This is a genomic window from Streptomyces sp. NPDC029466, from assembly GCF_055574515.1.
Map to the genome: position 1 here is coordinate 80,590 of NZ_JBVHZH010000016.1, position 57,671 is coordinate 138,260.

Here is a 57,671-nt window from a genome sequence, read left to right on the forward strand (position 1 = left end):
CGCGTCGATGAACGCCTGCTGGATCGGGGAGAGTTCACCGCCCTCACCGGTCTGCGAGTCGCCCTTGGCCTGCCACCGCTGCGCGTCCTGCAGGGAGGTGCCACAGGCGCCGGAGGGACAGCCCGCGCCGGGGTGGGCGTCCTCACGGTGCTTGGCGTAATCGGCCAGCCCCTCGACCGTCACCACCTCGCGGCCCTCGACCTGGCCCGCGGCGACCAGACAGGAGCACACCGGCACACCGTCGAGACGGACCGTGCAGGAACCGCACTCGCCCTGCTCACAGGCGTTCTTGGAGCCCGGCAGACCCATCCGCTCCCGGAGGACGTACAGCAGGCTCTCGCCTTCCCAGACGTCGTCGGCCTCCTGGCGGCGGCCGTTGACGGTGAATGTCACGCGCACTGTGCGCTCCTCTCGTTGCCCCGGTAGGACTCCCAGGTCCAGCCGAGGGTGCGGCGCGCCATGATGCCGACCGCGTGCCGGCGGTAGGTGGCGCTGCCGCGCACATCGTCGATCGGGTTGCAGGCGCCGGCGGCGAGCTGCGCGAACTGTTTGGCGACGGACGGCGGAATGGGGTCGCCGGACTCCCAGAAGCCACCCTCGTCCAGCGCCGCGGTGAGGAACTCCTCGGCCTCGCGGGCCCGTACGGGGGTGGGCGCGGCGGAGCCGATGCCGGTGCGCACCGTACGGGTCTCCGGGTGCAGCGCGATACCGAAGGCGCAGACCGCGATCACCATGGCGTTGCGGGTGCCGACCTTGGAGAACTGCTGCGGTCCGTCGGCCTTCGGCAGATGCACCGACCGGATCAGCTCGTCGGGCTCCATGGCGTTGCGCTTGACGCCCACGTAGAAGTCGTCGACCGGGATCATCCGGCGGCCGCGTACGGACTCGACCTCGACCGCACCGCCCGAGGCGAGCAGCGCGGGGTGCGCGTCACCGGCCGGGGAGGCGGTGCCGAGGTTGCCGCCGACGCCGCCGCGGTTGCGGATCTGCGGGGAGGCGACGGTGTGCGAGGCCAGTGCCAGGCCGGGGAGTTCGGCCCGCAGGTTCTCCATGATCTGGGTGTAGGGAACGGAGGCGCCCAGGCGCACGGTCTTCTCGCCGACCTCCCACTCGCTCAGGTCACCGATGCGGTTCAGGTCGAGCAGGTACTCGGGGCGGCGATGGTCGAAGTTGATCTCGACCATCACGTCCGTGCCGCCCGCGATGGGCACAGCGGTAGGGTGCTCGGCCTTGGCGGCGAGCGCCTCCTCCCAGCTGGCGGGGCGAAGGAAGTCCATGGTTGGCCTCTTCTACGAAATCGGTCGTTCGTTACTCATGGTGAGGACGTTGCGCTCACATCGCCATGGAGCAGTTCATGTCTCGTTAACGGTTGAGGCTTAGTGAACGCGCCCCTGCCCCGCCGGGTGCAGTCACCGAAACCATGAAGCGGTTGGCTGGCCACGGCACATGTCTTGTAGATTCGAACGAAAGACGAGGATCTGAAACCTCGCGGCATTCCACCGGCAACACCAGACAGCAAAGAACGGCGGGCGAGGTCATGCGGCTCCGCGCACTCCTGGACACCCCCTCCCTGGGCCTGCGGCTGCTCGGGGGCGAGGACGAGCTGGACCGCACCGTACGCGGCGTGATGACCACCGACCTGCGCGACCCCAGCCGCTACCTCTCCGGCGGCGAACTGGTGCTGACCGGCCTGGCCTGGCGCCGCGCCCCCGAGGACTCCGAGCGGTTCGTCCGCATCCTGGCCGCCGCCGGGGTGGCCGGACTCGCGGCGGGCGAGGCGGAGCTGGGCTCGGTCCCGGACGACCTGGTGGCGGCCTGTGCCCGGCACCGGCTGCCGCTGTTCTCGGTCGTCGAGGACGTCTCGTTCGCCTCCATCACCGAACATGTGGTCCGCCAGGTCTCCAGCGAACGGGCCGGTGACCTCGCGGCCGTGGTGGACCGTCACCGGCGGCTGATGACCTCGGGCCCCACCGGCGGCGGTCCGGAGGTGGTCCTGGATCTGCTCGGCTCCGACCTGGATCTGCGGGCCTGGGTGCTCTCCCCCACCGGACGGCAGATCGCCGGTTCGACGCTGGCCGGCGCCGGGCCCGAGCTGTCCACCGAGCTGGCCGCCCGGCTCGCGGGTGAGCATCTGGCGGCCGCCCGCAGCGGCCGGCGCGGCCCGCACCGCGTCACCCTGGAGGGCGCGGGCGGCACGTTCTCGCTGTTCCCGATCCGCCACGACGGCCGTGACCTGCGCCAGACCCTGCTCAGCGACTGGCTGCTGGCCGTCGAGGCGGACGCCGGTGACTGGCCCGAGGAGCGCCTCGACCTGCTGCACGGCGTCACCCAGCTGATCGCCGTGGAGCGCGACCGGCGCGATGCGGCCCGTACGGTCCGCCGCCGGCTCGCCCAGGAAGTGCTGGAGCTCGTCCAGACCGGCGCACCGCCCGCCGAGATCGCGGCCCGGCTGCGGGTGGCGGCCCCGGTGCTGCTGCCCGGACTGGGCACCGCGCCGCACTGGCAGATCGTGGTGGCCAGGGTCGAGTGGGAGGACGGCGACGTCCCCGGCGGCCCGGTGGCCCAGAGCCTGCTGGAGGAGGTGCTGGTCGATCCGGGCACCTTCGGTCCGGAGCCCTCCGACCGGATCGCCGTGGCGCACACCGGCGACGAGGCGGTGGCGCTGGTGCCGCTGCCGGTCCCGGACGAGCCCGGGGACTCCTCGGCGGCCGGTCTGCACGCCGCGGAGCTGCTCTCCGTCGTCCAGGCGCCGCTGGGCCGCGGTCTGGCGGACGACGGGCGGCTGACGGTCGGCGTGAGCGCCTCGGTGCACTCGGCGGAGGGGCTGCGCGGCGCGCTGGAGGAGGCCCGGCACGCCCGCCGGGTCGCCGCCGCCCGTCCGGGCCGGGTCTGCGCCGCCGGGCACGAGGAGCTGGCCTCGCATGTGCTGCTGCTGCCGTTCGTACCGGACGACGTCCGCCGGGCGTTCACCGCCCGCCTCCTGGACCCGCTGCGCGACTACGACCGGCGGCACCGTGCCGAGCTGATCCCCACCCTGGAGGCGTTCCTGGACTGCGACGGCTCCTGGACCCGCTGTGCCGGCCGCCTCCACCTGCACGTCAACACGCTCCGCTACCGGGTGGGCCGGATCGAGCAGCTGACCGGCCGTGATCTGTCCCGCCTGGAGGACAAGCTCGACTTCTTCCTCGCACTGCGGATGAGCTGACGGCGGGACGGCGACGGGCCCCGGCCCCGCCGGCGCGGCCGGGCCGGGCCGCGGGCCCGGCCCCGTCGGCCCGGGCTGCGCCGTTCGGGGTCATCCGATCGGGCGGCATCCCGTGCACGACGGACGGGCACGAGCCGGCGCAGCGCCGCACGGCGCGCCGGATCAGCGCCGCGCCCCTTGCCGGAAGCGCGCACCAGGTGATTGTGAAAACATTCACTCGCCCCCTTGGCCCCACGACGGAATCCGTGCTGAGATTCGCCCACGGTCTTGCAACTTCCAGCTCAATGGCGCGCTAGGGGAGGGCAATGTGGCGGATACCGCCATGTCAGGATCCGCGGATCCCGTGGATCCGGTCAGTTCTGCGGAGCCGGTATCGCTCGGGGTACCAGGACCCGCATCCGCACCGGAGGAACCGGCACACGGCACGGTCGAGGGGGACAGTCCCCTCGACCGTGCCGTTTGGCGACTGCGCTCCCGCGGCTGCTGGGACGACGCGGCCGCACTGCTGGAACCGCATTCCGTCCATCACGCCCCGTCGGCGCTCCGTCGCGCCGCGCTCCTGGTGGAGCGCTGCATGTTCACGGCCACCGGCTGGGCCGCGGCGGAGGACGCGCTGCGCAGCGCCGAGGCGCTGGCGCATGACGACGACGAGCGGGGCGGCGCGGCCTGCGAGCGCGGCCATCTCGCCTACGCCGCCACGGTCCTGGGCGTCCGCGACCGGGCCGACGAGGCGCGTTCGGCGCTCGGCCGGGCCGCCGCGCTGCTGGCGCCCGCCGCGCCCGGCCGCCCGCTGCTGGACTTCCGCCGCGGGCTGATGGCCGAGCACGTCGCCGACAGCCCGGACGCGGCGCGGGCCGCCTACCGCCGCGCGCACGCCGGCGCCACCGCGCACGGCGACACCCTGCTGCTGTCCTTCACCTGGCGCCATCTGGCCGGGCTGGCGCTGCGCGACGGCGACGTGGCGGAGGCCCGGCACGGTTTCGCCGAGTCGCTGCGGATCCGCGAGGAGCTGGGTTTCCTCATCGGCACGGCACCGGCCCTGGCGGCGCTGGCCGACGCCGTCCCGGACACCGACGCGCCACGGCTGCGCGCCGAGGCCGCCCGGCTGTTCCGCCTCATGGGCGGCGTCCCCACCTGGCTCGCGGACCATCTGCCCACCGCCGCCGTCACGGCGACCTAGGGCGGTCACCGGGAAGCACGGACGACGGCCAACCACCCGCCCCCGGCGTGTGGTTGGCCGTCGTCCGTTCGTCACCGCCCTTGCCTCTTCGACGCCGCGCCGTCAACCCCCCGTCATCGGCCATGCGCCCTCGCGCCGCGAATGGCCGGATCTGAACGGTCCCCGCGGTGGATCGGCCGGGGCGCGATGGTTGCCGGGCGCCCCCGCGGTCGACGAGCCGGGGGAACCATGAGGTGGGACCATGGGCGGAAGCCGGGGGCCAGGGTGTTCCATCACGCCCCACAGGCCCCGAGAATGGCCGCAAGTCGCACTGTGAGGCGGCGGCAGGGACTTGGATGCTGGTCCGGGACCAGCTGAGTCCCCACCCACTGGCACAGCCTTGACAGGAGGCCATAGATGACAGCAGGAGTGACGAATACGACCGCTGGAACGGACTGGGGCAAGGCAGATTTCGAGGCGATTTACAACTGCCCGGATCCCCGTCGGTACTTCACCACACTGAACCCCCTGGACTACCAGATTCCGCACCACGGCCAAGCGGTCTTCCGCGCCGTGGCCGAGACCCTCCAGCGGCACCGGAGCGACCGCCCACCACTGAACGTCGTCGACCTCTGCTGCTCGTACGGGGTCAACGCGGCGCTGCTCAACCACCGACTGTCCCTCTCGGACCTCTACGACCACTACGCCGCGCCCGGCGCCGGCATGCCGACCACCCGCCAACTCCTCGAAGCGGACCGCACGTTCTTCGCCACCCGGCGGAACGCCGCGCCCTTCCGGATCACCGGCATCGACGCGGCCGACCGCGCGGTCGCCTATGCCCGGGCGGTCGGGCTGCTCGACCACGGATTCGCGGAGAACCTGGAGCTCGACGAGCCCAGCCCGGAGCTGCGGCGGGTCCTGGCCGGCACCGATCTGATCACCGTCACCGGTGGCGTCGGCTACATCACCGCGCGTACCTTCGGTCATCTCTTCGACCATGTCTCCGCACCGCCGTGGGTCGCCGCATTCGTCCTGCGCACGGTGTCCTACCAGCCCGTCTCCGCACTGCTGGCCCGGGCCGGCCTGGTGACGGAGAAGCTCACCACCCGTACCTTCCGGCAGCGCCGGTTCGCCGACGGCGGCGAGCGCAAGGCGACATTCGAGGCGCTGGCCGCCCGCGGCCTGTCCACCGCGGGCAAGGAAAGCGACGGCTTCTACCACGCCGAGCTCTATCTCTCCCGGCCCGCCGCCGATGTCGCGGCGCTGCCCCTGGAGGAGCTGCTTCCCGGCTGAGTCAGCGGACGGCACCCGCCGAGGCAGGACCTAGTGCGGGTGCCGGGCCACCGAGAGATGTTCGCGGGCGATCCGCTCGACGACCGCGTACTCCTGGGCCACCAGGGCGTCGAGCAGCGCCGTGTGCTCGGAGGCGTCGGCCAGCAGCTCGGCCGTACGCGGCCGGTGACCGCCGGCCGGCCACTGGGCGCGGCGCAGCAGATCGCCGGCGACCTCGGTGAGCCGGCGGTTGCCGGTGAGCGACATCAGGGCGACGTGGAAGGCGTGGTCGGCCTCGGCGTAGCCGGCCCGGTCCCCGCGGGCCGCGGCGGCCACGCCCGCCACGGCGAGCGGGCGCAGCTCCTCCCAGCGCTCCGGGGCCAGCGCCCGCGCCAGCCGGTTGATCGCGGGCACCTCCAGCATCCTGCGGACCTCGGCCAGCTCGGCGAGGTCGCGGGAGCTGCACTCGGCGACCCGGAAGCCGCGGTTGGGCACGACCTCGACGGCGCCTTCGGACGCGAGCTGCTGCATGGCCTCCCGGACCGGGGTCGCGGAGACGCCGTAGCGCTCGGCCAGCGCGGGGGCGGAGTAGACCTCGCCCGGGGTCAGCTCCCCACCGGCCAGCGCGTGGCGCAGCGCGGCCAGCACCTGACCGCGGACGGAGTGCCGCCGGGGCGCGGCGGGACCGGGCTGCGCGGGCACCCATGCCCGCGCGACCGGCTCCTGTTCCGCTGTGCCCTGTTCCATGACGGATCCTCCTGACGTATCCCAGCACCATAGGCGGCGCGGGCCACAGTACAAATCCGTGCGCCGGTCCCGGAACCTCACCTGACTGCCGGGACTGACGCCGATCGAGCGCGGGTAAGTTTCGGGTAAGGTAAGCCTTACCTGTCTAACCTTCGCGATTCGGTGGTCTCCCCCATGACTTCTGCTCTCGCCGCCCCGGCCGCGACCCACCCCGTCGCCGCGGCCTACGCCCGGCTCTCCGAGGCATTCCCCGGGCTGCGGGTGACCACCTGGCACACGGCGCCGCCCAGCGGCGACGGCTGGGTCTGCGCGGCCGGGCTGGCGGCCGGCGGGGAGACCCTCGATGCCTTTCTCGCCTGGGACGACGCACAGATCATCCGGGACCACGGCCGCCCGGCCCGGCCGGACGTGGTCGCGAGCTTCGCGCTGCACCGCTACGCCTGGCCGGCCTGCCTGCTGATCACCGTCCCCTGGTTCCTGCACCGCCGGGTCCCGCGGCTGCCCGTCCAGGACGTCTCGATGCAGCGCGAGTGGGGCCGGATGGCGGTGCGGATCAGCGCGTTCGCCTGCCTCCCGGACGATCCGGCGGCCGCGCTGCCCGGCGCCCGGGTGGTACCGGACGAGGAGGCGCTGGGCGCGGAGGTCCGGGCCGCGGTGGCCGGGCATCTCGGGCCCGTCCTGGAGGGTTTCCGCACCCGGATGCGGCGCGGGCCGCGGGCGCTGTGGGGGATGGCGTCCGACGAGATCGTCGAGGGCCTCTGGCATGTGGCACGGCTGCTGGGCGAGGAGCCGCGGGCGGTGGCCGCGCTGGAGCGGCTGCTGCCCGGCGCCACCGCCCCCTACGTGGGGAGCGCGGGCTTCCGTGCGCTGACCGGCCCCCGGGGCGAGACCCTGGCGACCCGGGACCGCGTCAGCTGCTGCATGTACTACACGCTGCGCCCCGACGACACCTGCCTCACCTGCCCGCGCACCCGCGACGAGGACCGCGTCCAGCGCCTCACGGCGACCACCTGACGCCGGCTCAGGGGCCCTCAGCGATTCCAGGACCGAGCGGCCGGTGTCAGGCGGTGCTGACCCAGCGCATCAGTCCGGCGCCGATCGACATCCCGCCGCCGAAGCTCCCCACCAGCACCAGGTCGCCGTCCTTGAGACAACCGGCCTTGTTGGCCTCGTCGAGGGTGAGCGCGGCGGAGGCACTGCCGACATTGCCGTACCGCTCAAGGGTCCGGTGCGTGAACGCGTGGGCCAGACCGGCGCGTTCGACCAGCTCGCTGAGCAACACGCCATTGGGCTGGTGCGGGACGAAGTGCTGGACGGCGTCCCGGCCGATGCCGGTCTTGGCGCAGAGCCGGTCCACGAAGGGCGGGAAGTTCTCCATGACGAAGTCCCGGACGCCCCTGCCTTCCATGCGGAAGTAATGACGCCCCTCCGCGAGGGTCTCGGGAGAGGTCGGCATACGGCTGCCGCCGCCCTCCACCCGGATCAGGTCATGGGCGTCGCCCCGGCTGCCCAGCTCGAAGTCCACGAAGCCGTATCCGTCCGGTACTTCGCCCACGACGGCCGCACCGGCACCGTCGCCGAGCAGCACGGCCGTGCGGCGGTCGGAGAAGTCCAGGATCCGGGAGTAGACATCGGCGGCGACCACCAGCGCGTGGCTGCCGGGGTGGGAGGCGATCAGACTGCGCGCCAGCTCCAGCCCGTAGACAAAGCCGCTGCACACCACATTGATGTCGAAACAGGCCGCGGCATCGGCACCCAGTCCCCGCTGCACGTGATAGGCGGTGGGCGGCTGCGGGGAGTCCGGGGTCGAGGTGGCGAGGATGAGGTAGTCGATCTGTCCGGCGGCAAGGCCGGACCGCTTGAGAGCGGCGGTGCCGGCCTGCAGACCGAGATCCGATGTCGCTTCGTCGGCGGCGGCGTAACGACGCCCGCCTATCTGTGTCTTGCGTGCGATCCATTCCTCGTCGACGCCGACGCGTGCGGCCACCTCGGCATTGCTGACCTGCCGCTCAGGTACGTACGACCCGGTTCCGAGGATTCCGATGGGCTGCTGGGACATTCCGCTTTCCTCTCGTCGGGCGTCCGTCATGCGTAGCTGTAGAAACCACGGCCGGTCTTCCTGCCGAGAAGCCCGGAGTCGACCATGCGGGAGAGCACCGGCGGCACCGCGTGGACCGGCTCCTTGAACTCCTCGTAGAGCGCCTGGCTGACGGCAGCGACGATGTCCAGCCCTATGAGGTCGGCCAACGCCAGTGGCCCCATCGGGTGGGAGCAGCCGAGCGTCATGCCCCGGTCGATGTCCTCGGCCGGGGCGAACCCGGACTCGAACATCCTGATGGCGGAGATGAGATAGGGAATCAGCAGGGCATTCACGACGAATCCGCTGCGGTCCCCGGCACGCACCACCTCTTTGCCCAGGACATCGGTGACGAATGCCTCCGTGACCGCACCGGTCCGCTCGTCGGTCAGCAGCGAACTGATCACCTCGACGAGCGGCAGCACCGAGACCGGGTTGAAGAAGTGCACGCCCACCACCCGGCCCGGCGCTTCGGTCGCCCGGCCCAGTTTGGCGATCGGAATGGACGAGGTGTTGGAGGCGAGAATGGCCTCCGGATCCTGCACCACCTGGTCCAGGGTCCGGAAGACCTCCAGCTTGGTGGCCTCGTCCTCGGGTGCGGCTTCCAGCACCAGCTGCCGGTCGGCGAGGGACCCGAGTTCGGTGCCGAAGGAAACCCTGTCCATGACGGCCGCACGGCCGCTGTCAGTGATCTTCCCCTTGCGTACGCCGTTCTCCAGCGACCGCTCCAGCCGTCGCCTGCCCCGTGCCATGCCCTGGTCCCCGGAGGCCACGATGCGCACCTCACGTCCGGCCCGGGCACAGGCTTCGGCCAGTCCGGCGCCCATGACACCGCAGCCGACCACCCCCACCCTCAGGATGCGCTGCGCGGCGACGGCAGCGGACTCGGCCGGCGCCACCGCCGGCACGTCCGCCACACTCATTGCGTCTATCACTTGCTGCGACATGGTGATTGCTTCCGTTCGATCAGAGGTCGCGCAGCGGGTTCAGCTGTGCGGCACCTATCCGTTCGCGCAGGCGCGGATCGGTCACCCCGAGTCCCTCTTCGGGAGCCAGGCAGAGCACTCCGACCTTCCCCGTGTGCCGGTTCTGCTGGACCAGACGCGCCGCCTCGCCCACCTCATCGAGCGGATAGAGCGTGGAAAGGACCGGGGCGAGCCGGCCCAGTTCGAAGAGGCGGCCGCATTCGGCCTGTTCGTGCAGATTCGCCGCGTGGCACCCGAGGATCCGCTTCGAGTTCATCCACAGGTACCGGTTGTCGTACTGGTGCTGGTATCCGGTGCTGGAGCCGCAGGTGACCACCGTCCCGCCGCGTCGCACCACGAAGACGGAGATCCCGAAGGTGGCCTGGCCGACATAGTCGAAGGCCACATGGGGGTCCTCGCCGGTCTCCCGGCGAATGATCTTCCCCAGCCGCTTCGCCCGCTCGATGGTCTCCTCCGGGGTCGCCGGACCGTCCAGACCGATCTCGGCGCGATTGATCACGACCTCGCAGCCAAGGGCCCGGGCAGCCTCCGCCTTGGCCTCGGAGCCGACCACACCGACGGGGATGCCGCCCGCGTTGCGCACCAGTTGTACGGCGAAGGCGCCAAGGCCACCGGTGGCACCCCAGACGAGCACGATGTCACCGAGTTTGATCCGGGCACCCTTGTCGCCGATCAGCATGCGGTAGGAGGTGGACGCGGTCAGCATGCTGCTGCCGGACTCTTCCCACGTGAGGTGCGCCGGCTTGCGGATGAGCTGACTGGCCTTGGCCACCGCATAGTGTGCCAGGCCGCCGAAGTTGGTCTCGTAGCCCCAGGCCCGCTGGCCCGCGCTGAGCATGCTGTCGGCGTGCGTGGCGGGTTCGTGGTCGTCGGTCTGGATACACGAGACGAGGACATGGTCGCCCGTCCGCCAGCGGTTGACGCCGGCACCGGTGCGGACCACGACCCCGGACGCGTCGGATCCGACGACCTGATACGGCCGGTCGTGGCGCGCGTGAAACCCGCCGAGCTTGCCGTAGCGCTTGAGGAACTGGAAGGTGGGGAGCGGCTCGAACGTCGCCGACCACACCGTGTTGTAGTTGATGGAGCTGGCCATCACCGCGATGAGGACCTCGTCCGGCGCCAGCTCGGGCATGGCCACCGGGCCGACCTGGAGGGACTTGCGTACGTCCTTGTCCTCCACTCCCTGGAACATGCTGGTGTCGGCCGCATTGAGGTGTGCGGCCACGTACGCGTCCGGCACGGGCTCGCGGGCGATTTCCTCCGCGGATGCACCGTTCAGTACGGCCTCGGCCAGAGAATCCATGGCAATCTCCTTCATTTTCGGCCGCTCGGGGAGCGGAAATCAGGTCCCCTCGACGCGGATGACGCTGGTGACACGACGGACGTGGTCCATGTTTCGAAGGGCGAGCACCGCAGCGGACAACGCGGCTTCCGTAGTGGGGTAGGTGGACATGGCCAGTGCGCAGCCGCCGTCCTGCTGCCGCTGGGAGAAGGTTTCTATGGACACGCCGTGCCGGCCGAAGACGGTGGCCACCTCGGCGAGGGCGCTGGGCCGGCCGGCCACCTCAAGGATGAGGTGGTGACGAGTGGTGACTTCCGCCATGGGAGACACGGTGAGTTGGTGGTACGCCGCGTCACCGGGACCTGTGATGCCGGCCAGCCTGTTGCGGCACACCGCGACCAGATCGCCCAATACGGCGCTGGCCGTGGGCGCGCCACCCGCGCCGGGGCCGTAGAACATCAGCTGCCCGGCCGCCTCGGCCTCCACGAAGACGGCGTTGAACGCACCGCGTACCGCTGCCAGCGGGTGGCTCAGGGGAACCATCGCCGGGTGGACGCGAGCGGTGACGGACGAGCCGTCGGCGCTGCGTTCGCACACGGCGAGGAGCTTGATCACGCAGCCCGCGGCCTTGGCGTTCTCGATGTCGGCCGCGGTGATGGCGGTGATGCCCTCCCGGTGCACCTCGTCGAGGCGTACCCGGGTGTGGAAGGCGATCCCGGCGAGGATGGCGGCCTTGGCGGCGGCGTCGTAGCCTTCGACGTCGGCGGTGGGGTCGGCCTCGGCGTAACCGAGGGTGGCCGCTTCCTTCAACGCCTGCGCGTAGTCGGCGCCGAGGGAGTCCATCCTGTCGAGGATGAAATTGGTGGTGCCGTTGACGATGCCGAGGACACGGGTGATCCGGTCTCCGGCCAGGGACTCGCGCAGCGGTCGCAGCAGCGGGATGGCGCCGGCGACGGCGGCCTCGTAGTACAGGTCCACTCCGTATGCCGCGGCGGTGGCGTGCAGCGCCGCTCCTTCCGCGGCGATCAGCGCTTTGTTGGCGCTGACCACGGAGGCACCGTGCTCGAATGCGGTCGTGATCAGGTCACGGGCGCGGTCGGTCCCGCCGATGGCCTCGATCACGACATCGACGTCGGCGCGCTTGACCAGCTCGTCCGCGTCGGTGGTGATGAGGTGTTCCGGCACACCGGGACGGGGCAGATCGGCCTGTCGGACGGCGATCCCGGCGAACTCCACCGGGGCACCGATGCGCGCGGTGAGGTCGGCCGCATGTCTCGCCATGTAGCGGGCGACATCGCTGCCGACGACCCCACAGCCCAGCAGCGCTACTTTCAGTGTGCGCATGTGCGACTACTCCGCTCCGAAGGCGTAAATGGACAGGGAGATGCGGCGGATGCCGGCCGGACACGGAAGGCTCGTGCCGGGCCGGCGGTCCGGAGAGGACTACGCCGTGATGAGTGCGGCGATCGCCTGCACGGACGGGTCCTGGAGGATCTTCCTGATGCGCAGCCGCACGCCGCTGCGCTGGTGGATCTCGTTGATGAGTCGGCTGATCAGCAGGGAGTTGCCGCCCAGCTCGACGAAGTCCTGCTCGGCGCCGACCGACGAGACCCCCAGAAGCTCGGCGAACAGCCCGGCCACGAGACGTTCCTCGGGCGTGGACGGCTCCCGGCCGGCCGGCGTCACCTGCGCTTCCGGCTTGGGCAGCGCCTTTCGGTCCAGTTTCTCGTTCGAGGTGAGCGGAAGCTCGTCCAGGACGACGAACGCGGTGGGCACCATGTAGTCGGGCAGCGCGGCCACCGCCTGCGCACGGAGTTTGTCGAGGTCCGGATCGGTGCCTGTCACCGGGACGAGGTACGCCACCAGTCGCTGGTCACCGGGCACGTCCTCGCGGACGAGGCAGACCGCCTGGCTGAGCTGCCCGTCCCGCAGCAGCACCGACTCGATCTCCTCCAACTCGACCCGGAAGCCACGGATCTTCACCTGGTGGTCGAGCCGGCCGAAGAACTCGATGACGCCGTCGGCACGCCAGCGGGCCGCGTCTCCCGAGCGGTACATGCGGGCACCGGGCTCCCCGAACGGATCGCTGAGGAAGCGCTCGGCGGTCAGTTCGGGCCGGCCCAGATATCCCTCGGCGAGCTGCACACCGGCGAGGTACAGCTCACCGGTCACCCCGGGGGGCAGCATCCGGCGCTGCTCGTCGAGGACGTACAGCCAGGTGTTCCAGACCGGACGTCCGATCAGCACCGGTCCCGGCTCGGGGTTCCTCGGGCACAGCATCGAGGTGACATCCACCGCGGCCTCGGTGGGGCCGTAGACGTTGAACAGGTCGGCCTCCAGCACGGAGGCGAACCACGCCTGCAGCTCGGCGGGCAGCGCCTCGCCACCGCACACGACACGGCGCAGGCTCACACACTTGGCCGCGTCGGGTTCCTGGAGGAACACCTTCAGTCCGGAGGGCACGAAGTGGGCGATGGTGATGTTCTCGGCCACGATGGTCTCGGCCAGGTAGGCCGGGTCGCGGTGCCCGTCGGGGTCGGCGACCACGATCGACGCCCCCGCCAGCAGCGGCCAGAAGACCTCACGCACCGTCACATCGAACCCGGCCGGGGTCTTCTGCAGCAGCCGGTCGTCGGGACCCAGCGGGATCTGGTGCTGCATGTGGTGCAGCCGGTTGGTGATCGCACGGTGGGCGACCACCACGCCTTTGGGACGCCCCGTGGAGCCCGAGGTGTAGAGCACATAGGCCGGAGCGTCGGGAGTGAGCGGGGCCCGCCGGTCGGCGTCGGCCGGCGCACTCGGGTCGGCCGCCGCCAGGCGGGTCCGGGTGGTCTCGTCGTCGAGCACCATCTGCTCGGCGGCCACCAGGACGGAGTCCGACAGCGCGGCAATGGTCACCACGTGCGAGACGCCTGCGTCGGAGAGCACCTGGTTGATGCGCTCCACCGGATAGCCGGTGTCCACGGGCAGGTAGGCAGCACCCGTCTTGACGATGGCCAGTGCCGTGACGACGTAGTCGATCGAGCGGGGCAGCACCATCGCCACGATGTCCCCGGCGCCCGCGCCACGGCCGATCAGCAGCCGGGCGATCCGGTTCGCCCGCGTGTCCAGCTCGGCATAGGTCAGCCGCTCGTCGTAGTGGGTGAGGGCGAGCCGGTCGGGGTGGGCGGCGACGTTGGCCTCCACCAGCTCCGGAAGCGTGAGCTGCGGAACCTCGTGCGCGGTGGCGTTCCACTCATGCATGATCCGGTGGTGTTCCGCCGGGGTGAGCAGGTCCACCTCGCCCACCCCGGCAGCCGGACCCGCCCCGGCCAGACGCTCGGCGAAGTGGCCGATACGACTGGTGTGTTCGGCCAGCTGCTGGTGCGTGAAGCGGTCGGGGTGGCCCTTGGCCTCGGCCCACAACACTCCCTCGCGGTGCGCGAAGTGGAAGGCCAGGCCCTCCACGGGCGCCGTGTCGTCCGCGAGGAAGACCTGGGCACTGACCGGTGGCGCGTCGTCCCCGGGCTGCGCGGACTCGCCCGCCCGGCCCCGGAGTTCCCGTACCCGGGCCACCAGGTCGGCGACGGTCGTCGTGGGTTCGACGGTCAGCCGCACCGCCCCGGAGTCCACAGCGAGCACCAGATCGCGGGCCGCCGTCATCCTGTGCTGATAGGCAGCGGTGACAGCGACCGCGAGATCGGTCCAGTCGGCCGTAACAGCCTCAAGGAGTGCGCTGATGGCGACCTCGCGCGGGGCGGAGGCGTCCTGTGGATCAGAGTCCGTGTATTCCACTCGAATCTCCGTTGCGGTCATGCTCCGCGCTCCTGGAGAAAGCGGTGCGTGGCCTCGGCCACGTCCGGGTTGCTCAGCATCTCCTCGGTGCCGACCGGGAAGCTCCGCTCCCAGAGGGCGTGCGGGGCGCCGGGGCTCGACTGCGCCGAGGTCAGCGCGCCGGCCGTGCCCCAGCTCTCCTCGGGGCTCAGCTGCCGGGCGGCGAACAGATAGGAGACATACGAGCGGAAGAGCCCCAGCAGGTCCTCACTCGTCTCCTCATCGAACTCCAGCCGCTCGAATGCGACACCCGCGGCGGTCTCGTACAGCTTGATCACCTGGCGGGCGAGGGAGTCGAAGCCCTCCCCTGCCGTCTCACACAGGGCCCGCGCCTCCGCGATGTAGCCCTCCCGCTCCTCCTCGGACAGGATCGACATCGTGTCGACCGTCTTCTTGAAGTCGCGGTACAGGGACATCTGGTCAACCGGTTCCGGATCGAACAGCAGAAGGGCCGGCCTGGTGCCCTGATCCTTGGCGATCTCGTCGGCCAGCGCCGCGGCGAACACGCCGCCCACGCAGTAGCCCATGACGGTGTCCACGTGGCCGCGCACACCCTCGGGCAGCTCCCGCCACCCCTGGAGGTAGCTCTCGGCGGACACCAACTCCTGGTCGGCGTAGTCCGGTTGGGTGGTCTGCCAGATTTCCCGGTCCGGCTTCAGCAGTGCCGCGAACTGGCGGAATCCCGCCTCCGGTCGCGCCGTCGAGTCGAAGTCGACCGCCAGGACGGCCTGCTGCGGATTGCCTTCACTGATGCGCCGCCAAGAACCCGCGTTCAAGACTCTCCCCCCTTCACCCGTTCCAGCAGCTCGGCCTCCTCGGCCGGAGTGAGCCCTGCCTTGCGCTCGCGGTCCAGGCCCAGTTCGCGCTCGTGCGCGAGGACCCCCGCGACGACCTCCGCGAACGGGCGATGCCGGAAGCCGGCCGCGGCCGACCGGGCGTGGTCGTGCGCCATGAATCCGTAGTCCACCGGTGGCACCCACAGCGGCAGCGACTTGTCACCGCGCCATACCTGCACCCCGGCCGACTCCAGCTGGTCCTCGGGCACCGGGACCAGCTCGGTGTCCGGCGGGCCCACCGCCGCGGCGATGTCGGCCAGGACCTGGCCCAACGGGCGGGTGGGGCCGACACCGTTGTAGGTGCCGCCGAGCCCGCGTTCGCCCGCGTCGACGATCCAGGCGGCCATGTCGCGTACGTCGACGTACTGCGTGGGCTGTCCGAGGCTGTCCGGTACGGCGACCCGGCCGCCCTTCGAGATCCTCGCGACCCAGTAGCCGAACCGGTCGGAGAGGTCCCCCGGGCCCACGATCAGCCCGGAGCGCACAATGAACGCACGGTCGCCCATCGCCTCGCGCACCGCGTTCTCGCTGGCCACCTTGATGGAGCCGTACAGATGGGGGTGCTCGATCCGCACCTCCTGGTCGGCGCCGCTCTCTACGGGCTCGTGCAGCGCCGCGTCCTCGTTCTGGCCGGTGGCCACCGCGTCGGCGTACACGTTGATCGATGAGATGAACGTCCAATGGCCGGCCTGCGAGCCGAGCGCGCTCAGCGCGTCACGCACCCACGGGTACGACATGGCGGCCACGTCCACGACGGCGTCGAACTTCTGCCCGGCCAACGGCTCCAGTCCGTCCGGCCGGTCACGGTCGATCTTGACGAGCGTGGCGCCTTCGGGGACCTCGCCCGACGTGCCGCGGGCCGCGCACACGACCTCGTGGCCGCGCCGCACGCCTTCCTCGGCGATGGCGCGCGACAGGAAGAGGGTCCCGCCCAGTACAAGCATCTTCATGGGTCACACGCTCCCGTGGGCTATCGGGCAGCCGGAGGCTGCGGCGTCACCGGCGTCCCTCGGCAGACGGCGGTCGTACTTCACGGGCAGCGAGGTGAGGCCCCGGCCGACCGAGTTGTCGGCCACCCACTGGGGCTCCTTCTCCGGGTCCAGGGTGAGGCCGGACAGCCGCCGCAGCAGGGTGGGAAAGACCAGGTGACCCTCCAGCCGGGAGAGCGGGGCCCCGGGACAGAAGTGCGGGCCGTGACCGAAGGCGAGGTGACGGTTCTCCTGACGGGTGATGTCCAACCGGTCGGGGTCCTCGAAGACCTTGGGATCACGATTGGCGGCGCCGATCATCAGGTGGACGAACGACTCCTTGCCGATCTCGACCCCGTTGATCTCCATGTCCTGGGCCGCGACGCGCAGGGTGCCGCGGTAGGCCGGCGACTCGTAGCGCAGGAATTCCTCGACGGCCGAGATCACCAGCTCCGGCTGGGCCTTCAGCAGCTCCAGCTGGTCGGGGTGGGTGAGCAGGGCGTGCGTGCCGTTGCAGATGAGGCTGGTGGTGGTGCGCTGCCCGGCGATGATCAGCAGCGACATCGTCGAGGCGACCTCTTCGATGGTGAACCGGCCCTCTTCCTCGGCCGCCCGCAGCAACTGGCTCACGAGGTCCTCGCCCATGTCGGAGCGGCGGGACTCCAGCAGGTCGAGGATGTACTGCTCGAACTGGGAACTGACCTCCTTCAGACGCCTGTTGCTCTCCTCGTCCGCGTAGGGGGCGCCGCCGAGGATGGACGACCAGCTGTAGAGCATCTCCCGGTCCTTGAGGTCCACCCGGAGGTACTCGAAGATCACCATGACCGGCAGGATCCGGGCGAACTCCACCAGGTCGAGCGTGCCCGACTCGGGGAAGTTGTCGATGAGGTCGTCCGCGATCTCCTGGATGCGCGGCCGGATCTTCTCCATGCGACGGGGCACGAAGGACTTGCTGACGAGCCTGCGCAGCCGCGCGTGCTCGGCGCCGTCCGCGATGAGCATGTTGCGGGACTGCACGGGGCTGTTGTCGTACAGCTGGTCGCGGAACCACTTCGGCGTGTTGTCGAGCGACTTCGAGATCCGGGGATCGCCGAACGCCTCAAGGGCCATGTGGTAGTCGGACACGATGTAGGCTTCGGCGCCCGGCGGGTGGTTGATGGCGCGGACCGGGCACTGCTCACGCAGCTCGGCGTACCGTCCGTAGCGGTCCTCAAGAGGCTCCGTGAAGAACTCCGGCGGGAGCGGCTCGTCGGCTGCGCCGCTCTCCGGCACCTCGGTGATGTCCTGTGTCATAACACGTCCTTTGCGGTCTGTCGTTGAGGAATTTCTTCGATCGAGGTCAGCGTCCGGATGCTCCGGCCCAGGGCCGGCAGCGATCCCACCGCGGCGATCGCGGCGATGGTGGCGAAAACCCAGACCGGGCCCCAGGCATCGAAGATCGATCCGATCGCGAGCACGCCGACCGGCGAGATGATCGTGGTGACGAAGAGCATCGCTCCGATGACGCGGCCCTGGAGTTCGTCCGGCACACAGTTGGCGATGTACGTCTGGTACGCCCCCTGGATGAGCGGGCCCCGGATGTACACACAGGCGACGAGCATGCCGAGCGGCAGGACCCCGGGGACCGTCATCAGCAACACGGCCATGACCGGGCCGATCCAGTAGCCGGCGATGAAGATCACCGAAGGGCGCGCGTACTTGATGACCGTCCCGGCCAGCAGGGCGCCGATGAGCGCCCCACTTCCGGCCACCGACATCGTCAGGCCGATGAACGACTCCGACGCTCCCCGGGCCTTGCCGGTGGCGGCGACGGCCAGTGAGATACCGGTGGGGTTGAAGGCCATGTTCGAGAAGGTCGTGGCGATCGTCACGGGGCGCAGCACGGGGTCCCGGATGAGGTACCGGAGCCCTCCGAGCAGCTCCTTCTTGTCCAGGGCGGCGGACGCCGTCCGCGGGGTTCTCCTGACGAACAGCATCAGGAAGGTGGAGGTCACGAAGGAGACGCACGCCCCGAGGAAGGGCAGGGCGCGGGCCGCACCGTACAGGGCGCCTCCGATGGACGGGCCGGCCATGATCGCGCCGTACAGCCTGATCTGGTTCTGCGCGGTGGCCTGGGTGACCTGGTCCGGCCGCACCAGCTGCTTGGCGATGGCCATGCCGGCAGGCATCGACAGGCCGAAGCAGGAGGCCGACACCATCGCGATGCCGAACGTGACGAAGACGTTGACCGGCCCCATGAAGAGCAGCACGGCGAACAGCCCGAGCAGCAGCGCCCGGACCACGTTGCAGCACAGGATCAGCCGCTTGCGGTCCACCCGGTCCGCGAGGATGCCGCCCCAGAACGACATCAGGCCGTTCGCCAGCAGCTGGGCGGAGCCGACGGCCCCGGCGAAGGCGGCCGAGCCCGAGCTGGCCAGGATCAGCAGCGGGTAGGCGATCGCTGCCGAGTGCTCACCGAGCCCGGCGAAGACCTCGCTGCTCCACAGGGCCTGGAAGGACCGGTTGCGCAGGAGCGAAGGCTTCGCCGAGGGCGCCGTTTCCGCTGCGAGCGTCTTGGCCCCGCCCTCGGTGTCATCGAGTGTCATGGGCTGTTCCTTCTTCCGAGGGCGCGTCCTGCCGGAGCGCTCCGAGCAGCGCCGCGGCGAGTTTTGGTACATGTGGCTTCCGGAGCATCGACCAGTGATCGCCACCCACCGGACGGACTGTCACCCCGCCTGCGTACAGGCCCCGGATGCTCCGGCGCAGCAGCTCCGCCTCCCGTGGGTCCACCTCGACCTTGAGCACCACCGCTGGGCAGGTGACCGGCTGTGGCCGGTAGCGGGAGAGCACCCGGAACTTGTCCAGCAGCAGCCCGCGCAGGGCGGGGTTGCGCCGGGCCTGAGCCCCGACCTGGCCCAGGCCGAGTGCGGCGCTCGCCATGAGGCGGAGATGCCCGAGGACGAACCCGGCGTCGGAACCGATGGGCCGGCCCGCCCGGCCCGGCACGTAGGCATCGAGGCAGACCAGCATGTCGACGTCCGCGCCCCGGGCAGTGAGTTGGCGCGCTATCTCGTGCGCCACCACAGCGCCGAAGGACCAGCCGCCGACGGTGTAGGGCCCGGAGGGCTGCGCCCGCAGCAGCGCCTCGACATGGTGGGCCGCGACGTTCTCGACGGACATCCGCGAGGCGTTCGCGCTCCGCGGTTCCAGCCCGAGCACCGGACGATCCGTGTCCAGATGCTCGGCGAGTTCGCGGTAACTGAGCGCGGATTCGGCGGCATCGGCCACCAGGAACAGGGGCCTGCCCGTGCCCTCCCGCAGTACGGCGACGCCCACCGGCGGCGCCGGAGTGCCGGCGTCCCACTGCTGCTCGACCAGTTCCAGCAGATGCCCGAACGTGGGGTTCCGCAGGTACTCGGCGGCCGAGATGACCACTCCGCCCTTGTCCCGGAGCTGGGACATCAGGTTCAGCACCATCAGCGATTCGCCGCCGAGGGCGAAGAAGTTGTCCGCCGCGGACGCCGAGGACACTCCGAGCGCCCTGCACCACAGCTTTTCCACCTGTGCGTGCATCGACAGCCCGCGGTCGGCGGCGGTTGTCCGGCGGTCGCTCCCGGACGCGGGGCGCGGCTGCTCGGTCCGCGGGTCCTGTGCGGCGAAGGGGTGCCCCGGCAGGGAGCAGCGCAGCGGGCGCTCTCCGCTGCCCGCGAGTGTCCCCTCCACGGCGTCGAGGTCGTGCTCCCACAGCGTGCCCAACGCCCGGAGCAGTCCGCTCTCGCCGTCCTCGGGCCGGCCGAGCATCGGCACGCCCGTGTGGCGGGACGGGTCCCACTCCTCGCGGAATCGCAGCGCGCCGAGCATCGTGCTGCCCGGTCCGAGCTCGATGAACGTGTCGCAGTCCGTCCCCAGCAGCGTCTGCATGGCACCGTCCAGCTGGACCGTCCGGCAGACCTGTTCCGCCCAGTATTCGGGACCGCACACGGCCTCCGGGTCGGCCCAGTCGCCGGTGAGGTCCGACACCAGCCGCAGGGTGGGCAGCTGCGTGTGGGTGGCCGTGATCAGCTCCGTCAGCCGGTCGGACACCGGTGCCAGGAGGGGGCCGTGGCCGGCTCGGTCGACGTTCAGCAAGCGCAGGTCCAGGCCCTTCAGGGCGTCGCCCTCCAGCAGCTCCGTGATCTCCGCCGCCGGTCCGGAGAGCACCACCCCGCCCCGGCTGATCATCGACACCGCCACCTGGCCGTCCAGGCGGACGCGGCGCGCCACCTCGTCCAGGGGCGCGTTGACGGCCACCATCCGGCCGGGCTCGGTGACGTGGATCGCCTGCGCCCGCTCGTAGACCAGGCCGGCCGCGTCCGTCGGCGACCAGACCCCGGCGAGGGCGGCGGCCGCATACTCACCGACGCTGTTGCCGAACAGGGCGGCGGGCTTGATCCCCCACTCACCCAGCTGCCGCCCCAGCGCGTAGCCGATCGCGAAAAGCCCCACCTGCTGATGCGCCAGGTCGTTGAACCACTCGGGCGGCACGTCGGTCTCGGTCACGATCGGCGAGAGGTCCAGCGCGTACGTGCTCCGCATGAACTCGCTGATCTCGTCGAACCGCGCGCGGAACTCCGGCAGCAGCCGATGGGCCGGCACGCCCGCCGCGTGTCGCAGCACTCCGTGGCCGGGGAAGAGGAACGCCACCTGCGAGAGGGACTTGGCCGTGGCGGGCTGCGACGCGTCACGCAGCAGCTCGGCCGCCTGGGCCCGGTCCTGCGCGACGACCGCCTGCCGGTGCGCGAAGCGCCGTCGGTCCGCCAGCGTGCGTGCGACCTCAGCCAGTTCGACGGTGCCTCCGGACTCCAGACGACCGGCCAGGTCCTGGCGCAGCCGGCCGAGCGCCTCGGGCGATGCCGCCGACAAGGTGAGGACGTGCGGTCCGGACGGGGTGGCCGGCCGCTCCCGCACGGGGGCCGCCTGGAGGATGACATGGGCGTTGGTACCGCCCACGCCGAAGGCGCTGACCGCCGCGGTGGGCGTCCCGCCCGCGGGCCACGGCCCGGTCTCGGTGCACACCCGGAACGGGGAGGAATCGAGGTCCAGCAGCGGGTTGGGCGCGGTGAAGTGGAGGGTCGGCACCAGCTCGCGGTGCTCGATCATCAGCACCGTCTTGATGAAGCCCGCGACTCCGGCGGCCGCGCTGGTGTGGCCGATGTTGCTCTTGACCGCGCCGAGCCACGTCGTGGTGTGGTCCTCGGGCAGCATGCCGAAGGCGTCGGTCAGCGCGGCCACCTCCACGGGGTCGCCCATCGGGGTGGCCGTGCCGTGGCACTCGACGTAGTCGATCTCCCAGGGGCTGACGCCGGAGACCTGGTGCGCGTGCCGGATCACTTCGCTCTGGCCGGGGATGGACGGCGCGGTGAAGCCGAGCTTGTCCGATCCGTCGTTGTTGAGTGCCGAACCCCGGATGACCGCCGCGATCCGGTCGCCGTCCCGCAGCGCGTCGGTCAGGCGCTTGAGGACGACGACCCCCACGCCCTCGCTGGGAATGGTCCCGGCCGCCTGCGCGTCGAACGGGCGGCAGTGGCCGTCGGGCGAGAGCACGCTGCCCTGCTCGTGGAGGTAGCCCCACTCCCCCAGGGGCGACACGGCGACACCTCCCGCGAGCGCCGCGTCGCATTCGCCGCCGAGCAGCGCCTGGGTCGCCATGTGGATGGCGGTGAGCGAGGTGGAACAGGCGGTCTGCACGGTGACCGCCGGTCCGCGGAGTCCCAGCTTGTACGCCACCCTGGTGGCCACGAAGTCCTTCTCGTGGCTGACGACACGGACCAGCGGGCTGATCCCGTCACCCGCGTCCAGCAGGGTGCGGTCGGATCCCGCGTACACACCGATCCGCCCGGAGAACCGGCCGGGATCGAGCCCCGCGTCGTCGATGGCGGTCGAGGCGCATTCGAGGAAGACCCGCTGCTGCGGATCGATGTTCGCGGCGTCCGCCCGGTTGTACCGGAAGAACGGCCAGTCGAAGTTCTGAGCACCCGCCAGGACCCCCTTGGCGGGTACGAACTCCGGACGCCGTACGAGGCCGGGGTCGGCGCCCTTCGCGACGAGGTCGTCGCTGTCGAAGCGGGTGATCCCCTCGACGCCGGCACGCAGCATGTCCCAGAACTCGCGTACGTCAGCCGCGCCGGGATACCGGCAGGCCATTCCCACGACAGCTATCGCGCGTTCCGCGGTCATGTCCGCGCTCCCCCTGTTCGTCACCGTGCCGCTCACTTGTTCCTTGCCTTCTCGACCAGCTGCAGTACGCCGGCCGGTGTCGGCGTCAGCAGGATGTCGCGCAGCTTCAGCGTCACGCCCAGCCGCTCCTTGACGAGCCGGATCAACTGCACGGCGCCGAGCGAGCTGCCGCCACTCGCGAAGAAGTCGGTGTCGTCACCGATCTCCTGGGGGACGTTGCCCGAGCGGCTGCCCGTGCGCTCGATGGCGTCGCTGAAGAGGGTGGAGATCTGCGCCAGGGCGTCGTCGGCCGCCGGATGCGCGGCCGCCGCGGCGGGGGCGGACTGCCCGGCGGGGACGGCCACTGCCACCAGGGCCTTCCGGTCGACCTTCCCGTTCGGGGTCACCGGGATGCTGTCCACGAGCGCCCAGAGCGTCGGCACCATGTACGCGGGCAGGGTGCCCGCGAGCAGGTCACGCAGCTCGCCGGTGCCGAGTTCGGCGTCCGGGGCCGGTACGACGGCTGCGACGAGCCGCTTCTCGGCGCTGTTGTCGCCGGTGACCACGACCACCGAGTCCTTGACCTTGGCATGGGACTTCAACGCGTCGCTGATCGCGCTGAGTTCGATGCGATAGCCGCGCAGCTTGACCTGGTCGTCGGAACGGCCGAGGTAGGCCAGCCGCCCCTGGGTGTCGAGCCGGACGACATCACCCGTGCGGTACAGCCGCTCCTGGACGTCGGGCGAGAAGTGCCCGAACCGCCGGGCGGTCTCCGCCTCGTCCCCCACGTATCCGTCGGCCAGTCCCGCACCGCCGGTGTAGAGCTCACCGACCGCGCCGGGCGGGACCAGCCGCCCGCGGCCGTCGAGTACGTAGACCCGCGTGCCCGGGGTGGGCGTGCCGATCGGCAGCGGCCCGGAGATGTCCTCGGGCCGGCGCACCGTGTGGGTGGTGGTGAACGTGGAGTTCTCGGTCGGTCCGTAGCCGTTGGTGATGACCAGTTCGGGGTGGCGCGCCAGGGCGCGGGCGGCGTGGTCGTGCGGTACGACGTCACCGCCGGTCAGCAGCTGTTTGAGGGAGCCGAGCGAGGCGGGGGCGAACTCCTCGACCAGGCGGAACAGGCCCGCGGTCAGCCAGGCGACGGTCACCTTGCGTGCCTGCAGGAAGGCGCCCAGCTCGGTCGGCGAGGGCAGCGCCTCGGCCGGGTAGATCTCCAGCGTGGCGCCGGTCAGCAGCGCGGCCCACAGTTCGAGGGTGGAGGCGTCGAAGGCCAGCGGCGACAGCCGGAGCATGGTCTCGCCGGGCCCGGTCCGTACGTAACCGGCCTCGTGGACCAGCCGGATGACGGCGCGGTGCGGAACGCTGACGCCCTTGGGCTCGCCGGTGGAGCCGGAAGTGAACGCGATGTACGCCTGTCGAGCCGGGTCGGCCTCGGGCAGCTCCGCCGGCTCGGCGGCCGTGGCGGACCAGGACGCCTCCCAGGTCGGCACCAGGCCGACGCCCCGGAGCCCTTCGTGACCGGCCGACGCGGGCGCGACCAGGGCCGCTGCCGGTGCGGCCTTCGCCACGATGAGCCTGGTGTGCGCCGCGGGGAGGCTCAGGTCGACGCCGACATACGCGGCACCGGCCGTCAGGGTGCCGAGGACCGCCACCACCTCGGCGACCGAACGCTCGACCCCGACCAGCACCGTGTCCCCCGCCCGGACACCGGCCTCAGCCAGCAGCCGGGCCTGCTCGGCCACGGCCGAGGCCAGCTCGGCGTACGTCAGCTCGACCGACCCGTCGCGGACGGCGGGGGCGTCGGGGAAACGCCGGGCCGTCTCCCGGAACAGTTCGTCCAGGGACGTGGTGGGGAACTCCTCGCGGACCGCGTTGAGGGCGGCGAGCTGTGCCCGGCGCTCCTCCGAGAGGCAGCGCACCTCCGCCAACGCCAGGTCAGCGCCGACCAGTTGGTCGACCGCGGCCCGGAAGTCGGCGATGAATCCGCCGGCCTCCGCCTGGTTCCACACCGCGGTCGCGTACTCCACATGCCCGGCCAGCGACGGCTCCGACCGGCCGACGAGAAGCGTCAGGTCGAACTGTGCTCCACCGCCGTGGCCCTCTTCGATCCGCACGTCCAGCGTCCGGGTCGTCAGGCGTTGCGGCACCAGCTGGTCGTGCATGCCGAAGCACACCTGGACGAGGGGGTGGCAGCCGACGCTCCGCTCCAGCCCCAGCCGGGCGACCAGCTCCTCGAAGGGCAGCTGTCCGGCGTCGATGCTGAGCGTCAGGGACCGCTGCACCGAGCGAAGGTAGTCCGCCGTCGTCGTGTCGTCGTCCACGTCGATCCGGACGGGTACGAGGTTGCCCGCGACGCCGACGAGACGCTCCAGCTCGCTGGTGCCGCGCCCGAGCAGCGGTACACCGATGAGCAGGCTGCGGGCACCGGTGGTCCGGCTCAGCGTCAGGCCGAAGGCGCCGAGCAGCAGAGCGAACGGTGTGATGCCGAGTTCCCGGGCGCGCCCGGCGACCTCCGTGGTCGCGCCGGTGCCGAGGTCGAGCGGGACGCGGGCTCCCGCCGCATCCTGGACGGGGGGCCGCTGACGGTCGGCGGGCAGTTCGAGCACCGTGGGGACCCCGGTGAGGTGGCCCGACCAGAAGGCCGCGTCGCGGTCCCACTGCCCGCCGGCCCGCTGCTCTTCCTGGCTGCGGATGAGGGCGCCCGGGGAGACTCCGGGGCCGAGGGCTGCGGGCGCGCCGCCCTCCAGCTCGTCGTAGTGGGCAAAGATCTCCTTGAGGGTCAGGCCCACCGACCAGCCGTCCAGCACCATGTGATGGGCCGTGAGCACCACGGCCTGTCGCCCGGTCGGGTCGGCGAAGTGCAGGAACCGTACGGCCGGTGCGGCCTTGAGATCGAAGGGGCGGCGCGACTCCTCGTCCGTGGTCCGCCGTACGTACTCCTCGAAGTCGGCCGGGTCGCCGTCGTGCGTGAAGGTGCGGAAATCCGGGGTGTGCTCGTCGAGGACCTTCCGTACGACACCCTCGGCGCCCTCTTCGAAGACGGTGCGCAGCCCTTCGTTGCGTGCGATGGTCGCGGCGACCGCGGCACGGAAGGTGCCGAGGTCCAGCTTCCCCTCGTCAACGAAGGCGGTGAAGACCAGGTTGTAGGGGGAGCCACCCGTGATGGTCTCGATGAGCCACATGCCGCGCTGTGTGTGCGAGAGCCCGTTCGGATCCTGCCCCACCGAAGCGTCGGCCGCCGCGGTCGCGACCGGCCCTTCGGCAACGGCTTCCGCCCGGCCGAGGGCGGTCGTCAGGGGCTCGCCGCCCAGCAGGGCCTTCAGGGGTAAGTGCAAGCCGAGCTGTTCTCGGGCCATCGCGTCCAGGCGCATGGCGCGAAGCGAGTCCCCGCCGAGCTCGATGAAGCTCTGCGTCGAGAAACTCGCGGTGTCCGCATCCGTGCCCAGAACGGCGGAGGCGAGATCATCAAGCGTCATTGGTCAGTCTCCAAAGAGGACGGGGCGGTGGCGATGACCCACGGGATGCGGCCTGGTCAGTCCTGGCCACCGGCCCGCGCGGCGCCGAGCAGTCGGTCGCGGGCGCTGCCGGCGGAACCGGACGCCGCGTTCGCGGACGGGCCGGCGAGCAGCTCGGCGTGTCCGCGTACCGTTCCCGCGCGGAAGAGATCCATCGTCTTGACGACCCGCCCCGAGGCCTGCGTCAGGCGCTCGACGAGAACGATGAGGAGAAGCGAGTCGCCGCCCACGTCGAAGAAGCTGACGTCGTCGGCGATGTCGTCGTTGTGGAGAACCTCTTTCCACAGCGAGCGCACGAGCTCGGTGCGCGCCTCGGGGGTGGAGAGATCTGCCTCGGCGGCGGACGGCTCGGTCACGGTTTCCTCCAGGGAGTGAGAAAGGGCAAGGGCGTACCGACGCAGGTCCGCAAGGAAATCGGACACGGCGTCGCGGTCGTACAGGGCCTTCGTGTAGTCCACGGAGAGCTCCAGCCGCTCACGGCCGGACTCCTTGTTCAGGCGGACGAACAGACCGAGGTCGTACTTCATGTGCAGAGAGGGCAGCGGCTGGAGCCGGCCCACCACGCCCGGGGCGATCTCCATGTCCCCGGGGACCTCGGCCATGTTCACGAGCACCGTCGACAGCGGTGGCCAGATGACATCGCGCTCCGGCCGGACCGCACCGGTCACGGCGTCCAGGGGCACGTCGCCGTCGATGAAGGCTTCCATCGCCCCGATGCGGGCGTTCCGCAGCAGCTCGCGCCAGGTCGTGGTGTCATCGAGCGTCACCCGGATCATGACGGTGTTCATGAACATTCCGATCGCCTCGGCGATGGCCGGGTCACCGCGCCCCGGCCAGCCGAAGGCGAAGAGGAAGTCCCGCTGGTCACCGGCCCGTGCGAGGGTGCCGGCCAGCAGGGCGACGACCGTCATGAAGGGGGTGCAGCCCTCTTCTCCCGCTGCCGTCAGAAGGGCCTTGGTGAGGTCTTCGTCGAATTGGACGGCCATGGTGTCGCCGGCCAGTGACGTGTCGTCGGTGTCCCGCCGGAACGGCAGCTGAACCTCGATCGGTGCGCTGCGAAGACGCTCGGCGGCATCGGGCAGGCGCTCGTCGAGTTCGCCCGCCCCGATCATGGTGATCACTTCACTGGGGTGCGGCGGCGAGCTGAGCACGGGTTCGGATCCGTCCGCCAACGCCCGGTACACGGTGGCGATCTCCGCCATGAGGAGGCTCCGCGACCAGCCGTCGCAGACGATGTGGTGCACGGTGAGGACGAACAGTGTGGTCGCCGGGTCAACCCTGATCACCTCGGCCCTGACCGGCGGTTCGCTCCCGAGGTCGAACGGCGTCCAGCACAGCACATCGACCAGCCGGATCAGTTCCTCCGCCGCCCAGCCCTCCGCCTCCGCGTCGATGAATCCGGCTTCGCCGGGCTCGCCGTCGGTGCGGTACTCGACCCGCCGGTGCTGGATGTCCAGCCGGAACCGGGAGCGCAGCGCCGGATGCCTTTCCAGGACCCGCTGAACCGCGGAGACCAGCAGTCCGTGGTCGATCGGTCCCTTGAATTCCACGACTGCCGGAATCAGGTTCGTGACGCGTAGTTGTTCCACCTGGTCGAGGACCCACAGCCCTTTCTGGGCCGGGTTCGCCTCGTACCACACCGTGCCGGGCAGGTTGTGTGCAGACAATGCAGAACCTTTCGGGGGCACGCAGCGCCCTTATTTTCGGCGTCGCGCCGTGATGGGTACGTGCTTGTAACCGGACGCGAAGTTCGAGATCAGCCGTTCGGGCTTGCCGGCCGGCTGGAACTCCTCGTAGCGGCCGAGCAGTTCCTCGAAGAGGATGCTGATGGTGACCCGGGCGACGCTGTGCCCGACGCAGTAATGCGGCCCGATACCAAAAGCGAGGTGCTTGTTGGGTTTCCGGCGGATGTCGAAGGTGTGACTGTTCTCGAACACCTCTTCATCGCGGTTCGCCGCACCGAGCCAGACCACGACGGCATCTCCGGCGGCAATTTTGGTGCCCCGTACCTCGATGTCCCGCGTGGCGTAACGGAGAATGTGGTTGACCGGGGAGGCCCAGCGCAACGCCTCTTCGTAGGCGGTGCCGTTGACCTCGGGATGCGCCGCCCATTCCGCCAGCACGTCGGAGCCGGTGAATTCGGCCATCACAAAGGTCGGCGCATGCGGTGTGGTGACATTGGCGCCGAGCAGCAGGCTGTAACAGTTCGCCACGATTTCACTGGCGGACATGAGCCGGCCCTCGAAACGCGTCGAGATCAGAACGCTGAGCAGATCGTCGCCCAGATTCTCCCGGCGATGGCGCATGAGGTCCTGGAAATACCCGAAGAGCTCACGGTGGGCCGCCTGCAGCGTGGCCTCCTTACCGCCCTCGTCCTGGAACTCGGGGTCGTCGGCGGCGATGCACACGGTGGTCAGCCGGCTGAGCCAGGCCCAGTCCGCCTCCGGCAGCCCCATCATCGTCCCGGTGACCGACATGGGCAGCCCCAGCATGGCGGTGCCGAAGTCGAAGACCCCGCCGTCGCCCAGCGGTTCGAGCAGGTCGAGGACCTTGGGCCGGATCATGTCGCGCTGCCGGTCCACCGCCTTGACGGCCAGGGCCTTCTTCAGCCGCGCCTGCCGCTCGGTGTGCTGCGGCGGGTCCGTGACGGCGAGCTGCTGACCGCCGGCCGGGTCGTCGGTGCCGAGGAGGTCCAGGAGTGTCCCCCGCTCCGACGTGAAGGCGGCGGCATCACGCAGGACCAGATCCGCGTCGGCGTATTTGACGATCGACCAGAATCCGCGCCGCTCGTCCACCTGGTGCCAGCTGAGGCCGTCCATCGCGCGCATCTGACGCCAGATTTCATGCGCAGTGCCGTCGCTGTACAAATTCGGATCGATGAGATCGGTTAATCCCACATCAACGGGACATCCGGAAATCCGAGCGCCCTGAGCAGAGATGACGGAATCCTTTCATTGATGCGCAGAATGCGCATACGGGAATGGATGACGCCCCAAAGCGCCCGCAGGACTCGCCCCACCGGGCACCGCGTCAACAAACAGCAAATTAATTCAAAAAAACTTCCCGGGGCTTACGCATCCTCCGTGACGCCCCGGAGCTCAACTTGGCGATGATCGAAACATGACTTCTCAACAGGTGTCAACAGCGAATCGCCCTGCCACTTCCCACCGTTATGCCGCTTTAAATGTCCACTACAAGGGCTTCTGTCCGGATTCGATAAGTATGCAGCAGGTGCGGTTTCCCAGCTCTATGGAATTCAAACGCCAACTATTGAATCGACGATCACCTCCGACCCTTGGGTCGAAATCTAGTCGACCCTTCACCAAAATTCGGCCAGCGCACACCACTCCAAATAAACCGGCTTCCCGGTAGGTAACGAGTCGCGTTCGCTGGTTCCCGGAGTTGAGCGCACCGGACCACGTCCGGTCACTCGCGCACCGCCTTCCGTGGCACCTGGCCTGTTTCAGCCAAGAGCACAGCGCAGTATCGGCCGCGCGATGTTTCGCCGGCGCCCTCAACTGCCAACTGTTCAAAAGGTGATCATGTGTATGCTCGTGCACTCGAACGCATCCCCACCCCCCTCCAGCGCTCTCGGCGGCCCTCCACGCCCGCTCCCGCTCTGCCGCACTCCTCCGGTACGGGGTGCGTATTCAGCGCCGAGCGATCCCCATTCATCCCAGTAGCGCGACAACCACGGAGTCACGACATGCGTTATCGCACGCTCGGCGCCACCGGCATCGAGGTGAGCACCTACTGCCTCGGAACGATGAACTTCGGCGCCGTGGGCAACCCGGACCACGACGACTGCGCCCGCATCCTCCACAACGCCCTCGATCAAGGGATCAACTTCGTCGACACGGCGGACATGTACTCGGCAGGAGAGTCCGAGACCATCGTCGGCAAAGCCCTCAAGGACCGCCGCGACGACGTCGTACTCGCCACCAAGGTCCACTTCCAGATGGGCGAGGGCCGCAACCGCAGCGGCAATTCAAGGCGCTGGATCGTCAAGGCGGTCGAGGAGAGCCTCGCCCGCCTGCGAACCGACTGGATCGACCTCTACCAGGTGCACCGCCCGGACTACTCGACCGACCTCGAAGAGACGCTCGGCGCCCTCACCGATCTGGTGCAGCAGGGGAAGATACGGGCTTTCGGCTGTTCGACCTTCCCCGTCGAGGACATCATCGAGTCCCACCATGTGGCCGAGCGCCGGCATCTGCATCGCTTCCGCACCGAACAGCCGCCGTACTCGCTGCTCGCGCGGGGCATCGAGGCCGCGGTGCTCCCGACCTGTCAGCGCTACCGCATGGGCGTACTGACGTGGAGCCCGCTGGCCTTCGGCTTTCTCTCCGGCCAGTACCGCCTGGGACGCGACATCGACCTCTCGAAGGGGCGCGCGGGGATCGTCCCGGCACGCTTCGACCCCTCAATTCCCGTGAATCAGGCCAAACTTGAGGCCGTGGAACAGCTCGCCGGCCTTGCTTCGGACCTCGGCTGCACGCTGCCCGAGCTCGCCCTGGCCTTCGTCACCGCGCACCCCGCCGTCACCTCGGCGATCATCGGCCCGCGGACCATGAAACAGCTTGAGGACGCGTTGAAGGGCGCTGCGGTCACACTCGACGACGCGACGCTCGACCGGATCGACGAGATCGTCCCGCCGGGGGCCAACCTGTACGACCCGAACGCCTCCTGGCCCCCGCCGGCACTGGCCGACCCCGCACTCCGGCGCCGTCCGCTGACCGATCGAGCCGCCGGATGAGTGGTGACATCAACACCTCCCCAGCAACCGGACTTCATCTGTATGTCATCAGGACTTCCAGTAGGCCATTGACACTTGAGCCGGAATTGGGCAAGGATTTCGCCCAAGTCCTTCCTGAGCGTCTCGGGCCCGGTTCGAGCCCGTATCCGCAACCCCGACGGCCCGTTCATCTCCGCCGTCATCCTCCGGGGGTTATCGCTCGCCCTTTCCTGGCGACTTCTTCCTGTTCCTGATTGCCCCGTGCGTCGGGCCCAGGATACGAAGCTACTGTGAGGAGACTCCCGTGAGCCACGATCACGAGGCATCGGAGCAGAACACCGCGCCCCGCGACCTGCTGACCCGGATCGAGACGTACGAACTCCCGGTCACCCGACGCCCGTCTCGTCCGCACCACACGTTCTCTAACAGCCCCGACGGCGAACCCTGCGGGGACAACGACCCCATTTTCCACGGACTCTGATCACCGCTCATCCGGGTCGGTTTTTCCGTCGTCCGCGCACCGGTCCGAAGGGTGGCGATCCCATCCGCCGGGCTGCATCACATTCCACTTCGCATCACTCGCAAGGAGATATCGCCGTGGCTGTCCAGGATGAACTCTTGGAGACCGCCGGAATCGCCGTGGTGGACCCGTTCTCGCTCTACCGCATCGCCGTGAGTCACACACCGGACGGAACGGCTCTCGGAGACGCGGCACGAGCGGGGACGATCCGCCTCATCACGCCGGCGATGGCGTTCGCCGTCGCCTGCGGCATGCGCACATGCTGGGACGAGGAGTGCGACCGGGACCATCGACACGGCACGGGCACCGCGATCCGGAAGTTCCTGGAAACAGGGGGAGTCGAGATCGTCGACCTCACTCCCGCGGAGACGGTTTCGGCCGGACAGCTGTACGCCGGCTACTTGGACCGCCGCATCACGGGTGCCGAGGTCATGGCGGCCTGTCACTCCGCGCTGCTCTCCAAGAATTCGGGATCCCCGCTCATTTCAGCGGGCCGGGCATCGTATTGCTACTCGGCCCTCGATCAAGCGAATATCAGTCTCCGCATCAAATTAATCTGACGCCATCCCCCCATCGGTGACACCGAAAAAGGAAGCAGTAGAGTGACCTACATCATCGCTCAGCCCTGCGCCGACGTCAAAGACAAGGCCTGCGTCGAAGAATGCCCCGTCGACTGCATCTACGAGGGCGAGCGCGCGCTTTACATCCATCCGGACGAGTGCGTGGACTGCGGCGCCTGCGAACCGGTGTGCCCCGTCGAGGCGATTTTCTACGAGGACGACACACCGGCGGAATGGGAAGAATATCGCCAGGCGAATGCCGAATTCTTTGCCGAGCTCGGCTCTCCCGGTGGTGCCTCGAAGATGGGCGTGATCGATCGGGACCACCCGGTCATCGCCGCTCTGCCCCAGCAGACGCCCGCCTGAGAAGGAAACGGAGACCATGCCCGACCCTTCCCGTTGGTTCAAAACCCTCTCTCCTTCAGGACAGGAGACGGCTCGTGCACCGCACGTCGTGTGCTTCCCGCATTCCGGAGGCGCCGCGAGTGTGTACCGGCCCCTGGGAGCCGAGCTCGCAGGCGATGTCCGAGTCGTCGGCGTGCAGTACCCGGGGCGCCAGGACCGGCACGACGAACCGGTTGTCACGGATCTCCACGAGCTGGCCGACCACATCGCCGAGGCGTACCGGCAGACGGCCGCAGGCGTACCCGGTGTCTTCTTCGGGCACAGCATGGGCGCGATCCTTGCCTACGAGGTGGCCCAACGGCTCGGCGCCGAGGGCCCTCTCGCCTTGATCGCGTCGGGCCGGCCGGCCCCCTCACGAGTGCGCCTGACCACCTCTTACCTGCTCGACGACACCGGGCTGGCGAAGCAGGTGGCCTGGCTCGGCGGTACGGCCACCGCGCTGCTCGAACACCCTGAGATGCGCGCGCTGCTGCTGCCGCTGATCCGTGGTGACTACCAGGCCAGCGAGACCTACCGCCCGCGCGGTGACGGGCCACTCGCCTGCCCCGTGCTGGCGCTGGGCGGTGACGCCGACCCGGTGGCCTCACTCGATGACATCCGGGCCTGGTCAGACCACACCACGGGCCCTTTCCGCCTCGAAACCCTCAGCGGCGGCCACTTCTACCTGCAGGACCACTGGCCGGCGGTCGCGGACCTCATCCGCTCCACAGCACTGGTCCCGGAAGCCTGAGCGCGATCACGAAGGTTCCGCCGGGCACCCTCCCGTCCCAGCGACGGAGAGGATGCCCGGCAGGCCCGGCCAGGGGCCGGAGGCGTCAGCTCCTGGAGCGGTCGTCGTCCCGGCGCGCCGGGAACGTGCTCAGGGCCGGCGCCCCCTCTTCACCTCCATGGCCGCCCTCCCCTCGGCCCTCTTGCGCTTGTTGTCCCGCCGCAGCTCCGAGCGCACCCGCACATCGGTCTTGGCGACGATCCACTGGTTCTCCCGCATGAGCTTGTGGTAGCTCTCGAGCCGCCGCTCAGCCAGTTCCCCCGAGTCGATCGCGGCAAGCACCGCGCATCCCGGCTCCCTGTCATGCGCACAGTCGTGGAACCGGCACCGCTCGGCCACCTCCGCGATGTCCGAGAAGAGCTGCCCGACCCCGCTCTCGGCATCGAACAGCCCGACGCCCCGGAGCCCGGGTGTATCGATCAGGACACCCCCGCCCGGCAGGGCCAGCAGGTTGCGCGTGGTCGTGGTGTGGCGCCCCTTGCCGTCCACGTCGCGGATGGCCTGGACCTCCATGGTGTCCTCGCCGAGCAACGCGTTGGCGAGCGTCGACTTGCCCGCTCCGGACTGCCCGAGCAGCACCGACGTCCCGCCGGAGGCCATCGCGGCAAGGACATCGAGTCCGTCACCGCTGCGCACGCTGACCGGCAGCACCGGCACCCCGGGCGCCGTCGCCTCCACGTCCTGCACGAGATACGACAACGTCACCGCGTCCGGCACGACATCCGCCTTGGTCAGCACGACCAGGGGCTGCGCCGTGGACTCCACGGAGCCCGACGTTCCGCGCAGCAGTGCCTCACCACTCGAGCAGGACAGGGCGAGGGCCAGGAACCGCTCGATGCGAGCGAGGTCGAGTTCATCCCCGAGGGACACACAGATGATGACGTGATCGATGTTGGTGGCCAGCAGCTGGCCCTTGGAGTGCTTGGACGAGGACGACCGCACGAAGGCGGTGCGCCGCGGCAGCAGCGTCCGCACATACCGCGTATCGCCGTCCTCAGGGTCGACCGCGACCCAGTCCCCCGTGCACACGGCCTTCATGGGATTCCAGGACAGGGTGAACTCGGTATCGGCACGGACGGTGCCGACCGGCGTGACGACCTCGCACTGCCCGCGGTCGACGCGTACGACCCGGCCAGGGAGGAGGCCCTGCTCGCGGTAGGAGGCGAACTCGGCCTCCCAGCCCGCGTCCCAGCCATAGGGAGCGAGCGGGTGCACCGCAGCTGAAGAGGTCGGCAGGGAAGAGAGATTCAAGAGAAACCCTTCACAAGGGCGGTGCCGGCAGCACGCTCACAGGCGCACGTAAGGAGTAAACAGTCAGCCGGACACCGCAGAGGTGGAGTTGACGAACGTCTGATTACGGGCGAGGCCCCTCACAAAGACAGTCATCGGTCACACCTCCTCTTCTCCGCACAGCTACTCGTGGCAGTCATCAGCCACGGCAGAAACCACACCTACGCTAACGACACCGGACGACGGGTGCCACTCAATTCAAGCCGTTCGCCACGTTGGATGCTTGGACGCACGGTCACAGCACGGTACGCAGACATTCCGAATGCCTCGGTTACCAGGGTGTGGCCCGTCAGGATGTCGCGCACATCGCGTAGCCGAGGCAAAGGGATCCCAGAATGAGAATGACCGATATATCGCTGGACTGGCTGGTTCCCGGCGCCACCGCCCCCTACATGGGCAGCGCGGGATTTCGTGCGCTGACCGGCCCCCAGGGCGAGACCCGGGCCACCCGGGACCGCATCAGCTGCTGCATGTACTACACACTGCGCCCCGACGACACCTGCCTCACCTGCCCGCGCACCCGCGACGAAGACCGCGTCCAGCGCCTCACCGCGACCACCTGACGGCCACTCAGGGCCGTCACTGCGCGCGGGTGAGGGCCGCGGGCGAAGCGGCGTCACGCAGCAGCACCCGCGGGGCCCCCGAGCCGTCGGCCGGCACCTGCCAGACGTCGGAACGGCCGCGCCCCTTGGGGAGGGCATAGGCGACGGTGCGCGCATCGAGCCAGGCCGCCTGGTCGTCGACGGAACGCGTCTCGGCCAGGGGTGTGACCCGGTTCGTGGCCACCTCCAGGACGGAGAGCCGCCAGCCGTGGGAGGGCTGGTCGTCGCGGGCCGATTTGAAGGCGATCCGGGTCCCGTCGGGGGACAGCGAGGGGCACTCGACGTTCGCGCGGAGCGCGCGCAGGGTGCGGTGGGCGAGGTCGCCGCGGACCAGGTAGCGGTGCCCCCTGGTGGACAGGGTGGCGTAGAAGTGCCGGTCGTCGGGGGCGAAGGTGATGCCCCAGATGTTGAGGTCAACGGCGGTGTAGGGCTTGCCGTGCAGGGTGACGTGCCAGTCCTCCAGTGTCGGGATGAGCTGCTGCGTACGGGTGTCGAGGATGCCGGCCCGGGTGGAGAAGCGGCCGCCGTTGTAGGAGTCGCCGGCGACGAAGACCGTCCAGGCGACCATCCGGCCGCTGGGTGACACCCGCGCCCGGTTGGGAACCCCTACCAGCGGAATGGTCCGGCGCACCTTCAACCGGTCGTCCATGACGGCTAGTTGGTAGGTTTTGAGACCGTCGTCCAGACGCAGGCACAGGGCGGTGCCGCCGGCCGCGTAGACCCGGGCGCAGGTGACCGGTGACGTGACGCGTCGCGCCCCGGGCCGGTCGGCGCGGACGGAGATCAGCTGGTCGCGGCTGCCGGGGGCGGTGCTGCGGGCAAGGATGCGCGGGCCGGGGGCGACGGATACGGCGGCGGCCGGGCCGGTGGCCGCGGTGGGCCGGGCGGCATGCCGGATCGCCAGCGTCGCCAGGACGGTGAGGACGGCCGCGGTCACGGTCACCATGAGCAGGGGGCTGCGCCGGTTCATGCGGTGGTCTCCTCGACGAGGGGGCGGGCCAGTGCACCCGCGGTGAGGGCGACGGCCAGCAGCACGGCACCGGCCGCCGCGGCGGAGGCGGGGCCGGCGCCCCACTGCGACCAGGCGGCGCCGAATGCGACGGACGAGCCGAAGTAGGCCAGCGCCTGGACGGTCTGCACCAGCGCCATCCCGGTGGTGCGCAGGGCGGGCGGGAGGACGGGGCCGGCCAGCGCCATCAGGACGCCGTCGGTGGCGGCGTAGAAGGTGCCGTAGCAGCAGAGGACGAGGACGGTGGCGGCCGTGCCGGAGAGCGGGGAGCGCAGCAGCACGTAGACGGCGAAGAGCATGCCGTAGCCGCACATCAGCATCGGTGTGCGGCCGATGCGGTCGGCGAGGGCGCCCAGCGGGGTGGCGAGCAGGAGGTAGACGAGGTTGGTGCCGACGGCGAAGAGCGGGAACCAGCCGGCCGACACGCTCTGGCGGTGCATCAGCTGGAGGTAGACGAAGCCGTCGCCGATGGTGGCGAGTCCCAGCAGACCGGCCGCGTACACCAGCCGGCGGACGCCGCGCCGGCGCAGCAGGTCCCCCACGGCGCGGGGACTGACGGTGCGGGTGGCGGGTTGCGCCGCCCGGTGGTCACGGGCGAACGCCATCAGGACGACAACGGCCAGGACGGCGATGCAGAAGCTGGTGAAGAAGATCGCACCGAAGGCCCGGGGCGAGGCCGCCCCGATGACCGAGAGCAGGCCCAGGGCGACGAGCGGGCCGGCGAAGGCGCCCGCGCTGTCCATGGCGCGGTGCAGACCGAAGGCCCGGCCCAGCACGGGTTCGGGCACGGAGAGCGAGATCAGGGCGTCGCGCGGCGCGCTCCGCAGTCCCTTCCCGGTACGGTCCGCGACAATCACCGCGCCGAGCGCGCCCACCGAGGAACCGGCCGCCACCAGCCCGAGTTTGGCGAGCGCCGAGACGCCGTAGCCCACGGCGGCGACCGCTTTGCGGCGCAGGGTGCGGTCGGCGAGATAGCCGCCCACCAGGCGCAGCAGTGCGGTGGCGCCGGTGTAGAGGCCGTCCATCAGGCCGTAGGCGGCCGGGCTCATCTGGAGGGTGAGGACGAAGTAGAGAGGAAGGACGGCGGTGACCATCTCTGCGGAGATGTCGGTGATCAGGCTGACGGCGCCCAGCGCCAGAACATTGCGCCCGACGGCCGCGAAGGTGGTACGCGGTGCGCTGCCCGCGCCGTCCTTCGGTGCTCGTTCGATGGTGGACAGGTACACGGTCGAGGTCCCCGCCTTTCGTGCTGCTCGGTCTGTTCCATCTGGTCCGGCCGGCGGTGCGGCCCGGCCGGCCCGGGGCCGCCACCGGGTGACGACGGCGGCCCCGGGCCGTGGTCAGGTCACTCCGAGGTCCAGATGTCGCCGAGGGCCGACTCGTCCGCCGCGCCGCCGAGCGCCGGCAGGCCGTACATGTCCTCCAGCGTGCGCAGGACGCTGTAGTGGTTGATCTGCTGCTGCGACTCGTAGCCGGCCTTCACATGCGCGCCCACGAACGAGGTGTAGATCTGGTTGACCGAGGTGAAGTTGTCCTCGTCGAAGGTCACCACGAGCAGGCTGTTGTGGGTCTTGGCCCACTGCGCGTAGTCGTCGAGGTTCTCCTTGAGCCAGCTGTCCCCGGTCCCGACCGAGCAGTCGTGCATGTCGTGGCACATGTCGGGCACCACGTACGACACCGTCGGCAGCTTGCTGTAGTCCGAGGGGAAGCTGGAGAACGGCAGGTGGTGAGCGGAGTCGCCGACCGTGGGGAAGTCGGCCCAGGGGGCGTGCTTACGGCGGTAGTCGCCGCTACTGCAGCCGGTGTAACCGGCGCTGGGCAGGTCCTCCGAGTACGCCTTGAACGTCTTGCCCGCGTCGATGAGCTGCTGACCAAGGTTGCCGGTGGAGAAGTCGTTCGGGCAGCTGTCGTCGTCGACGCCCTGCATCGAGCCGGAGAACAGGCCGATGTAGTTCGGCTGACTGGGGTGGGTCAGGCCGAACGAGTTGGCGGACAGAGCGCCTTGCTCGGCGAGCGAGTTGAGGTAGGGCGCGGAGGAGCTGCCCTTGATGGACGTGTAGTTCTTGTTCTCGAACGGCACGATCACGATGTGGTCGTACTGCGGCAGCGAGGCGTCCGCCGCCGTGGCGGAGGCGGCCTTCGTCGTGCGCGGACCGCTGCGCTGCCCGGGTTCGGACGCGAAGGCGCTGGCGGCCACCAGGGTCAGGGCCACCGCCGCGGCCGTGGTGGCGAGATGGGCGAAACGCATGGGGTACCTCCTGAAGACGGAGCGGAACGAAACGGAAGGGAAAGGAAAGGGGCGGAACGTGCGGCGGAAGGTGGGCGCCGCGGGGCGGCGAGCGTCAGGGCGCGCCCAGGCCGCCGGTGAAGAGCAGCCGGTTGGGGCTGCCGCTGCCGGCGTCGGAGACCTTGCCGTCCGTGGCGTGGTCGACGAGGGCCTGCTGGACCTCCGCCGGGGAGGCGTCCGGGTGCGCGGAGAGGTAGAGGGCGGCGGCGCCGGTCACATGCGGTGCAGCCATCGAGGTGCCGGTGAGGTCGTGGGTGTCCGTGTCCCCCGTGTTCCAGGCCGAGGTGATGCCCGTCCCCGGGGCAAACAGATCGGTGCAGGGGCCGTAGTTGGAGTCGGAGCGGCGCCGGTCGTCGGAGGTGGCGTTGTTGACGACGAGGGCGGCGGCGATGTCGCCGGGCGAGTTGTCGCAGGCGTCGGCGCCGTCGTTGCCCGAGGAGACGACCCAGGTGACCCCGGAGGCGATGGACTTCTTGATCGCGCTGTCCTCGCTGCTGTTCTTGCCACCGTTGATGCTCATATTGACCACGGCGGGCTTGGCGGCGTGGGCGGTGATCCAGTCGGCGGCCGCGATGATCGACGACGAGGAGCCCTTGCCCTGGCAGTTCAGGGCACGCACGGACACCAGCTTGACGCCCTTGGCCACGCCGTAGTCCTTGCCGCCGATGGTGCCGGAGACGTGGGTGCCGTGACCGGCGCAGTCCTGTCCGTTCTGCCCGTCGCCCACTTCATCGGCCCCGACGGACGCCCGGCCCTGGAACTGGCTGTGCGAGGTGCGGATACCGGTGTCGACGACATACGCCGTGACGCCGCTCGCCGTCGTGGCGTACGAGTAGCTCCTGTCCAGCGGCAGGGCTTCCTGGTCCACCCGGTCGAGCCCCCACGACGGCGGGTCGCTCTGGACGGCGGAACCACGCACCTCGGCGTCCTGCTCCACGTAGGCGACACCGGGATCGGCCGCCACCCGCTGCGCCTGGCCGGCGGACATCGCCGCCGCGAAGCCCTTGAGCACCGTCCCGTAGGTCTGCCGGACGGTGCCCCCGTGCGCCTTCACGAGGCGGGCGCTCTCCTCCTTCACCGAACGGGCGGACAGCGTACGGTCCTTGAGGACGACGATGTACCGGCCCGGGAGGGCATGGGCGGAGGTACGGACGGCGGGAACGGGCGGCGGGTCCTCCGCGTAGGACACGTAACCGGCGAGCAGAGGGACCGCCGTCGAGAGGGCGACGACCGTGGCGAGCCTTGATATTCGCAGGGGCACAGCTACTCCAAGGGGGTGCGGGAGCCCGGAAGCCCGGGCCCCCTTTGTGTACCGGCCGCCAAGGCGCAGTGGCGGCACAACTGTGTCAGTGGCACAGATGCGCAACCCGCGCCCAACCCCTGCTCCCCCGCCGGGCCGGGAGGCCGTCAGATCCACTCCTTGCGGGCGGCGTGCAGGGCGAGCTGGAACCGGCTGGTGGCGCCGGCCAGTTGGTAGAGCCGCTCGGTGTGCCGGGAGAGGGTGCGGCGGCTGATGCCCAGCAGCTGCGCGATGGTGTCGTCGGTGACCCCCGTCCCCATGAGCTCCAGGATGCGGCGCTGTACGGGACGCAATGCGCGCGGCACCAGCTCACTGAGGTGCATGGGGTGGCCGGAGCGCCACGATGTCTCGAACAGCCCCAGGAGCGCGGTCAGCAGGCTCGACGGCCGCACCAGCAAAAGGGCCTCATTGGATTCCGCTTCGACGGACGACATCGAGACGATTGCCAGCCGCCGGTCGAAGACCGTGAGTTTGACCGGGACCGTCGTCAGCACCCGGGCCTGTTCGCCGGCCGCAATGCACGGCTCGATATTGACTGCGTAGTAGGCACAGTTCCGCACCGCGGAGCTGGAATACACCACGCGGTATTCCACCCCCCGTCGGAGATTCTCCACCTCGACGTCATTCGCGCCGCCATCCGTGTGATAAGGCGGCGAATCGAAGCGAATCACCTCGGACTCCACCGCCTTCTCGAACCCCCATATGCGGTCCACGATCTGCGGTCCCGTCACCACCTCGACCAGATCATCGGTGGTCTGCGCACCGGTACAGCGCCGGTAGTCCTGATAGGCGTGCAGCGCGGCCATCTGGGCCCGCCGGACCTCGGCCGACCGGACATGGACGAGGCGGTCCAGCGCCATGCTCGGCTCAGCGGGAGACAGTGGCGCCGCGTGATCCGGGCCGCCGGCGACGACCAGCCCCAGGTCAATCAGCCGGTCGACGGATTCCTCCACCCGCTCCCGTTCCCAGCCCAGTTGCTCCCCCAGCTTCCCGGCGCTGCTGCGCCCGGCCTGAAGCAGCACCTGAAACACCTCGGCCTCCTGCCGGGCCACTCCGAGATCCCTGAGATATGCCACCAAATCCCTGTCATTCACATGAACTCCCCTCAGCAAGCGCACATCCGATAGCCGGCCGGATGCGGACCAAGAAGGCAAATGCGGTGAAGTAGATGGAGTTGTTCCGGTTGACGAACGGGTCCCGCGTGGCCGACATCGTGCCACGGAAAGATCAACTGTCAAGTTGAATGCGCAATTAATTCCAAAAACACGCAGGAAGGATTCTTTTACGCCTGGACCGGACTCGGAAGTTATCGGCCTCAGCGCGGCAAATTGCCCTGAGAGCAGTGATTCTGATGTGGCTTCAGCTACCGGCTCGTCGCCGACCCTCGTTCACCCACGCCAGGCCACCGAAGGCCGCTGACCCGACGATCGCCAACGCTCCCGACGGAGCCTCACCGGCCGTCGGGGGGCGGACCGTACACCCCCTCAGGCCCTCAACTCTCGAACTCAACACCCGTCGAACGAATGCGAGTTCGACTCCCCGGTGACTCCATCACACCCCTTGGCGGCTTCTTGTTCCGAATGCCTCGGTTACGGGGGTGGGGTCCGTCAGGATGTCGCGCACATCGCGTACCCGAGGCAAAGGGATCCCAGAATGAGAATGACCGATATATCGCTGGACTGGCTGGTTCCCGGCGCCCTGCTGCTCGTCGGTGTGCTCGCGGCCGCGGCGCTGGTGGTGCGTGGGAAGCGGGCGGCGGCCCGGTCCGCCGGTGAGGACTCCTGGGAGCGCAGCGAGGAGCGCCGCCGCCGTAAGGAGACCGTCTTCGCGTCGGCCTCCTATCTGCTGCTGTTCTGCTGTGCGGCGGTCGCCGCCGCGCTGTCCTTCCACGGGCTGGTCGGCTTCGGCGTGCAGAACCTCAACCTGTCCGGGGGCTGGGAGTATCTGGTGCCGTTCGGGCTCGACGGTGCGGCGATGTTCTGTTCCGTGCTCGCCGTGCGGGAGGCCAGCCACGGCGATGCGGCGCTCGGCTCCCGGATGCTGGTGTGGACGTTCGCGGGCGCGGCGGCGTGGTTCAACTGGGTGCATGCGCCGCGCGGCCTGGGGCACGCGGGCGCACCGCAGTTCTTCGCCGGGATGTCGCTGTCGGCCGCGGTGCTCTTCGACCGGGCGCTCAAGCAGACCCGCCGGGCGGCGCTGCGCGAGCAGGGACTGGTGCCGCGGCCGCTGCCGCAGATCCGGATCGTCCGCTGGCTGCGGGCTCCCCGCGAGACCTTCGCGGCCTGGTCGCTGATGCTGCTGGAGGGCGTACGGACGCTGGACGAGGCGGTCGAGGAGGTCCGCGAGGACCGGCGGGAGAAGGAGCAGAACCGGCACCGCCGGCGCGAGCAGGGCAAGCTCGACCGGGCCCGCATCAAGGCCATCAACCGGCAGCACCGCAGCTGGGGTCTCGGCCGGGCCGGCGGCCGGCAACTGGCGGTGCCCCAGGCGGCGGCCGCGGAGGTGGCCGGCCCCGACCCCGCCATAGCCGGTACCCCTCAGCCGCTGCTCACCGGAGAGTCGCCGGTGCGCTCCCGCCCGGCTCTCAAGGCCGTGGCGGGCGCTGAGGCGGAGGGCGTCGGGGCTCCGGCGGGGGCCCCGCGGACCGTGGATCTCACCGCCGAGGACGACACCCAGACGATTCCCCGCCTGGATTCCCTGGAGGAGAAACTCGCCGAGATCGAACGGCAATTCGGCTGACCGGTGGCGGACCGCGCCGACCGACGCCCCGCCCATGGGTCAGGCCGGTCCGCCGCCCAGCTCGAACCACACGCTCTTCCCGAGGCTCTCGGTGCGTATCCCCCATGCGTCGGCTAAGGAACGCACCAGCATCAGCCCCCTGCCGGAGGTCCCGTCGGTGGTCGGTGGGCGGGGCTCGGGGCGCCCGGGGACAAAGTCCCGGACCTCCACCCGCAGCCGGTCGCTGACCCGCGCGGTGACGACGGCGCCGCCCTCGGCATGCACCAGGGCATTGGTGACCAGCTCGCTGGTGAGCAGCGTCGCGACCTCGGCGAGCTCGCCGCCCCCCGGCACCGACCAGCGGCTCAGCAGCTGGCGCAGCTCCCGGCGCACCTCACCGACCGCTTTCAGGTCCGCATGCCGCACCTTCCGCTCCAGCACGCGTGGCGCTCGCGCGGTGGTCCCCCCGTTGCGGCCCCCCTCGGCCGTTTCCTGCCTTCTGTCCCGTTCCTCGCGCCGCACAGGCTGACGCATTTTCTCCCCCGCCCCCAACGAACCTCGGCGCTCTGCCTCGAACAGCCTCACGGTCAGCATGCCCATCCGATCTGCCGCCATGCTTCCGCGCGCCACGTCGCCGGTGCGCCGCCCGCGCGCCGGGTGGGCCGGGCCGGGCCCCAGTGGGTATGCCTGACCCCGAGCCTGTCCCGAAACCCCGGCCGCACCCGGACGCGAGGGAGCACCCACCCGGTTGCCGCCGGGCAGCCCGCCCGCGCCCCTGGGCGTGGGGAGTACGAGCGTGAGGAGCCGCTGTGCACGACGACCGACTGCTGGTGGAGGGGCGCCTGGAGCGGGCGCTGAGGCAGTTCATCAGGCCCGCGCAGTACGCGGAGCGGGTGCCTCTGCGGCTGGCCGTCTGGCACGCGCCCGGCGAACCTGTGCCGGTGGACGAGGCGCTGCGGGCCACGTACGAGCCGTTCACGGTGGGCGAGCCCTGGGGGCCGCCGTGGTCCACCAGCTGGTTCCGGCTGGCGGGTGAGGTGCCGCAGGAGTGGGCGGGGCGGCGGGTGGAGGCCGTCATCGATCCCGGCTTCAGCGGCGACGGGCCCGGCTTCCAGGCCGAGGGGCTGCTCTACGACTCCGACGGGGTGCCGCTCAAGGGCATCCATCCGCGCAACCGGCACCTCCCCGTCGGCGCGCCGGTCAGCGGCGGTGAGGAGGTGCGGCTGCTGCTGGAGGCCGCCGCGAACCCGGCGGTGCTGCGGGATTTCCGCCCCACCGACCTCGGCGATGTACGGACCGCGCCCCACCGGCCGCTCTACCGCTTCGCCTCGGCGGACCTCGCGGTGCTCGACGAGACCGTCTGGCAGCTGATCCTGGACACCGAGGTGCTGTCGGAGCTGATGTACGAACTGCCCGCCGACGGCCCGCGCCGGCACGAGATCCTGCGGGCCCTGGAGGACATGCTGGACGCGCTGGATCTGCACGACGTCGGGGGCACGGCGGCCGCGGGCCGGGCCGCACTGGCGGACGTCCTGAGCCGCCCGGCCACCGCGAGCGCCCATCGGGTCTCGGCCACCGGGCATGCCCATATCGACTCCGCCTGGCTGTGGCCGCTGCGCGAGACCGTGCGCAAGGCGTCCCGCACGTTTGCCAACGTCACCCAACTGGCCAAGGAATACCCGGAGTTGGTGTTCGCCTGCTCGCAGGCGCAGCAGTACGCCTGGGTCAAGGAGCACCAGCCGCACCTCTGGGAGCGCATCAAGGAGGCCGTACGGGAGGGCAATTGGGCGCCGGTCGGCTCGATGTGGGTGGAGTCCGACGCCAATATGCCCGGCGGTGAGGCGCTGGCCCGGCAGCTCGTGCACGGCAAGCGCTTCTTCCTGGAGGAGCTGGGGGTGGAGACCGAGGAGATCTGGCTGCCGGACTCGTTCGGCTACACCGCCGCCTTCCCGCAGCTGGCCCGGCTGGCCGGCGCGAAGTGGTTCCTGACCCAGAAGCTGTCGTGGAACCAGACCGACAAGATGCCGCACCACACCTTCTGGTGGGAGGGCATCGACGGCACCCGCGTCTTCACCCACTTCCCGCCCGTCGACACCTACAACTCCCGCTTCCACGCCGGCGAACTCGCCCACGCCGCCCGCAACTTCGCCGAGAAGGGCCGCGCCACCCGCTCCCTGGTCCCCTTCGGCTGGGGGGACGGCGGTGGCGGCCCGACCCGCGAGATGTTGGAGCGGGCCCGCCGGCTGCGGTCCCTGGAGGGCTCACCCCGGGTCGAGATCGAGCCGCCGGCCCCATTCTTCGAGGCCGCGCATGAGGAGTACGGGGCGGCGGCGCCGGTCTGGTCGGGCGAGCTGTACCTGGAGTTCCACCGCGGTACGTACACCTCGCAGGCGAAGACCAAACAGGGCAACCGGCGCAGTGAACATCTGCTGCGCGAGGCGGAGTTGTGGGCGGCGACGGCGGCGGTACGGGCGGGCGCCGACGCGTCGTACGCCTACCCGTACGACGCCCTCGACCGTCTCTGGAAGACCGTACTGCTGCACCAGTTCCACGACATCCTGCCGGGCTCGTCCATCGCCTGGGTCCACCGCGAGGCCCGGGCCACGTACGCGGCGGTCGAGGCGGAGCTGACCGGGATCATCGAGACGGCGCTCGGGGCGCTGGAGTGTTCCGGGCCGGTGGCGGCCGAGGTACCGACGGTGTTCAACGCCTCGCCGTACGCCCGGGACGAGATCGTCGCCCTGCCGGCGCCGTCCCCGGGGCCGGGCGGGCCGGCCGCCGTCGCGGTCCATGTACCCGCACTGGGTTCGGCACCCGTCCGCGCGCCCGGCCCGGACTCCCCCACACCACCGCCGCCGGACGTACGGGCGGAGACCGGCGCCGAGGGCACCCTCACCCTCGACAACGGCCTGCTGCGGGTCCGCATCGACACCGACGGCCTGCTGACCTCCGTACGCGATCTGCACGCCGGACGGGAGGTGCTGGCCCCGGGCACCCGCGGCAATCTGCTCCAGCTGCATCCCGATCACCCCACCCAGTACGACGCCTGGGACCTCGACCGGCACTACCGCCGCCGGCACGCCGATCTGACCGACGCCGAGTCCGTGGAGCTGGCCACGGCCGGGCCGCTGTCCGCGACGGTCCGGGTGACCAGGGCGTTCGGCGCGTCCCGGCTCACCCAGGAGCTGACCCTGCGCGCCGGCTCACACCGTCTCGACATCACCACCGACATCGACTGGCACGAGTCCGAGAAGGTCCTCAAGGCCGCCTTCCCCCTGGATGTGCACGCCGAACGGTCCACCGCCGAGATCCAGTTCGGCCATGTACACCGCCCCACGCACACCAACACCAGCTGGGACGCGGCCCGTTTCGAGATCTGTGCGCACCGCTGGCTGCGGGTCGCCGAGCCGGGCTACGGCGTCGCCCTGCTCAACGACTCGACCTACGGCCATGACGTGACCCGCACCCCGCACCCCGAAGGGCTGGGCACGACGGTACGGCTGACCCTGCTGCGCGCCCCGCACAGCCCCGACCCCGAGACCGATCAGGGCTCCCACCGCTTCACCTACGCACTGCTGCCCGGCGCCGGGGTCGGGGACGCGGTCGCCGAGGGCCTGGCCCTCAACCTGCCCCTCAGGACGGCCGACGCGCCGCCCGTACCCCCGCTGATCCGCGTCGACCACCCGGCCGTCACGGTCGAGTCGGTCAAGCTCGCCGAGGACCGCAGCGGCGATGTGGTGGTGCGGCTGTACGAGTCCCACGGCGGCCGCGCCTCCGGCACCGTCTCCCCCGGCTTCCCCGTGCAACACGCCACCGTGACCGACCTGTTGGAGCGTCCACTGCACGAGGAGGAGGAAGGCCCGACCTCCGACGTGGCGGTCGAGCTGCGCCCGTTCCAGATCCTGACCCTCCGGCTCCGGCCGCAGCGTCCGCCTGCCGGGTGAGCCCGGGCGTTCGGTCCCTCGCGGCGGCGGACCGGCCGTGCGGGAAGGGGCCGGACAACGCGCCGGCCGGGGCCCCGTGGAACGGGACCCCGGCCGTGTGCCGGTGAGCATGCGTGATCGTGGGGAGTGCCTCCACACCGCGCGGTTCGGGCGCTTATCGGCGTCGGCCGGGCCCGCGGCGCGGTGCACGCACGCTTGCAACGATCAGATGATCCAAGCGAGCGGCCTAGCGCTCGACGTCGACCAGGCCGCCGCCGCCGGTGTGCACGCCACCGGACGGCTTGTGGTGGTGCTTCTTGTTGTGGTGCTTCTTGACGTGGTGCTTCTTCTTGGCGTGCTTGATGTGGTGGTGGTGCTTGACGTGGTGGTGACGGTGCACCTCCACCCGGCGCTCGATGTGACCGTTGATGCAGGTGTTGCCGAAGGCCGGGTTCAGCAGCCCCACGATGTTGATGGTGTTGCCGCACACATTGACCGGAATGTGGATCGGGACCTGAATCGCGTTGCCCGACACCACTCCCGGCGAATTGGCCGCGCCGCCGGCCGCGCCGGCGTCTGCGTACGCCGCCGACATGCCCCCCAGGGCGGTGCTTGCCGCAAGAGCGGCCAAGGCAGTCACCCGCGTGATCCGTGACATAACAATCTCCCGATAGCTCCAAGCGGCTCACTGCCGCTTCCTGTTACTCCCTTCGGCGCGTACGGCCCCATACTGAGAGAGTTTGCTAACATTTCACTCTTTCCGGGGATAAGTGTGGTTTAGAGATCGCGTAGTGAGGTCAAGGGCATCGGCCAAACCCTGGGTCAGAAGCGCGGAAGCGGGCAGGTGAGCCCGTTCCGGCACGGCGTTCGACGTACGCTTGCGGCGTGACGCCGCACCACACCGCCAACGCAGACATCGACGCGATGATCGAGGACCTCAGGACGCTCGTCGAGGTCGAGTCCCCCTCCCGTGATCTCGACGCCTTGCGGGCGTCGGCCAAGACCGTTGCCGCCGTCATCGAGCGCCGGCTCGGCGGGCAGGCCGTCCTCGTCGAGAGCGAAGCCGGTCCGCATGTCCACTGGTCCGGCGGCGGCGATCCCAAGGTCCTGATCCTCGGTCACCATGACACGGTGTTTCCGCTCGGCACGCTGGCGCGCCGCCCGTTCACGGTCGCGGACGGGCGGGCGACCGGTCCCGGGGTCTTCGACATGCTCGGCGGGCTGGTGCAGGCGATCCATGGCGTGGCGCTGGCCGAGGACCGCGCGGGCGTCGAGATCCTGGTGACCGCCGACGAAGAGGTCGGTTCCCACTCCTCCCGGGCTCTCATCGAGGAGCGCGCCCTCGCCTGCGGCGCCGTACTGGTGGGTGAGGGCGCCGCGGAGGGCGGGGCTCTCAAGACCGGCCGTAAGGGCTGCGGCACCTTCCATGTCGCCATCAGGGGCCGGGCGTCGCACGCGGGCCTGGAACCGGCGGCCGGGGTCAATGCCCTGGTCGAAGCAGCACACCAGGTGCTGGATATCGCCGCACTCGGCCGGCCCGGCATCGGCACCACCGTGACCCCGACGGTGGCCGCCGCGGGAACCCTGGACAACGTCGTGCCCGCGGAGGCGACCGTCACCGTCGATGTCCGGGTCGAGTCGGCCGAGGAGAAGGAGCGCATCGAGGCCGCCTTCGCGGCACTTGCTCCGCATCTCGACGGGGCGGAGATCGCGGTGACGGGCGCCGTCGGCCGGCCGCCGATGCCGGAGTCGGCGGCGGCCGGGCTCTTCGCGGTGGCGCGGCAACTGCTTCCCGGTATCGAAGCCGTGGCTGTCGGCGGCGGAAGCGATGGCAACTTCACGGCCGCGCTGGGGGTGCCGACCCTCGATGGCCTGGGGGCGGTCGGGGGCGGTGCCCACGCCGATCACGAGTATGTGGTGATCGACGCCATGACCGAGCGGGCACAGCTGATTGCCGGGCTGGTGAACGCACTTCAGCAGCCGGAGCGGAACGAGGCCGTCCGCGCGCGGTGAGGGATCGGTCGGGGTCGCGGTACCGCTCGCGTGCCGGATCTCAGCGGGCGCTGCCCATGGTGCGGTCGGCGTCGGCGCCCTGGAGCATCAGGGTGGTCTCCTCGATACGGCGGAACCGGCCGTCGGGCGCGAAGTCGGCGAACACATAGACCTCCATGCGCACGGTCGAGCCGTCCTTCTTCGTGATGTCGACGGTGTGCCGGTCGGCGTACTTGCTGCCGTCGTACAGCTCCTCGTGGACCTCGACCCGGCCGTCAGCGACGAGGGTGCGCAGGTGGGTGATGTGCTCGACGAACCCGGCGCGGTCGATCCACTCGCCGTCCGTGCGCTGGCGGTACTCCGGGGCGAAGTGGCGGTCCGCGGCGTCCTGCACGGTGAGGTCGCGGGCGAAGAGCAGGTCGTTCAGGGCGGCTTCGATGCCGGTGTGCGTCATGGGAGGTCCCCTCAAGGAAAGAAGTGCGTGCGCTGCGCACGCATCTCCTGCACTGTAGCAGCAGACGCGTGCGCAGCGCACGCTATTCTGGTGAGGTGGAGAACGAAGTAGGACATGAGATCGCGGCAGCGCTGGGCATCCTGCTCAGGCGCACCACCCGCACGCAGCTGCACAAGCAACTCACCGAGGGCATGGGCGAGGCGGTGGACGAACTGACGTACCCGGTCCTCAGCGCACTGGCCCGGACCGGGCCCCGCAGCGCGGCCGACCTGGCGCCCGACGCCGGGGTCGACCGCTCCGGCGTCACCCGGCGGGCCTCACGGCTGGAGGCCGCCGGCCTCGTCCGCCGCGAGGCCGATCCCACCGACCGGCGCGCGCAGTTGCTCGTCCTCACCGAGCAGGGCCGGCGCGCGGTGACCGAGCTGCGGGAGCGGCTGGCCGCCCACATCATGGCGAGCCTGTCCTCGTGGCCGCCGGGTGAGGCCGAGGCGTTCGCCCGTCAGCTGCGCCGTTTCACCGTCGACGGCCCGTTCGGTTAGTGCGGCGGGCCCCGGCCCCCACCCCTAAGGCCGGGGAATGTTGCGCAAGTTGGAACGGGCCATTTGCAGCATGCGGCCGACTCCGCCGTCCAGCACCATCTTTCCGGCCGACAGGGCGAAGCCGGAGACCATCTCGGCGCTGATCTTCGGCGGCATGGACAGGGCGTTGGGGTCGGTGACGATGTCGACCAGGGCAGGGCCCTTGTGGCGGAAGGCGTCGCGCAGGGCGCCGCGCAGCTGCTTGGGCTTCTCCACCCGGACGCCGTGCGCCCCGGCCGCGCGGGCGATGGCCGCGAAGTCCGGGTTCTGGTTGGTGGTGCCGTACGACGGCAGGCCGGAGACCAGCATCTCCAGCTCCACCATCCCCAGCGAGGAGTTGTTGAACAGCACCACCTTCACCGGCAGGTCGTATTGGACCAGGGTGAGGAAGTCGCCCATCAGCATCGAGAATCCGCCGTCACCCGACATGGAGACGACCTGCCGTCGCCGGTCGGTGAACTGGGCGCCGATCGCCTGCGGGAGCGCATTGGCCATCGAGCCGTGGCTGAACGAACCGATCACCCGGCGGCGGCCGTTGGGGGTGAGATAGCGGGCGGCCCAGACGTTGCACATGCCGGTGTCGACGGTGAAGACGGCGTCGTCGGCGGCCTCTTCGTCCAGGACGGAGGCGACGTACTCGGGGTGGATCGGGGTGTGCTTCTCGACCTTGCGGGTGTAGGCGCTGACCACGCCTTCCAGCGCCTCGGCGTGCTTCTTCAGCATCCGGTCGAGGAACTTGCGGTTCTCCTTCGGCCGGACCTTGGGGATCAGACCGCGCAGCGTCTCGCGGACATCGCCCCAGACGGCCAGGTCCAGCGTGGTGCGGCGGCCCAGGTGTTCGGGCCGGACATCGACCTGGACGATCTTGACGTCATCGGGCAGGAACGCGTTGTACGGGAAGTCCGTGCCGAGCAGGATCAGCAGATCGCACTCATGGGTGGCCTCGTAGGCCGCGCCGTAGCCGAGCAGTCCACTCATGCCCACGTCGTAGGGGTTGTCGTACTGGATCCACTCCTTGCCGCGCAGCGCATGTCCGACCGGGGACTTCACCCGCTCGGCGAACTCCATCACCTCCGCGTGCGCGCCCGCCGTGCCGCTGCCGCAGAACAGCGTGACCTTGTCGGCCTCGTCGATCATCGTGGCCAGTGCGTCGAGTTCGGCGTCGCCGGGGCGTACGGACGGCCGCGCGGTGACCAGGGCGTGTTCGATGGCGCGCTCGGGGGCCGGTTCGGCGGCGATATCGCCGGGGAGGGAGACGACCGCGACGCCGCTCTGCCCGATGGCGTGCTGGATCGCGGTCTGGAGCACCCTCGGCATCTGCCGGGTGCTGGAGATCAGCTCGCTGTAGTGGCTGCACTCGACGAACAGCCGGTCGGGGTGGGTCTCCTGGAAGAAGGTGGTGCCGATCTCGCTGGAGGGGATGTGCGAGGCCAGGGCGAGGACCGGGGCCATCGAACGGTGGGCGTCGAACAGGCCGTTGATGAGGTGCAGATTGCCGGGGCCGCAGGAGCCGGCGCAGGCCGCGAGGGAGCCGGTGAGCTGCGCTTCCGCCCCGGCGGCGAAGGCGGCGGTCTCCTCGTGCCGGACCTGGATCCAGTCGATCGCGGAGTTCCGGCGGATGGCGTCCACCACCGGGTTCAGGCTGTCACCGACGACGCCGTAGAGCCGTCGCACCCCTGCCCGTACGAGGATGTCCACGAACTGCTCGGCCACGGTCTGCTTCGCCATGTCGCTGTCGCTCCTTCGACGGGTGTGCGGCGGGTGGGTGACGGCCCGCTGACGCGGTGGGCCCCGTCCCGGGAACCTCTGGGGCCTTGTCCCATGAACCCACGGGGTGCCCCGGGCCGCCTCCGCTGCGCCGCTCCTTCCCGCCCGCGCTCCGGCTCCGCGTCTGCCCGGCGCTACGCCTCCCACACCCCGACGGCCGTACGGTCCTTCAGGTGGCCGGCCACCTGAAGTTGCGCGGCGGCGAGGAAGGCCACCAGTCCAGGAGGCTCGGCGGCGGACCACTGTCCGGCCAGCCGGGCGGCGAACGCGGGCTCCTGCTGGAGCGGCTCGGCGAGGCCGGCGCTGCACAGCAGCAGGGTGTCGCCCGGACGGGCGAAGGCCGTCCGGAAGAGGAACGGATCGGGCCGGCCGGGGCCGTCGGCAGAGGACCGGCCGGCGGCGGAACGCGGCCGGCCGCCGGTGCCGTCCGCTCCCCGGTGCACGGTCAGGTCCGGCACCGCGGGCTCCAAGTCCTCCCAGGCGCCGTCGCGGAGCCGGAAGAGGCCGCCCGCGCCGATGCCGAAGAAGACCCGGGTACGGCAGTCCGGGTCGGCGGGCAGCAGCAGACAGCGCAGCGCGGGCAAGTACCGCCCCGCCGCGGCGTCCGCCTCCTGGGACCGGCCGCGCAGCCTGCCGTAGCTGCGGTCGGTGAGCCGCTGCAGCCCGGACTTGAGGGCACTGCGGTGGTCCGTACGGATGTCCTCCGCCAGTCGGGTGTAACTGCGGCCGACCGCGCTGCCGATCCGGGCGCAGGCCTCGTGGGCGGCGCGATGGGCGCCCTCGCCGGCCGGCCGTCCGGTGGCGACGGCGACCAGGATCAGGGCGTGCCGGCCGGCCCCGAAGCGGGCGGTGAGCAGCGCGTCGCGGCGTACGTCACCGCGGTGGCGGGCGAGGTCGCCGCGCCGGGAGGCGGCGAGCAGGGTCAGCGAGCCGTACCGGGCGCCGTCCAGCGCGGTGTCCGGCACCAGTTCGTCGAGGGCGGCCGGGTCGGCGGCGGGCAGGGTGCCCAGCTCGGGTTCGGACGTCGGCGGGCGGTCGGCCGGGAGCCCGGTGGGGGCCGGTGCGGGGGTGTCGCGGGGTGCCTCGGGTGCGGACGGGGTGGCCGGCCGGGCGGATGGTGCCGGACGGGGGCCGGTGGCCTGGAGCGGGATCGGTGCCGACGGGGTGGACGGGGGGCGGGCCGGGGGCGGCTGGGGTGCCGGCATCGGCCGCCGTGGTGTGGCCAACGCCCGGAGCGCCGAGGCGACCCGGTCATCGAGGGTGTCCGGGGCGTCGGACGGCCCGGCATCACGCACCGCGGCGCGTCCCGGTGTGTCGTCGCCCCCTCCCTCGCCGTACAACTGCCGCCACCAGTCGTCCTCCTGGCCGCACCCGGCCCCCTGCTGGTTCATGCGCCGTATTGTCCCTGCGGGACCGCCCCCTCAACAGGGCGCGAAAGAGCGTCCACCGGGCGGTCGGCCCCGGGAGGGTGACCGTTCGGTGGGGTCGGTCGGTGGGGTCGGTCGGTCGGCGCGGTCAGTGCGGTCGGTGATCAGCACATGTCATCGGAGGGGCCAGGGGCGGTGGGCCGGGGTGGGCCGGGGCTCCTTGGGCGGCTGCCGGTTCGTCGGCTCGGCGTGACGGATACGTCCGGCATGCTCCCCGGCCCCCGTGCTGCGGCCCGTACTCCGTCCGTACTCCGCCCGTCCCCCGGCAAGCGCTTCCGGGCCGCTTCCGGCACGCTGGGCCCATGAGAGTGTGCAGCGTACGAGCCGTCACGGGGCGTGCGCCCGCCGGGAGTGAGGCCGGCGCGTGAGCGAGCGCAGCGAGCGGACGGTTCAGGGGTGCGCGCGGGGCGACGGCAGACGGGCCGGGCGAGATGCGGCCGGCGTATGAGTGCGTGGCAGCTGGTCGCGGCCGGTCTGGTGATGCTGCTCGGGCTGCTCGGGGTACTGGTGCCCGGCATTCCCGGGCCGCTGATCGTCTGGGCGGGCGTCATGTGGTGGACGCTGTCCGAGAAGTCCGGGCTCGCCTGGGTGGTGCTGATGTCCGCCACCGCGGTGCTGCTGCTCAATCAGGTGGTCAAGTGGCTGCTGCCGGCCCGCGATCTGCGGGCCGTGGGCACGCCGTACCGGGCCCTGTTCCTGGCGGGTGTGGCCGGCATCGTGGGCTTCTTCGTGATCCCGGTCATCGGGGGCCTGCTGGGCTCGGTCGGCGGTCTCTATCTGCTGGAACGTGTCCGGCTCGGCAGCCATGGCGACGCCTGGGCCTCGACCCGTACGGCCCTGCGCGCCATCGGGCTGAGCGTGCTGGTCGAGCTGTTCGCCTGTCTGCTGGTCGTCGGCGCGTGGACCGGGGCCGTGGTGGCGGGCTGACGCGTCATCCGGCGCGGGCGACCGGGGTGTACGGGGGTGCCTCCGGGGAACCTCGCCCGGCCCCGGCATCTCCCCCGTCGGCAGCAGCCCGGCCCGCCAGAGATGGTGCAGGGCATAGGCGCCCCAGGGCCGCCAGGCCGCCGGGCCCACCGTCCTGCCCCGCCCCGCGTCCGCCTCGGCCGCCGCGCCCACATCGGGGTCGCCCAGCGCCCGCATCCTGAGGTAGGCGGCGGTGCGCGGGCCGACGCCGGGCAGGGCGGCCAGGGCGCGTTCGGCGGTGCCGCGGTCCGCGCCCGCGTCCAGCGTGATCGCGCCGTCGGCGAGTGCGGTGCACAGGGTGCGCACCGGCTCCGCGACCTCCGCGCCGGTCAGTTCCCCGGGTGCCGGGAAGAGGTGGGTGAGCCCGCCGTCCGGGGCGTCCAGCGGTTTGCCGTACGTCCGCACCAGTGCGGCGGCGCGTTCCGGCGGGCCGCCCAGCACGGTCCGGACCGCCAGTTCCTCGGGGTCGGCGGCGCCGGGTGACCGCATGCCCGGCCGCTCGGCCACCAGCGGGCCGAGCAGCGGATCGGCGCCGAGCCGCTCGGCGACCGCGTACGGGTCGGCGTCCAGGTCGAACAGCCGCCGGAGGCGCTGGACGGCCGTCGACAGATCCCGCAGGTCGGTCAGCCGCAGCCGGCACTCCAGCCAGCCGCCGTCCGTCCCGCGCGCCGCCGGACACACCAGGCCCGCCGGTGGCCGCCGCCGGCGCGGGCCGGCCGGCTCGTCGACCTCGGCGATGCCGCTGCCATGGGTGAGCCGCAGCGTACGGCGGTAGGTGCGTCCGCCGCGGGGGCCGCGGGTCTCCTCGACCCCCGGCACCGCCCGTGCCTGGAGGAAGTCAAAGATCTCGGCGGCCGCGTACGGTCCGCGGTAGGCGAGCCGGAGCGGGATGCCGGTGGGTGCGGAGCGGCTTGCGAGGGCGGATTCCGGGCCGGTCGCGGTGCCCGGACCACCGGCCGCGGCGGTGTGGCGGGCGGCGGCACCCCCGTTCCCGGCCGCGGCGGTGTGGCGAGCGGCGGCGCCCCCGTTCCCGGCCGCCGCCCGAAGTTCGCTGGGCGTACCCGCGTAGATCTCCCGGATCGTGTCGTTGAACTGCCGGATGCTGGCGAACCCGGCCGCGAACGCCAGCTCGGTGACCGGCAGCGCGGTGGTCTGGAGCAGCACCCGCGCGGTGTGCGCCCGGCGGGCCCGCGCCAGCGCCACCGGGCCCGCGCCGAGTTCCGCGGTCAGCTGCCGCTGTACCTGGCGCGGGCTGTAGCCCAGCCGGCGCGCCAGCCCGCCGACGCCCTCCCGGTCGACCACCCCGTCCCCGATCAGCCGCACGGCCCGGCCTACCAGGTCGGCGCGTACGTTCCACTCGGCGGACCCCGGTACGGCGTCCGGCCGGCAGCGGCGGCAGGCCCGGAACCCGGCCGCCTGCGCGGCGGCGGCCGACGGGAAGAACCGCACGTTCACCCGCTTGGGAGTGACCGCGGGGCAACTCGGCCGGCAGTAGATACCGGTCGTCACCACGGCGAAGAAGAATTCCCCGTCGAACCGCGCATCCCGGCTGGTCACCGCTTCGTACCTGGCCTCGTCGTCCCTCACGCCCCCCAGTGTGCGCCGGGCGCTGCGCACCGGGCTGGCGGAAATCGGACATGGCGTTTCGGGGTGGGGAGGGCGGCCCGGACGGCCCTCCCCACCCTCATCTCACCGCTGCGGACCCCGCTTCCGCTCCATCAGATGCCGGCCCAGGGCCTGCTTCTGCTTCCAGTCGCGGCGGATCTCGGCGCGCAGCCGGGCGTCCGTCTTCGCCACGATGCGCTGGTTCTCGCGCTGTAGCTTCCAATAGCTCTCCAGCCGGCGGGCGGACAACTCCCCGGATTCGACGGCCTCTTGCACGGCGCAGCCCGGCTCCGACCGGTGGGCGCAGTCGTGGAAGCGGCACTCCTCGGCCAGCGCCTCGACCTCCGAGAACGCCCGGGCGAGCCCGGACCCGGCGTCCCACATCCCGACGCCGCGCAGCCCGGGGGTGTCGATCAGCACCCCGCCGCCGGGCAGCGGCCGCAGGTCCCGGGTGGTCGTGGTGTGCCGGCCCTTGCCGTCCCGGTCACGGATGGCCTGCACCCGTTGCAGGCGCTCCCCGATGAGAACGTTGGCCAGCGTGGACTTGCCCGCACCGGACTGCCCGAGGAGTACGGACGTACCGCCCGCGAGCACGGCGGCGAGCACATCGATTCCGTCGCCGGTCTCCGAGCTGACCGCCAGCACCTGCACCCCGGGCGCCGCGGCCTCGGCGTCCTCGACGAGATGCGCCAGACCGGCCGGGTCCCCGGCCAGGTCCGCCTTGGTCAGCACGACCACCGGCTGCGGGCCGCCCTCGGTGGCCACCGCGGAGTCGTGCAGCGGCGCCGCATCGCCCGCGCCGGACATCGCCAGCGCGAGGAACCGCTCGATCCGCCCGAGGTCCAACTGGTCCGCGAGCGAGACACAGATGACGATGTGGTCGATGTTGGTGGCCAGCACCTGGCCCTCGGACCGTTTCGACGAGGCCGAGCGCACGAACGCCGTCCGGCGCGGCAGCAACGCCCGTACGACACCGTCGACATGATCGCCGCTGCGGCCGTTCTCCAAGTCGAGCACGGCCCAGTCGCCGGTGCACGGCACCCGCATCGGGTCCCCGGTCGCCACCAGCGCGGTGTCGGCCAGAACGGTACGGATGCCGTCGCCGTCCGCCACGACGGCGTCCACCCGCCCGCGGTCCACGCGGACGATACGGCCGGGCACGAGCCCCTGCCCGGCAAAGGGGGTGAAGCTCCGCGCGAAACCGTCGTCCCAGCCATAGGCGGCCAGCGGGTGCGCAGCGGAGAAATCGAGGTCGAACAACGGGATGGCCCTTCGAGAAGGAGCGGTCCCGGCTGTGCGCACGCCATGCGCGCGCGAAGAAGTGAGGTCGAGTCAGCCGGAGACCACAGGGAGGAAGTTGATGATCTTCTGGATGCGGGCAGCACCCTGCGCAACGACAGTCATCAGCACTCACCTCCGCGTCTCTCAACAGGCCACGAGGACAGCCTCCGGCCGTCCGCTCGAACGCGGCGACTGTAGACCGGCGCCGGTCGGCGGCGCCAACCATTTTCCGGCCCGGTTTCCAGCGGTGCGCCACGGGAGCGCAGCGGCCCACGGGCCACGGCCGCCCGCCCGGACGGTGCGACCGGGCGGCCGTGGCAGCCATCGCTCGGCGGGCCTTCCCCCTGAAACCCTCCTGCCTCAGGCGCCCGTGACGCCGTCGATGCGCTCCCGGAGCAGATCCGCATGCCCGTTGTGGCGGGCGTACTCCTCGATCATGTGGACCAGGATCCAGCGCAGCGAAACCCGCTGGTCCCCGACGAAACCGGCCTCCCGCTCCGACAGCCTGCCGGAGTCGTCGAGTGCGGCGGTGGCGATCAGCTCACGGCTCCGGGCGACCTCCGCGCGCCAGTCGGCCAGCGCCTCATCGATCCCGCGGTCGGGCACGAGGGTGAACCCGTCACCCTTCTCCGCCTCGTACACCGGCGGTATGTCCTGGCCGGCGAACACCCGCTGGAACCAGTTCCGTTCGACCTCCGCCAGATGCTGGACCAGGCCCAGCAGCGTCATGGTGGACGGGGCCACCGAGGCCAGGCGGACCTGCTCGTCGTCCAGCCCCACGCACTTCAGCGGGAGCGTGGCACGGTGAAACTCCAACCAGCTCTCCAGCATGGCGCGTTCATCAGCGTGCGGGGGCGGAACGAGCCGCCCGTCCGGTGTCATTCCCATGCTCCTCAGCCTCGCACGGACCACTGACAATCGGCGTGGACGAGCGGGACGGGCGGGATGAGCGGGATGGGCAGGACGGGCGAGAACGGCGGGGGCGAGCGGCGCGGCGGCGGGGTGGCGGGGCGGCGCGGTGACGGGGCCGGCGGGGCGGCGCGGTGGCGGGGCGTCTCCGAAGTGGCCGGAGAGCCGCTGAGCGGTGCTCAATAGCGCGTATCCAGGAGGCCGCGGCAGCGCCACGGGCCCCCGGCCGCTCACCGGGCGCCACCCGGCCGAGCACCTCACGGTGGAGCACAATGCTAAATATGGGTCATGACGGAAATTTTCGGGCGAGAAGGTGACGATTCGCCGGCGTCACCACGCTCCCCGGGAACGCGCCCGCGCTCGCCGCTGAACAGTCATCGCGCCGCGGGCCCGGTCTCCGTACGGCAGCTTGCCCGCGCGGTGCTGCTGGGGGTCGTGGCCGTCCTGGCGCTCGCCTTCCAGGCCCCCGACGCGAGCGCCCGGGAGGACCGTCAGCTCACGGCCGTCGGGGCCCAGACCTCCGGCCGGGCGCCGGAC

The 57,671-nt window shown here is 70.8% G+C and carries 43 protein-coding genes and 3 pseudogenes (2 of these 46 only partly in view); 16 read left to right on the forward strand and 30 right to left on the reverse strand.

The annotated features are described in order from the left end of the window. Positions 1-399, reverse strand: partial view of a (2Fe-2S)-binding protein gene (locus ACZ4XD_RS14915; protein ID WP_362612121.1) — the 5' portion only. Its footprint begins 198 nt before the window's first position; 399 of the gene's 597 nt are visible here — the first part of the coding sequence; the start codon lies at positions 397-399; the stop codon falls past the left edge of the window. Then, positions 390-1,277 carry an FAD binding domain-containing protein gene (locus tag ACZ4XD_RS14920; RefSeq protein WP_468042117.1) on the reverse strand — a complete coding sequence of 296 codons (888 nt, stop codon included), beginning with the start codon at positions 1,275-1,277 and terminating at the stop codon, positions 390-392. The genes ACZ4XD_RS14915 and ACZ4XD_RS14920 overlap by 10 nt, the downstream gene beginning before the upstream one ends. Positions 1,278-1,537: 260 nt before the next feature. Between ACZ4XD_RS14920 and ACZ4XD_RS14925 the strand changes: the two genes are divergently transcribed. The 3 genes from ACZ4XD_RS14925 to ACZ4XD_RS14935 all read left to right on the forward strand — a co-directional run bounded on the left by ACZ4XD_RS14925 (position 1,538) and on the right by ACZ4XD_RS14935 (position 5,657). After that, complete coding sequence (locus ACZ4XD_RS14925; RefSeq protein ID WP_042159198.1) at positions 1,538-3,205, forward strand: PucR family transcriptional regulator; 1,668 nt, start codon at positions 1,538-1,540, stop codon at positions 3,203-3,205. Between the two features lie 322 nt (positions 3,206-3,527). Beyond that, positions 3,528-4,385: a hypothetical protein gene (locus ACZ4XD_RS14930; RefSeq protein ID WP_468042120.1), complete on the forward strand. Its 858-nt coding sequence runs from the start codon at positions 3,528-3,530 to the stop codon at positions 4,383-4,385. Between the two features lie 396 nt (positions 4,386-4,781). Next, a complete protein-coding gene (locus tag ACZ4XD_RS14935) occupies positions 4,782-5,657 on the forward strand; it encodes a hypothetical protein (protein ID WP_468042122.1) in 876 nt (291 codons plus the stop codon). Between the two features lie 30 nt (positions 5,658-5,687). Here ACZ4XD_RS14935 and ACZ4XD_RS14940 read toward each other — a convergent pair whose 3' ends face one another. Beyond that, positions 5,688-6,383, reverse strand: a complete 696-nt coding sequence (locus ACZ4XD_RS14940) for a GntR family transcriptional regulator (RefSeq protein WP_468042124.1) — start codon at positions 6,381-6,383, stop codon at positions 5,688-5,690. A gap of 174 nt (positions 6,384-6,557) precedes the next feature. Here ACZ4XD_RS14940 and ACZ4XD_RS14945 point away from each other — a divergent pair, with 174 nt between their 5' ends. Further along, on the forward strand, positions 6,558-7,397 hold the full coding sequence (locus tag ACZ4XD_RS14945) for a (2Fe-2S)-binding protein (protein WP_468042127.1): 840 nt from the start codon (positions 6,558-6,560) through the stop codon (positions 7,395-7,397). Positions 7,398-7,443: 46 nt separating this feature from the next. Here ACZ4XD_RS14945 and ACZ4XD_RS14950 read toward each other — a convergent pair whose 3' ends face one another. The 13 genes from ACZ4XD_RS14950 to ACZ4XD_RS15010 all read right to left on the reverse strand — a co-directional run bounded on the left by ACZ4XD_RS14950 (position 7,444) and on the right by ACZ4XD_RS15010 (position 28,856). Next, on the reverse strand, positions 7,444-8,442 hold the full coding sequence (locus ACZ4XD_RS14950; RefSeq protein ID WP_468042129.1) for a 3-oxoacyl-ACP synthase III family protein: 999 nt from the start codon (positions 8,440-8,442) through the stop codon (positions 7,444-7,446). 26 nt (positions 8,443-8,468) lie between these two features. Then, positions 8,469-9,383 (reverse strand): 3-hydroxybutyryl-CoA dehydrogenase, encoded by a 915-nt coding sequence (locus ACZ4XD_RS14955; RefSeq protein ID WP_468042131.1) that lies wholly within the window; start codon positions 9,381-9,383, stop codon positions 8,469-8,471. A 43-nt stretch (positions 9,384-9,426) separates the two neighbouring features. After that, positions 9,427-10,752: a crotonyl-CoA carboxylase/reductase gene (gene ccrA / locus ACZ4XD_RS14960; RefSeq protein WP_468042133.1), complete on the reverse strand. Its 1,326-nt coding sequence runs from the start codon at positions 10,750-10,752 to the stop codon at positions 9,427-9,429. 39 nt (positions 10,753-10,791) lie between these two features. Further along, positions 10,792-12,075, reverse strand: coding sequence for a homoserine dehydrogenase (locus tag ACZ4XD_RS14965; protein ID WP_468042136.1), 1,284 nt, complete (start codon positions 12,073-12,075; stop codon positions 10,792-10,794). Positions 12,076-12,174: 99 nt separating this feature from the next. Further along, positions 12,175-14,526: an amino acid adenylation domain-containing protein gene (locus tag ACZ4XD_RS14970; RefSeq protein WP_468042140.1), complete on the reverse strand. Its 2,352-nt coding sequence runs from the start codon at positions 14,524-14,526 to the stop codon at positions 12,175-12,177. Beyond that, on the reverse strand, positions 14,523-15,320 hold the full coding sequence (locus ACZ4XD_RS14975) for an alpha/beta hydrolase family protein (RefSeq protein WP_468042145.1): 798 nt from the start codon (positions 15,318-15,320) through the stop codon (positions 14,523-14,525). Before ACZ4XD_RS14975 ends, ACZ4XD_RS14970 begins: the two co-directional genes overlap by 4 nt. Next, the gene (locus ACZ4XD_RS14980) at positions 15,317-16,330 is read right to left on the reverse strand and encodes an NAD-dependent epimerase/dehydratase family protein (RefSeq protein ID WP_468042147.1); all 1,014 of its coding nucleotides are present in this window, start codon (positions 16,328-16,330) and stop codon (positions 15,317-15,319) included. Before ACZ4XD_RS14980 ends, ACZ4XD_RS14975 begins: the two co-directional genes overlap by 4 nt. Before the next feature lie 3 nt (positions 16,331-16,333). After that, entirely contained in the window at positions 16,334-17,641 is a 1,308-nt protein-coding gene (locus ACZ4XD_RS14985) for a cytochrome P450 family protein (protein ID WP_468042150.1), read from the reverse strand. Then, positions 17,638-18,933 carry an MFS transporter gene (locus ACZ4XD_RS14990; protein WP_468042153.1) on the reverse strand — a complete coding sequence of 432 codons (1,296 nt, stop codon included), beginning with the start codon at positions 18,931-18,933 and terminating at the stop codon, positions 17,638-17,640. The genes ACZ4XD_RS14985 and ACZ4XD_RS14990 overlap by 4 nt, the downstream gene beginning before the upstream one ends. Then, positions 18,920-22,543, reverse strand: coding sequence for a type I polyketide synthase (locus ACZ4XD_RS14995; protein WP_468042155.1), 3,624 nt, complete (start codon positions 22,541-22,543; stop codon positions 18,920-18,922). Before ACZ4XD_RS14995 ends, ACZ4XD_RS14990 begins: the two co-directional genes overlap by 14 nt. A gap of 32 nt (positions 22,544-22,575) precedes the next feature. After that, positions 22,576-25,998, reverse strand: a complete 3,423-nt coding sequence (locus ACZ4XD_RS15000; RefSeq protein ID WP_468042158.1) for a non-ribosomal peptide synthetase — start codon at positions 25,996-25,998, stop codon at positions 22,576-22,578. Between the two features lie 56 nt (positions 25,999-26,054). Further along, positions 26,055-27,704 (reverse strand): condensation domain-containing protein, encoded by a 1,650-nt coding sequence (locus tag ACZ4XD_RS15005; protein ID WP_468042160.1) that lies wholly within the window; start codon positions 27,702-27,704, stop codon positions 26,055-26,057. A 30-nt stretch (positions 27,705-27,734) separates the two neighbouring features. Further along, a complete protein-coding gene (locus ACZ4XD_RS15010; protein ID WP_468042162.1) occupies positions 27,735-28,856 on the reverse strand; it encodes a cytochrome P450 in 1,122 nt (373 codons plus the stop codon). Between the two features lie 887 nt (positions 28,857-29,743). Here ACZ4XD_RS15010 and ACZ4XD_RS15015 point away from each other — a divergent pair. The 5 genes from ACZ4XD_RS15015 to ACZ4XD_RS15035 all read left to right on the forward strand — a co-directional run bounded on the left by ACZ4XD_RS15015 (position 29,744) and on the right by ACZ4XD_RS15035 (position 32,987). After that, positions 29,744-30,793: an aldo/keto reductase gene (locus tag ACZ4XD_RS15015; protein WP_468042165.1), complete on the forward strand. Its 1,050-nt coding sequence runs from the start codon at positions 29,744-29,746 to the stop codon at positions 30,791-30,793. 283 nt (positions 30,794-31,076) lie between these two features. Further along, complete coding sequence (locus ACZ4XD_RS15020; protein WP_468042167.1) at positions 31,077-31,253, forward strand: hypothetical protein; 177 nt, start codon at positions 31,077-31,079, stop codon at positions 31,251-31,253. Between the two features lie 116 nt (positions 31,254-31,369). Then, positions 31,370-31,852 (forward strand): hypothetical protein, encoded by a 483-nt coding sequence (locus tag ACZ4XD_RS15025; protein ID WP_468042169.1) that lies wholly within the window; start codon positions 31,370-31,372, stop codon positions 31,850-31,852. A 42-nt stretch (positions 31,853-31,894) separates the two neighbouring features. Beyond that, positions 31,895-32,218 (forward strand): ferredoxin, encoded by a 324-nt coding sequence (fdxA, locus tag ACZ4XD_RS15030; RefSeq protein ID WP_468042171.1) that lies wholly within the window; start codon positions 31,895-31,897, stop codon positions 32,216-32,218. 16 nt (positions 32,219-32,234) lie between these two features. Beyond that, on the forward strand, positions 32,235-32,987 hold the full coding sequence (locus ACZ4XD_RS15035; RefSeq protein ID WP_468042173.1) for a thioesterase II family protein: 753 nt from the start codon (positions 32,235-32,237) through the stop codon (positions 32,985-32,987). A 129-nt stretch (positions 32,988-33,116) separates the two neighbouring features. On the opposite strand, the gene rsgA (ACZ4XD_RS15040) is transcribed toward ACZ4XD_RS15035, so the two are convergent. Beyond that, complete coding sequence (gene rsgA, locus ACZ4XD_RS15040) at positions 33,117-34,277, reverse strand: ribosome small subunit-dependent GTPase A (RefSeq protein ID WP_468042175.1); 1,161 nt, start codon at positions 34,275-34,277, stop codon at positions 33,117-33,119. Between the two features lie 395 nt (positions 34,278-34,672). Here rsgA (ACZ4XD_RS15040) and ACZ4XD_RS15045 point away from each other — a divergent pair. Next, positions 34,673-34,879: pseudogene (locus tag ACZ4XD_RS15045) on the forward strand ((2Fe-2S)-binding protein); the annotation flags it as partial. 16 nt (positions 34,880-34,895) lie between these two features. On the opposite strand, the gene ACZ4XD_RS15050 reads toward ACZ4XD_RS15045, so the two are convergent. The 5 genes from ACZ4XD_RS15050 to ACZ4XD_RS15070 all read right to left on the reverse strand — a co-directional run bounded on the left by ACZ4XD_RS15050 (position 34,896) and on the right by ACZ4XD_RS15070 (position 40,608). Then, positions 34,896-35,888, reverse strand: coding sequence for a hypothetical protein (locus tag ACZ4XD_RS15050; RefSeq protein ID WP_468042177.1), 993 nt, complete (start codon positions 35,886-35,888; stop codon positions 34,896-34,898). Beyond that, entirely contained in the window at positions 35,885-37,153 is a 1,269-nt protein-coding gene (locus tag ACZ4XD_RS15055; protein WP_387248690.1) for an MFS transporter, read from the reverse strand. Before ACZ4XD_RS15055 ends, ACZ4XD_RS15050 begins: the two co-directional genes overlap by 4 nt. Positions 37,154-37,272: 119 nt before the next feature. Further along, a complete protein-coding gene (locus ACZ4XD_RS15060) occupies positions 37,273-38,175 on the reverse strand; it encodes an alkaline phosphatase family protein (RefSeq protein WP_468042181.1) in 903 nt (300 codons plus the stop codon). 94 nt (positions 38,176-38,269) lie between these two features. Continuing rightward, positions 38,270-39,475 carry a S8 family peptidase gene (locus tag ACZ4XD_RS15065; RefSeq protein ID WP_468042183.1) on the reverse strand — a complete coding sequence of 402 codons (1,206 nt, stop codon included), beginning with the start codon at positions 39,473-39,475 and terminating at the stop codon, positions 38,270-38,272. A gap of 146 nt (positions 39,476-39,621) precedes the next feature. Further along, entirely contained in the window at positions 39,622-40,608 is a 987-nt protein-coding gene (locus ACZ4XD_RS15070) for a helix-turn-helix transcriptional regulator (protein ID WP_468042185.1), read from the reverse strand. 559 nt (positions 40,609-41,167) lie between these two features. Here ACZ4XD_RS15070 and ACZ4XD_RS15075 point away from each other — a divergent pair. After that, positions 41,168-42,253: a DUF2637 domain-containing protein gene (locus ACZ4XD_RS15075; RefSeq protein ID WP_468042188.1), complete on the forward strand. Its 1,086-nt coding sequence runs from the start codon at positions 41,168-41,170 to the stop codon at positions 42,251-42,253. A gap of 39 nt (positions 42,254-42,292) precedes the next feature. Here ACZ4XD_RS15075 and ACZ4XD_RS15080 read toward each other — a convergent pair whose 3' ends face one another. After that, on the reverse strand, positions 42,293-42,658 hold the full coding sequence (locus ACZ4XD_RS15080) for an ATP-binding protein (protein WP_370682767.1): 366 nt from the start codon (positions 42,656-42,658) through the stop codon (positions 42,293-42,295). A gap of 383 nt (positions 42,659-43,041) precedes the next feature. Here ACZ4XD_RS15080 and ACZ4XD_RS15085 point away from each other — a divergent pair, with 383 nt between their 5' ends. After that, the gene (locus tag ACZ4XD_RS15085; protein ID WP_468042190.1) at positions 43,042-46,176 is read left to right on the forward strand and encodes an alpha-mannosidase; all 3,135 of its coding nucleotides are present in this window, start codon (positions 43,042-43,044) and stop codon (positions 46,174-46,176) included. 403 nt (positions 46,177-46,579) lie between these two features. Here the strand turns inward: ACZ4XD_RS15085 and ACZ4XD_RS15090 are convergent. Continuing rightward, positions 46,580-46,813: pseudogene (locus ACZ4XD_RS15090) on the reverse strand (chaplin); the annotation flags it as partial. A 266-nt stretch (positions 46,814-47,079) separates the two neighbouring features. Between ACZ4XD_RS15090 and ACZ4XD_RS15095 the strand changes: the two are divergent. Next, positions 47,080-48,168 carry a M20 family metallopeptidase gene (locus ACZ4XD_RS15095; protein ID WP_468042231.1) on the forward strand — a complete coding sequence of 363 codons (1,089 nt, stop codon included), beginning with the start codon at positions 47,080-47,082 and terminating at the stop codon, positions 48,166-48,168. Positions 48,169-48,208: 40 nt separating this feature from the next. On the opposite strand, the gene ACZ4XD_RS15100 is transcribed toward ACZ4XD_RS15095, so the two are convergent. Beyond that, positions 48,209-48,601 (reverse strand): nuclear transport factor 2 family protein, encoded by a 393-nt coding sequence (locus tag ACZ4XD_RS15100; RefSeq protein WP_468042192.1) that lies wholly within the window; start codon positions 48,599-48,601, stop codon positions 48,209-48,211. A 95-nt stretch (positions 48,602-48,696) separates the two neighbouring features. Between ACZ4XD_RS15100 and ACZ4XD_RS15105 the strand changes: the two genes are divergently transcribed. Next, positions 48,697-49,140: a MarR family winged helix-turn-helix transcriptional regulator gene (locus ACZ4XD_RS15105; RefSeq protein ID WP_468042194.1), complete on the forward strand. Its 444-nt coding sequence runs from the start codon at positions 48,697-48,699 to the stop codon at positions 49,138-49,140. Positions 49,141-49,164: 24 nt separating this feature from the next. Here the strand turns inward: ACZ4XD_RS15105 and ACZ4XD_RS15110 are convergent, their stop codons facing one another. After that, positions 49,165-50,907: a pyruvate dehydrogenase gene (locus ACZ4XD_RS15110; protein ID WP_468042196.1), complete on the reverse strand. Its 1,743-nt coding sequence runs from the start codon at positions 50,905-50,907 to the stop codon at positions 49,165-49,167. Positions 50,908-51,080: 173 nt separating this feature from the next. After that, positions 51,081-52,337: a protein phosphatase 2C domain-containing protein gene (locus ACZ4XD_RS15115; RefSeq protein WP_468042198.1), complete on the reverse strand. Its 1,257-nt coding sequence runs from the start codon at positions 52,335-52,337 to the stop codon at positions 51,081-51,083. A gap of 480 nt (positions 52,338-52,817) precedes the next feature. Here ACZ4XD_RS15115 and ACZ4XD_RS15120 point away from each other — a divergent pair, with 480 nt between their 5' ends. After that, positions 52,818-53,300, forward strand: coding sequence for a DUF456 domain-containing protein (locus ACZ4XD_RS15120; RefSeq protein ID WP_468042200.1), 483 nt, complete (start codon positions 52,818-52,820; stop codon positions 53,298-53,300). A 56-nt stretch (positions 53,301-53,356) separates the two neighbouring features. Here ACZ4XD_RS15120 and ACZ4XD_RS15125 read toward each other — a convergent pair. The 3 genes and pseudogenes from ACZ4XD_RS15125 to ACZ4XD_RS15135 all read right to left on the reverse strand — a co-directional run. Beyond that, a pseudogene (locus ACZ4XD_RS15125) lies at positions 53,357-54,926 on the reverse strand (bifunctional transcriptional activator/DNA repair enzyme AdaA); the annotation flags it as partial. A 102-nt stretch (positions 54,927-55,028) separates the two neighbouring features. Further along, positions 55,029-56,204 carry a ribosome small subunit-dependent GTPase A gene (rsgA, locus tag ACZ4XD_RS15130; protein ID WP_468042202.1) on the reverse strand — a complete coding sequence of 392 codons (1,176 nt, stop codon included), beginning with the start codon at positions 56,202-56,204 and terminating at the stop codon, positions 55,029-55,031. Positions 56,205-56,585: 381 nt separating this feature from the next. Further along, positions 56,586-57,113: a DinB family protein gene (locus ACZ4XD_RS15135; protein ID WP_468042204.1), complete on the reverse strand. Its 528-nt coding sequence runs from the start codon at positions 57,111-57,113 to the stop codon at positions 56,586-56,588. Positions 57,114-57,422: 309 nt separating this feature from the next. On the opposite strand from ACZ4XD_RS15135, the gene ACZ4XD_RS15140 reads away from it, so the two are divergent. Continuing rightward, positions 57,423-57,671 carry the start of a SpoIIE family protein phosphatase gene (locus ACZ4XD_RS15140; RefSeq protein WP_468042206.1) on the forward strand. 2,460 nt of this gene lie beyond the right edge of the window, so 249 of the gene's 2,709 nt are visible here — the first part of the coding sequence; its start codon is at positions 57,423-57,425; the stop codon falls past the right edge of the window.

Excerpts from the sequence above, each read along its gene's own strand:
- ACZ4XD_RS14985 (WP_468042150.1), bottom strand. The coding sequence starts at position 17,641 with ATGACACAGGACATCACCGAGGTGCCGGAGAGCGGCGCAGCCGACGAG.
- ACZ4XD_RS15110 (WP_468042196.1), bottom strand. The coding sequence starts at position 50,907 with ATGGCGAAGCAGACCGTGGCCGAGCAGTTCGTGGACATCCTCGTACGG.
- ACZ4XD_RS14935 (WP_468042122.1), top strand. The coding sequence starts at position 4,782 with ATGACAGCAGGAGTGACGAATACGACCGCTGGAACGGACTGGGGCAAG.
- ACZ4XD_RS15075 (WP_468042188.1), top strand. The coding sequence starts at position 41,168 with ATGAGAATGACCGATATATCGCTGGACTGGCTGGTTCCCGGCGCCCTG.
- ACZ4XD_RS15035 (WP_468042173.1), top strand. The coding sequence starts at position 32,235 with ATGCCCGACCCTTCCCGTTGGTTCAAAACCCTCTCTCCTTCAGGACAG.
- ACZ4XD_RS15010 (WP_468042162.1), bottom strand. The coding sequence starts at position 28,856 with ATGGACGGCCTCAGCTGGCACCAGGTGGACGAGCGGCGCGGATTCTGG.
- ACZ4XD_RS15135 (WP_468042204.1), bottom strand. The coding sequence starts at position 57,113 with ATGGGAATGACACCGGACGGGCGGCTCGTTCCGCCCCCGCACGCTGAT.
- ACZ4XD_RS15100 (WP_468042192.1), bottom strand. The coding sequence starts at position 48,601 with ATGACGCACACCGGCATCGAAGCCGCCCTGAACGACCTGCTCTTCGCC.
- ACZ4XD_RS14965 (WP_468042136.1), bottom strand. The coding sequence starts at position 12,075 with ATGCGCACACTGAAAGTAGCGCTGCTGGGCTGTGGGGTCGTCGGCAGC.
- ACZ4XD_RS14955 (WP_468042131.1), bottom strand. The coding sequence starts at position 9,383 with ATGAGTGTGGCGGACGTGCCGGCGGTGGCGCCGGCCGAGTCCGCTGCC.
- ACZ4XD_RS15060 (WP_468042181.1), bottom strand. The coding sequence starts at position 38,175 with ATGCGTTTCGCCCATCTCGCCACCACGGCCGCGGCGGTGGCCCTGACC.
- ACZ4XD_RS14925 (WP_042159198.1), top strand. The coding sequence starts at position 1,538 with ATGCGGCTCCGCGCACTCCTGGACACCCCCTCCCTGGGCCTGCGGCTG.
- ACZ4XD_RS14980 (WP_468042147.1), bottom strand. The coding sequence starts at position 16,330 with ATGAAGATGCTTGTACTGGGCGGGACCCTCTTCCTGTCGCGCGCCATC.
- ACZ4XD_RS15050 (WP_468042177.1), bottom strand. The coding sequence starts at position 35,888 with ATGAACCGGCGCAGCCCCCTGCTCATGGTGACCGTGACCGCGGCCGTC.
- ACZ4XD_RS14995 (WP_468042155.1), bottom strand. The coding sequence starts at position 22,543 with ATGACCGCGGAACGCGCGATAGCTGTCGTGGGAATGGCCTGCCGGTAT.
- ACZ4XD_RS14930 (WP_468042120.1), top strand. The coding sequence starts at position 3,528 with ATGTCAGGATCCGCGGATCCCGTGGATCCGGTCAGTTCTGCGGAGCCG.
- ACZ4XD_RS14945 (WP_468042127.1), top strand. The coding sequence starts at position 6,558 with ATGACTTCTGCTCTCGCCGCCCCGGCCGCGACCCACCCCGTCGCCGCG.
- ACZ4XD_RS15000 (WP_468042158.1), bottom strand. The coding sequence starts at position 25,998 with ATGACGCTTGATGATCTCGCCTCCGCCGTTCTGGGCACGGATGCGGAC.
- ACZ4XD_RS15095 (WP_468042231.1), top strand. The coding sequence starts at position 47,080 with ATGATCGAGGACCTCAGGACGCTCGTCGAGGTCGAGTCCCCCTCCCGT.
- ccrA (WP_468042133.1), bottom strand. The coding sequence starts at position 10,752 with ATGGATTCTCTGGCCGAGGCCGTACTGAACGGTGCATCCGCGGAGGAA.
- ACZ4XD_RS15120 (WP_468042200.1), top strand. The coding sequence starts at position 52,818 with ATGAGTGCGTGGCAGCTGGTCGCGGCCGGTCTGGTGATGCTGCTCGGG.
- ACZ4XD_RS14940 (WP_468042124.1), bottom strand. The coding sequence starts at position 6,383 with ATGGAACAGGGCACAGCGGAACAGGAGCCGGTCGCGCGGGCATGGGTG.
- ACZ4XD_RS14950 (WP_468042129.1), bottom strand. The coding sequence starts at position 8,442 with ATGTCCCAGCAGCCCATCGGAATCCTCGGAACCGGGTCGTACGTACCT.
- ACZ4XD_RS14990 (WP_468042153.1), bottom strand. The coding sequence starts at position 18,933 with ATGACACTCGATGACACCGAGGGCGGGGCCAAGACGCTCGCAGCGGAA.
- ACZ4XD_RS14920 (WP_468042117.1), bottom strand. The coding sequence starts at position 1,277 with ATGGACTTCCTTCGCCCCGCCAGCTGGGAGGAGGCGCTCGCCGCCAAG.
- ACZ4XD_RS14970 (WP_468042140.1), bottom strand. The coding sequence starts at position 14,526 with ATGACCGCAACGGAGATTCGAGTGGAATACACGGACTCTGATCCACAG.
- ACZ4XD_RS15015 (WP_468042165.1), top strand. The coding sequence starts at position 29,744 with ATGCGTTATCGCACGCTCGGCGCCACCGGCATCGAGGTGAGCACCTAC.
- ACZ4XD_RS15115 (WP_468042198.1), bottom strand. The coding sequence starts at position 52,337 with ATGAACCAGCAGGGGGCCGGGTGCGGCCAGGAGGACGACTGGTGGCGG.